Raw genomic sequence first — 57,671 nt, 5'->3', positions numbered from 1 at the left:
ACCGACCCGTCGGGTGGGGATGCTGCCGTGTTCATGCCTCGATCCTACGAGGGACCGGCGCACGGGGAGACCACGGGTTCCCGGTGGGAGGTGCGCTCAGGCGTCGGCGGGCTGCGTCGCGAGCACCTCGGCGACGACATCGCGCACGGCGGGGAAGAGCGGGTGGCTCTCCATCAGGCCGGTGAGGATCTCGGTGAGCGCGTGCGCCGTCGCGCCGGAGCGGAGCAGCGCGTGCAGCTCGATCGACTCCGGGTCGTTCTCGTCGTCGAACGCGAGCGCGACGCGGACGGCCCCGAGCAGGTGCTCGACCGGCAACCCGCGTTCGGCGAGCTGCGCGGCGGGACCGACGAAGCGCTCGCGTCGGCCGAGCTTGCGGAGCGGGTTGCGTCCGACGCGCACGGTGGTGTCGGGCAGGTGCGGGTTCGCGATGCGCGACAGGTTCGCCGCGACGTACCGTGCGTGGTCCTCCGGGTCGAAACCGTGCTTCGCGACGAGCAGCGCGGTGGTCTCGGCGAGCACGCCGTCGACCTCGGCACGGACGGCGTCGTCCTCGAGGGCTTCACGGATGAGCCGGATGCCCCGGACGTAGCCGTGGTAGGCGGCCGTCGCGTGCGCGGTGTTCACCGTGTAGAGCTTGCGCTCGACGAAGGGCTGCAGGTCGTCGACCCAGGTGACGCCCTCGATCGTCGGGGGTTCGGCGTCGGAACCGAGGAACGGCGTGCGCTCGATGACCCACTCGTAGAAGGGCTCGAGCACGACGTCGAGGCCGCCGGACTGCCCGAGCACGCCGGACTGGTCGGGGACGATGCGGTCGATGGCGCAGTTCGCGAACACCGCGGCGATGTCGCGGTCCTCGAGCACCGGCGCACGCCGGATGCTCGCGTGCAGCGAATCGGTGGCGTTGAACGCGTTCTCGCACGCCACGATCGTGACGTCGCCGCGCTCGAGCGGACGTGCCGCGAGACCCTCGGCGATGAGCGGTGCGACGAGCGGGAGCGTCCGGGCGCCGACGGCGGTCGTCACGACGTCCGCCTCGGCGATCGCCTGGATCACGCGGTCGCGGTCGGTCTTGCTGCTGAGCGCCCGGAAGCCGTAGACGAGGTGCTCGACCGGCATCTCGCCGACCTCGTGCACCACGAAGCGTCCGGCTTCGTTCAACGCGGAGACCACACGGTCGTCGACGTCGACGAAGGTGAGCTCGTAGCCGCTCGCCACGAGGAACTGGCCCACGAACCCACGCCCGATCTTGCCGGCGCCGATGTGGACCGCTCGTTTCGTCACCGCCATCCGATGATCATCCCATGCTGGTCGGTCCGCCCCTGACCGCTCGTGCGGACCGCGGACGACGGCTGTCGCACATCGTCCGGGCGCACGCCGAGGGGACGCCGGTCCACGGCGTCGGGGCTGGAGAAGAGCTGCTGCATAACGTTCGGGTCACGTCGCGAGGCGGCGGTGCAAGGGCTGCACCGCCGCCTCGTCATCGAGTGTTCCTCGGAAGACTACCGCGCTGCCGAGCCGTCCACGTAGTCGCCGTCGTTCTGCTTCCACGCGAAGAGCGCGCGGAGCTCGCGGCCGGTCGCCTCGATCGGGTGGCCCTCGCCCTTGGCGCGCAGCGCCTTGAACTCGGGTGCGCCGGCGTCCTGGTCGTCGATGAAGCGCTTCGCGAAGGCACCGTTCTGGATGTCCGCGAGCACGGCCTTCATGTTCTCCTTGACGTCGGGCGAGATCACGCGCGGGCCGGAGACGTAGTCACCGAACTCGGCGGTGTCGGAGATCGACCAGCGCTGCTTGGTGAGGCCGCCCTCCCAGATCAGGTCGACGATCAGCTTGAGCTCGTGCAGGACCTCGAAGTACGCGATCTGCGGCTGGTAGCCCGCCTCGACCAGGGTCTCGAAGCCGTACTGGATGAGCTGCGAGGTGCCACCGCACAGGACGGCCTGCTCGCCGAACAGGTCGGTCTCGGTCTCCTCGGTGAAGGTCGTCTTGATGCCGCCGGAGCGCAGACCACCGATGGCCTTCGAGTACGACCAGGCGAGGTCCCAGGCGGAACCCGACGCGTCGACCTCGACGGCGACGATGACGGGGACGCCACGGCCGGCCTCGTACTCGCGACGGACGGTGTGACCCGGGCCCTTCGGGGCGACGAGCGACACGTCGACGCCCTCGGGCGCCTCGATGTAGCCGAAGCGGATGTTGAAGCCGTGGCCGAAGACGAGCGTGGCGCCCGGCTTGAGGTTCGGACGGATGTCGTCGGCGTAGACGATGCGCTGGACCTGGTCCGGCGCGAGGATGACGACGACGTCGGCCCAGGCGGTGACGTCGGCCGGGGTGAGGACCTCGAAGCCGGCCTCTTCGGCCTTCTGGCGGCTCTTCGAGCCCTCCTTGAGGCCGATCTTGACCTCGACACCCGAGTCACGGAGGTTGAGGGCGTGGGCGTGGCCCTGCGAGCCGTACCCGATGACGGCGACCTTCTTGCCCTGGATGAGCGTCAGGTCGGCGTCGGCGTCGTACACGATGTCAGTCACGAGGGTGTGTCTCCTTGGTTCTGGTGGATTGTGGGGGTGGCGGACCGCTGGTCAGCGCACCCGGTCGGTGATGCTCTTCGGTCCGCGGCCCATGCCGAGGAGTCCCGCACGGGCGAGCTCCTTGATGCCGTAGGGCTCGAGGACGCGGAGGATCGCCTGGATCTTGCCGGGGTCTCCGGTCACCTCGACGATGAGCGAGTCGTTCGCGACGTCGACGACCTGTGCGCGGAACAGGTTCACTGCCTCGAGCACGGCCGACCGTGTCTGGTTGTCGACGCGGACCTTCACGAGCATGTGCTCGCGCTGGACGGACTGCGAGAAGTCCAGTTCGACGATCTTGATGACGTTGACGAGCTTGTTGAGCTGCTTCGTCACCTGCTCGAGCGGGAGGTCCTCGACGTCGACGACGACGGTGATCCGGCTGAGGCCGTCGACCTCGGTGTTGCCGACGGCGAGCGACTCGATGTTGAACCCGCGGCGGGCGAACAGGCCCGCGACACGGGTCAGCAGACCGGGCTTGTCCTCGACGAGGAGGGACAGGACGTGGCTCATGCGGTTTCCCCCGTCATGTCGGCGTCCTCGTCGTCCCAGGTGGGTGCGAGGGCCTGGGCGTACTCGATGGACGAGTTGCTGACCCCCTGCGGGACCATCGGCCAGACCATCGAGTCACGGCTCACGACGAAGTCGATCACCACGGGGCGGTCGTTCGTCTCGAGTGCGAGCTGGATGGCGGCGTCGACCTCGTCGGCCTTCTCGACGCGGATGCCGAGGGCGCCGTACGCGTCCGCCAGCTTCACGAAGTCGGGCACTCGGCGCGAGTCGTGGCCGGTCTCGAGGTCGGTGAACGAGTGACGACCGTCGTAGAACAGCGTCTGCCACTGCCGCACCATGCCGAGCGACGAGTTGTTGATGATCGCGACCTTGATCGGGATGTCGTTGATGACGCAGGTCGCGAGTTCCTGGTTCGTCATCTGGAAGCAGCCGTCGCCGTCGATCGCCCAGACCACGCGGTCCGGCTGGGCGACCTTCGCGCCCATCGCCGCGGGGACGGAGTAGCCCATCGTGCCCGCGCCGCCGGAGTTCAGCCAGGCGTTCGGGCGCTCGTACTTGATGAACTGCGCCGACCACATCTGGTGCTGTCCGACACCCGAGGCGTAGACGGCCTCGGGTCCGGAGAGCTCGCCGATGCGCTTGATGATGGCCTGCGGGGCGAGCAGCCCGTCGGTCGGCTCGGCGTACCCGAGCGGGAAGTCGACCTTGAGCTGGCGGAGCTTCGTCCACCAGTCGGCCGTCGAGGCGCGGTCGTCGACGGCGATGCCGCCCCACGCGTCGAGCAGGTCGACCAGGACCTCACGGGCGTCGCCCACGATCGGGACGTCGGCGAAGCGGATCTTCGAGATCTCGGCCGGGTCGATGTCGACGTGCACGACCTTGGCGTTCGGCGCGAACTCGTCGGCCTTGCCCGTCACGCGGTCGTCGAAGCGGGCACCGAGCGCGATGATCAGGTCGCTGTCCTGCAGACCGAGCACCGCCGGGACGGTGCCGTGCATGCCGGGCATGCCGAGGTGCTGCGGGTGCGAGTCCGGGAAGGCACCGCGTGCCATCAGCGTCGTCACGACGGGCGCACCCGTCGCCTCGGCGAAGCGGAGCAGCTCGGCGGTCGCGCGGGAGCGGATCACGCCGCCGCCGACGTAGAGCACCGGACGCTCGGCCTCGGCCAGGAGCTGCGCGGCCGCGGTGATCTGCTTGCCGTGCGCCTTGGTGACCGGTCGGTAGCCGGGCAGGTCGATCTTGGGCGGCCAGACGTAGGGCGCCGACTTCTGCTGGGCGTCCTTCGTGATGTCCACCAGCACGGGGCCGGGCCGACCGGTCGTCGCGATGAGGTGCGCCGCGGCCAGGGTCGCCGGCACGTCGGCCGGGTCCGTGACCAGGAACGAGTGCTTCGTGATCGGCATCGTGATGCCGACGATGTCGGCTTCCTGGAACGCGTCGGTCCCCATCAGCGTCGAGAACACCTGACCGGTGATCGCGATGAAGGGCACCGAGTCCATGTAGGCGTCGGCGATGGCCGTGACGAGGTTCGTCGCACCGGGGCCGGACGTCGCGATGGCGACACCGACCTTGCCGGACGCCGAGGCGTAGCCCTCGGCGGCGTGGCCGGCGCCCTGCTCGTGGCGGACGAGGATGTGGCGGATCGTCTTCGACGCCATGAGCTCGTCGTAGAACGGGATGATGGCACCGCCCGGCAGGCCGAAGACGTCGGTGATCCCGAGGTGCTCGAGCGTCCGGAGGACGGCTCCCGAGCCGGTCAGGATCTCCGGCGACCGGCGTGCACCGGCGGCCGCGGACAGCGGAGTTGCTTCCGTGGGCATGAGGTGGTCCTTGCCTGGAGAGGTGGCGATGGTGCGTGTGTCGAACGCTAGCCCGTGACCGCGCCCTGGGCGGCGGACTTCACGAGCTTGGCGTACTTCGCGAGGACTCCGCGGGTGTAGCGCGGGGGCAGCGGGGCCCAGCCGTCACGGCGGGCCTCCAGCTCGGTCGGGTCGACCAGTAGGTCGAGCGAGCGAGCCGCGATGTCGACACGGATGCGGTCGCCATCGCGCACGAAGGCAACTGGACCTGCGTCCACTGCCTCGGGTGCGATGTGGCCGATGCACAGGCCGGTTGTGCCGCCTGAGAATCGTCCGTCGGTCAAGAGTAGTACATCCTTGCCGAGGCCCGCGCCCTTGATGGCTGCGGTGATGGCGAGCATCTCGCGCATGCCCGGGCCGCCCTTGGGGCCCTCGTAGCGGATGACGACGACGTCGCCCTTCTGGATCTTGCCCTCGGTGAGGGCGTCCATCGCGGCACGCTCGCGGTCGAACACCCGCGCGGGGCCCTCGAACACCTCGGCGTCGAAGCCCGCGGTCTTCACCACGGCGCCCTCGGGGGCGAAGGTCCCCTGCAGGACGGTCAGGCCGCCGGTCTCGTGGATCGGGTTGTCGAGCGTGCGGAAGACCTCGCCGTCGAGCGCCGGCGGGTCGATCTCGGCCAGGTTCTCGGCGACGGTCTTGCCCGTGACGGTGAGGCAGTCACCGTGCAGCAGGCCGGCGTCGAGCAGCGCCTTCATGATCACCGGGATGCCGCCGTTGCGGTCGACGTCGACCATGACGTACTTGCCGAAGGGCTTCATGTCGGCCAGGTGCGGGACCTTCGAACCGATGCGGTTGAAGTCGTCCAGCGACAGCTCGACCTCGGCCTCGTAGGCGATGGCGAGCAGGTGCAGGATGACGTTGGTGGAGCCGCCGAGGGCCATCGCCACGGCGATCGCGTTCTCGAAGGCTTCCTTCGTCAGGATCTGGCGGGCGGTGATCCCGTGCTCGAGCATGTTCACCACGGCCTCGCCGGAGCGGTGCGCGTAGTAGTCACGGCGGCGGTCGGCGCTCGGCGGGGCTGCGGAGCCCGGCAGCGACATGCCGAGGGCCTCGGCCACGCTCGCCATGGTGTTGGCCGTGTACATGCCACCGCAGGCGCCCTCGCCCGGGACGATGGCGCACTCGATCTTCTTCAGCTCTTCCTCGGACATGGTGCCGGCCTTGCAGGCACCGACGCCCTCGAAGGAGTCGATGATCGTGACTTCCTTCATCGTGCCGTCGGCCTGCTTCACGTAGCCCGGCATGACCGAACCCGCGTACAGGAACACGCTCGCCAGGTCGAGGCGCGCGGCGGCCATGAGCATGCCCGGCAGGGACTTGTCACAGCCGGCGAGCAGGACGGTGCCGTCCAGGCGCTCGGCGTTGACGACGGTCTCGACGCTGTCGGCGATGACCTCGCGCGAGACGAGCGAGAAGTGCATGCCCTCGTGGCCCATCGAGATGCCGTCCGAGACGGAGATGGTGCCGAACTGCAGCGGGTAGCCGCCGCCGGAGTGGACGCCTTCCTTGGCGCCCTGCGCGAGGCGGTCGAGCGAGAGGTTGCAGGGCGTGATCTCGTTCCACGAGGACGCGATGCCGATCTGCGGCTTGCTCCAGTCCTCGTCTCCCATACCGACGGCCCGCAGCATGCCACGCGAGGTGGTTGCTTCGATCCCGTCGGTGACGACCCGGCTGCGCGGCTTGACGTCGATATCAGGCATGGAGCGAGTCTAGGACGCTTTGGGATACCAGTTGGACAACAACATGCGTTCGCATGTTCTGGAGCCCGACCGGGAGGCCCGGATCACCCTGGTCAGCGCGTCGCACGGATCCTGGCGAGCTGCTTCAGGACGCCGGTCAGGGCCGCCGGGTCGGCGATGCGGTACCCGGCACGGGTCTCCCCCGGGCCCACCTTCACGCCGACGTCGCCGTCACCGAGCACGCGGAAGCCGTCCTCGTCGGTGACGTCGTCACCGGCGAAGAACACCGCGTCGGCACCGTGGAGCTCGCGCAGCCGGGCGATCGCGTCGCCCTTCGTGACGTGCCGGACGGCGAACTCGACGATGTCCTTGCCACCGCGCTCGAGCACGTCGGCGTCGGCCTCGTGCGCCGCACGGCTCGCGTCGGCGTTCGCCTGCGCGGCGACCTCGGCGCTCACGCGACGGGTGTGCACGCCGTGACCGGCCGGCTTGTGCTCGATGACGACGCCCGGGTACCGCGCGCCGACCTCGTCGAGCGCCGCACCGATGCGTGCGACCCGGGCGACCTCGTCGTCGGTCAGGGCGGCCTCGTCGTGGCCGTCCACGCGCCACTCGACGCCGTGCGACCCGACCAGCGCCATGTCCTGCGGCGCGTGCGACACGGCCGCGAGGCTGCCGAGCGGGCGACCGGAGACGAGCACGACCTCGGTGTCCTTCGCACGGTGCAGGGTCAGGACCGCTGCCCACGAGCCCGGCAGAGCACCGACCTGCGACGGCTCGTCGGCGAAGGGCGCGAGCGTGCCGTCGAAGTCGAGGGCGACGATGAGTCGCGGCGCAGCCGCGAGCGTCTCGAGAGCCGTGTCGATGGCGGTCTGGTCGGTGGTGGTCTCAGTCATCACGTGCCTCCCGGGTGTCCTCGGCAGCCCTGGCGGACTGGGCGTCCTGGTCGAAGATCGACATGTTGTCGGTCTGCGCCTCACGGTGTCGGTCCGCCGGGTCGGTGGCGGACGGGTCGAGCTGGGCGTTCCGCGGCGCGTGCCGGTCGAGCGCCTCGAGGAACGAGCGCGACCAGCGCGCCACGTCGTTGTCACGCACCCGCTTCCGGAGCGCACGCATGCGCGTCGAGCGCTCGCGGCGCGGCATCTCGATCGCGCGCTCGATGCTGTCCTTCAGCGCGCCGATGTCGTGCGGGTTGACGATGACGGCCTGCTTCAGTTCGTCGGCGGCACCGGCGAACTCGGACAGGATGAGCACCCCGTCACTGTCGAAGCGGGCCGCGACGTACTCCTTCGCGACGAGGTTCATGCCGTCCCGCAGCGCGGTGACGAGCATGATGTCGGCGGCCAGGTAGAGCGCCACCATCTCCTCGCGCGGGTAGCCGTGGTGCAGGTACGAGATCGGCTGGTGGCCGATGACCCCGAGGTCGCCGTTGATGCGGCCGACGCTCAGCTCGATCTCGTCGCGGAGCGTGGCGTAGGTGTCCACGCGCTCGCGGCTCGGGCTCGCGACCTGGATGAGGGCGGCGTCCTCGACCTTGATGCGGCCGTCCTCGACGAGCTCGCCGAAGGCCTTGATGCGGTGCCGGATGCCCTTGGTGTAGTCGAGGCGGTCGACCCCGAGCAACACCGTCTTCGGGTTGCCGAGGCTCTCGCGGATCTCGCGGGCACGCTCCTGCACCTCGGGACGGCGCGCGATGTCCTCGAAGGCCTCGGCGTCGATCGAGATCGGGAAGTGCCGGGCCTCGACGTGGCGGACTGTGATGCCCTTGCGGCTGCGCGGTGCGTCCGGGTCGTCGACGGGGACGTCGATCGTCTGCCCCTTCGTCGTGTAGCCCTTGATGTGACGGACCGCGCGGAGGAAGTCGCTCGCGTCGTCGTGGCGCTGGAAGCCGATGACGTCGGCGCCGAGCAGGCCGTCCAGGATCTGCGCGCGCCAGGGCAGCTGGGCGTAGATGCCGACCGGCGGGAACGGGATGTGGTTGAAGAAGCCGATCGTCAGGTCGGGACGCTTGGCCCGGAGCAGTGCCGGCACGAGCTGCAGCTGGTAGTCCTGCACCCAGACGATGCCGTCCTGCTCGGTGATCTCGGCGATCTGGGCGGCGAAGCGCTCGTTGACCCGCTTGTAGGCGTTCCACCAGTCGCGGTGGTAGCTCGGGTGCTCGATGACGTCGTGGTACAGCGGCCAGAGGGTGTCGTTGCTGAAGCCCTCGTAGTACTCCTCGACGTCGTCGTCGGACAACGGGACCGGCACGATGTGGATGCCCTCGTTGTCGAACGGCTCGACCTCGACCTCGGGCTGGCCGACCCAGCCGACCCAGGCCCCGTCGTTCGCGCGCATCACGGGCTCGAGGGCGGTGACGAGGCCACCGGGCGAGTGCCGCCATCCCTCGTTGCCGTCCTGGTCGACGACCCGGTCCACCGGCAGGCGGTTCGAGGCGACGACGAAGGCGTACTTGGTGGAGGAACGAGAAGGCGCAGACACGGTGGGAACCTACCAGCGCCCGGACAGCGGATTCACGGCGGATCGGCGGGTTCCGGTACGCTGCGGGTGCGTGTCGGGGGGACACGGGTGCTGGCGTGCGGCATCGGCCTCCCGGTCGGAGAGGACCCACCAGCCATGAGCGAGAACCCGCCGAACCCGCCCGTCCCGCCCGTCCCGCCGGGGCAGCCCGGCCCGCAGTCGTCGGATGCGTTCGGTCGCCTGCTGCGGTCCGTGTCCGGCCGTGACTGGCTGGCCGCCGTGCTCGCCGCCGTCGGCGGCTGGGTCGCCGCCTACGTGGTCGCTGCGATCTCACTGCTCCTCACCGTCGCCGTGCTGGCAGCGGGCGGATCCGGTTCCGTCGGGTCGGGGTCGACCGGCACCGGGACCGACCTCGGCGCCGGGAGCACCCCCGACGTCCAGTCGCTGCTGTCCGGGGTCAGCGTCCTGCTCGGCACCCCCGCCCAGCTCGTCGCCCTCGCCGACCTCGGCCGTCTGCACCTGTCCGGCTCGATCGGCTTCCTCGGGTCGGGGTCGGGCGCACTCGCGGTCGTCCCGGCGCTCGTGCTCGCCGCGCAGGTCGTGCTGGCCGTCGTGCTCACCCGTCGCATCCGCACCCGCGGCCTCGGGCGCACCCCGATCCTGCTGACCGCCGTCCTGTCCGGGCTGGTGACCACGGTGCTGACCAACGCCGCCGCGGGCATCCTCGCCATCCGGTTCCCCGCCGTCTCCGGCGCCTCCATCGACCCCGTGCACGCGGTCGGCCTCGGCAGCATCCTCGGGGCCTTCGTGATCGGCGCACTCGCCGCGGTGCTCGCACGCCCGTCGGCCCTGCTCGGCCGGAACGTGTTCGCCGGTCGCGTCCTCGGCACGCTGCGCGTCGCGGCGTCGCAGCTCACGGTGCTCGTCGTGCTGGTGACGGTCGTCGTCATCGTCGTCGCCCTGGTCGCACAGCCCTCGTGGGGCGCAGCGCTGCCGGTGCTCGTCGGCAACGTCGCGGTCGGCCTCACCGCCCTCGGCTTCCTCGGCGGCGTCGGGCTGTCCGGCTTCGGGTCGGCGGGCAGCACGGCGTCGGTCTTCGGCGGCGCCGGCGGCTGGACCTGGCTCGTCGTCCTGCTCGTCGTCGTGACCTCGGTCGTCGCGGGCCTCGCACTCGCTGTCCGCCGCAACGACCGGTTCCGCACCACGCTGGACTGGGTCGTGACCCCGGTCGTCTGGTTCGCCCTCGGGCTCCTGCTCTTCGTGCTCGGCACCGGCCTGGTGTCCTACCAGGCGACGGGCATCAGCGCCGTCAGCGGGACCGGTTCGATCGGGATCGCACCGTGGACGCCGCTCGTGTTCGCGCTGTGGGGCGGCGCGATCGAGGCCGTGGCACGGTACCTCGCGCCCGTGCTGCTCCCCCGCCTCGGCGGTGGCGTCGTGCTGCGGACCTCGCGCCTCGTCGGAGCGGACCCGCGCCCGGCGGCCGCACCGACCTTCCCGGCAGCGACTCCGGCGTTCCCGCCGGCCGGCCCGGCGTTCCCGCCGGCCGACCACGCGTTCCCGTCGGCGGCGCCCGCGGGCGACCCGGCAGCAGCAGCGTGGGCGGCGACGCCCGGCGTCGGCCACCCCGGTCAGCCGGAACAGCCCTTCGTCGGCGGCGGCGCTCCCACGCCCGCTCCGATGTCGCCGCGCGCCAAGAAGGTCCTGGTCCGCTCGCTCATCGCCGGCGGCGCCGTGGTCGTCGTCGTCATCGCGGGAGCCGTCACCACCGGTGTGCTCCGTGCCAACGTGTGGGGGCCGGCTCCGACCGTGAAGTCCTACGTGCAGGCCATCGCGAGCGGGGACGCCGACACCGCCGCCCGACTCAGCGAGGTGCCGTCCGACGCCGCCATGCTCGACACCGCGGTGCTGAAGAGCGCGAAGGACCGTCCGTCGGACATCCGCGTCGGCCGCGTCTCGACGAGCGGTGACACCGCCCTCGCCACCGTCAGCTACACCCAGGGCGGCAAGAACCGCTCCGGCCAGGTCAGCCTCCGGCGCACCGGCACCTCGTTCCTGGTGAAGGACGAGTGGCGCGTCACTGAGCCGCTCGCCCAGACCGTCACCCTGACCGCGTCCGAGGTGCTCGAGGGTGCCCCGGTCACGGTCGGCGGCAAGGAGATCGGCGAGATCAGCGACGGCCGGTTCACCTCGCTCGCCTACCCCGGCACCTACGAGGTGCAGGTCGGCGGGACGAAGTACTTCACCGGCGGCACCGAGCAGGTGTCGGTCGGTGCGACGTCGTCCGGGTACGTCGACTTCACCCCCACCGCCACGAAGGCGCTGCAGCAGGACGCCGAGCAGTACGTGACCGACCTGATCGACGACTGCGCCACGAAGACCGACCTCAGCGCGCTGAGCGGGTGCCCCTGGTACGGCCCGTACGACGCTGATGGTGCCGTGCGCTACGACGTCACGACCATGCCCGAGGTCGAGGTCGAGGCCTCCGGTTCGGGCACGGTCATGGTGCAGAGCACGAAGGACGGTGTCGTCGAGTACGACTACACCTCGTACTTCGGGGACGAGGAGCACGGCGAGGACAGCTTCGATGTGTACCAGTACCTGAAGGTCGAGGACGGGAAGCTCGTCTCCGCCTACTGACGCACCACCGAACGCGACGACGGCCGGCCTGGGATCCCCGGGCCGGCCGTCTCACTAGGCTGACGCGCATGGTCAGGACACGGGCGTGGCGGAACGGCGACGCGGCGGAACGGGACTTCCCGGTCGACCGGGTCTCGGACCTCGTCGCCGACGCGGACACCTTCGTCTGGGTCGACTACACCGACCCCGTGCACGACGACCTCGTGCAGGTCGAGCAGGAGCTCGGCATCCACGCCCTCGCCGTCGAGGACGCCGTCGAGCAGGGCCAGCGCCCGAAGCTCGACCGGTACCGCGACAGCCTGTTCCTCGTGGTCTACGACGTCGGCGGTCTCGGCGAGGACGGCGAGCTCGTCACCCACGAGGTGAAGGCGTTCGTCACCGAGCACGCCCTCGTCACCATCCACGGGGCCGACGTCGACACCGCCGCGATGGAGCACCGGCTCGACGCGAACGCGGACGTGGCCGAGCACGGTGTGCCGTGGCTCGTCTGGGCGTTGCTCGACGCCGTCGTCGACCACGCCACCGAGACCGTGGAGGACATCGAGCGACGGATCGACGACCTCGAGGACGACCTGTTCGAGCGGGGCAACGCCCGCGAACAGCAGATCCAACGCCGGTCGTTCCGCCTCCGCAAGGCCCTCGGCGTGCTGCGGCGGCTCGTCGTCCCGACCCGCGACAGCGTCGCATCGCTGCTGCACGGCGACGCGGAGACCATCTCGGACGGCATCCGGCCCTACTTCCGCGACGTCGAGGACCACCTGGTGTCGATCTCGGACTCCGTCGAGCAACTGCGCGACGCCGTCTCGAGTGTCCTCGACACGAACCTCAACCTGGCGTCGAACCGGCAGAACACCGTGATGAAGAAGGTGACGAGCTGGGCCGCGATCATCGCGATCCCCACCGCCATCACCGGCTTCTTCGGGCAGAACGTGACGTTCCCGGGCGAGGGTGCGTGGAGCGGGTTGTACGTCTCGCTCGCGCTCATCGTCGCGTCGTCGCTCGTGCTCTACCGCGTCTTCAAGGCCCGCGACTGGCTCTGACCGCCGCGGGCTTCGCACGGTGCGAGCTTGTTCGGGCGGTGCGCGACTGACCGCACCGTGCCCCGCCACAAACTCGCACCAGGCTGCCGGCACCGCACCGAACGACGGAGCACGCACGGTGCGACCGCGCGTCGGAGCGCGAGCACCCCAGCGGCCCCGCGTCAGATCGCCAGCGCGAGCACCCCGGCGACCACGGTGAGCGGAGCCGCGATGCACCCGAGCAGCATGTACTTGCCCCACGACAGGTGCACGCCCTCGGCCGACAGCCGTGCGTGCCACAGCAGGGTGGCGAGCGAGGCCCACGGCGTCACCAGGCACCCGGCGTTCACGCCGATGAGGAGCGCCGCGTACCGCACGGCCTCGTGACCGGCAGCGGGCTCGAGCACCAGGTACGCGGGCAGGTTGTCGATCGCGTTCGCCGCCACCGCTCCCCCGGCGCCGAGCAGCAGGAGCGGCCCGGTGCCGGTGCCGTCGCCGAGCGCCCGCACGATCGGGTCGGTGAGCCCGGTGCTGTGCAGGGTCTCGACCACGACGAAGAGCCCGGCGGCGAACAGCAGCGTCGACCACGGCACCCGCGACGGCCGGAGCTCGGCGGGCGACCGGAACGCCGCGACCACGACGAGCACGAGGGCACCGGCGACGGCCGCGATCCAGACCGTCACCCCGGCGGTCAGCGCCACCACGAGCGCGACGAGCACAGCGGACGCCGCCCAGAACGACACCGGGTCGGACGGACGGCGCACCGACACCGGCGTGTAGCGCCCGAAGAGCTTGCCGCGGAACACCACGAGCAGGACGGCGCACGGCACGACGACCCCGGCGACGGCCGGCCAGGCCATCAGCCCGGCGAAGGGCAGCGGGCCGCCGAGGCCCATCCGGTCGACGGCGAGCAGGTTCGTCAGGTTCGACACCGGCAGCAGCAGGGACGCGGTGTTCGCGAGCCAGACGGTGGTGAGCGCGAACGGCATCGGCGGCAGCCCGACCCGGCGCGCCAGTGAGATCACGATCGGGGTGAGCAGCACCGCGGTCGTGTCGATCGACAGGAACACGGTGCAGAGCACGGCGAGGACCACGACCGCGCCCCACAGCCCGATGGTGCGTCCGCCGCCGACACGTGCCGCGACGTCGGCGAGCCGGTCGAACACCCCGGCGTCCGCGGCGAGCTCGGCGACGATCGTCAGCCCGAGGACGAACCCGAGGACAGGCAGGACCCGTTCGGCCAGGACCCCGAGGTCGTCGAGCGGCAGCAGGCCGAGCGCGACGCACACCGCGCCGATGACGAGCAGCACTGCTCCGATGACGGCCTGACGCACGGGCGCTCCTTGACGAGTGCGCCGGGCAGGGTGTCCGGCGGCGCTCCAATGTACTGACCGGTAGCGTTGGCAGCACGACGACAGGAGGCCTCTGTGCGCAAGTTCATGTTCAACGGTGCGGTGTGGAGTTCGCTCATCAGCGGCTACAGCGTGCTCCAGACCACCCGCCAGGGACCCCGCGACTGGCGGCTCGCCCTGACGTGGGTCGCGTGGATCGCGACCACGATCGTGGCGATCGGCACGGTGGTCGAGGACGACCGCGCCGTCAAGGCGCGCCAGCCGTAGGTCGCGACCATCTGACGGACGGGAGGCCCGGTGCCAGCTGGCACCGGGCCTCCCGTCCGTCCCGCGTCGGGTCCGGAGCCCGTCAGCGCTCCGCAGGCGGGATGTCGGACGTCTGGATCGGACCGGTGAAGAGTGCCGCGCGGTCCTCCTGCCCCGGCGCGAACAGCGCCGAGTCGGCAGCGGTTGACGCCGTGCGCCGCCGCGGTGCGGTCTCGTCGACCATGAGCACGCGCTGGACCGGCAGGGCGTCGGGGTGGGTGCGCTGGATCCACTCGACGAGTTCCTCGCGGATGTAGCAGCGCAGGTCGAACAGCGACGGGGCGTCGTGCGACGTCGCGAGGACCCGTACCCGCACGTACCCCTGCACGGCGTCGGTGACCTGCAGCACCTTGACGCGGCGGTCCCACAGCTCGGTGCGGTCGAGGATCCGGTCGAGCTCCTCGCGCATCTCCCCGGGACGGACCCGCCAGTCCAGGTCCATCTCGACGGCACCGAGCAGTTCGCTGTTCGTGCGCGTCCAGTTCTCGAACGGGGTGCTCGTGAAGTACGTCGACGGCAGCACGAAGCGCCGGTCGTCCCACAGGTGCACGACCACGTAGGTCAGAGTGATCTCCTCGATCCGCCCCCACTGCTGCTCGACCACGACGACGTCGTCGACGCGGATCGACCCGGAGAACGCGAGCTGCATGCCCGCGAAGACGTTGCCGAGCGTCGACTGCGCCGCCAGACCCGCGACGACCGAGATGAGTCCGGCGCTCGCGAGCACGCTCGCGCCCGCGGCCTCGACCCCGTCGAAGGTGAGCAGGATCGCGCCGACGGCGATGATGACGAGCACGGCGACGGTGAGCCGCCGGATGATGAGGACCTGCGTGCGGATGCGGCGGGCCTGCCGGTTGTCGGGGACGTCGATGCGGAACCGGTGCAGGCCGAGGTCCTCGAGGAAGATCGCGATCTGGCACGCCAGCCAGCAGCCCACCGCGATCGTGGCGATGAGGAACCCGTGCACGACCTCGTCGCGCCACGGGTAGGCGTCGGCGTCGCGCGGGACGCTCGAGGTGAACGCGATCCAGAGCAGGACCACGAGCATTGTGGTGCGGAACGGGTGCTTCGCCCGGCGCGAGAGCACGCCCGCCCACCGCTCCCGTCGCGCGACCGTCCGCAGCACCAGGTGCAGGACGACCGCGGCGACGGCGGTGATGAGGAGGGCGAACCCGATCGCGACGAGGAGTCGGAGGAGGATGTCCATCCCTCCATGCAAGCAACGGACGACAGGCGTTGTTCGCAGGACCCGGCCACGCACGCGAGGAGGCCCGGTGCGCACGACGCGCACCGGGCCTCCTGTCCGAACGGAACCGCTACTTGCTCGCGGTGAGCGAGTCCACGTAGTCCTCGTTGTCGGCAACCCACTTCTCGACGATCGACTGGTACTCGGACTGGTCCGCGCCGCTGTTCACGAGCGCGTCCTCGAGCGAGTAGAGCGTGTCGGAGTCCATCTTGAACGCCTGCAGCCACTTCTGCGCTTGCGGGAAGTCGTCGCCGAAGTCCTCGTTCACGATCGTGTGGATGCTCTCGTTGTCGCCGAGGGCGTTCTTCGGGTCCTCGAGGTCCTTCACGTCGAAGGCGTTGTAGGCCCAGTGCGGACGCCAGAGGGTGACGACGATGTCCTTGCCGTCCTTCTCGGACTTCTTCAGCTCGGACAGCATCGCCGGCGTCGAGCTCGTGACGAGCTCCCAGTCGTCGAGCCCGTAGGCCTTCATGACCTTCTCCTTGACGATCTTCGTCTCGCCGGCGCCGGGCTCGATGCCCACGATCCGTCCGCCGAAGTCGTCCTTGTGCGCGGCGAGGTCGGCGAGCGAGTCGATCGGAGCGTCCGCGTTCACGGTGAGTTCGAGCGACGCCTGGTCGTTCCACGACCCGAGGTCCTCGAGGTCGTCGCCGTACTTGTCCATGTACGCCTTGTGCGTGTTCGGCAGCCAGGTGTCGAGCACGGCGTCGTAGTCGCCCTGAGCCAGCCCCTGGTACGCCGGCGCGGGGTCCGCGTAGTCGAGCTCGACGTCGTACCCCTTCTTCTCGAGGACGTACTTCCAGAGCTCGCTTGCTGCGGTGTCCTCGTCCCAGCCGTTGAAGACGACCATCTTCATCGCCTGCTTGTCGCCGTTGTCCACCGTGTCGGACGCGTTGCTCGAGCCGGGCGGCGAGCAGGCGCTGAGCGCGAGGGCCGCGGCGGCACCGAGTCCGATGGCCGACAGGATCTTGGTTCGGGTGTTCATGGTTTCCTTCCTGGTTCGACGCTCGGCACCGGCGGACCGGGTTCGGCGTCGTCGACACGGCGTGCTGTCACCGTGCGGTCTGTGGGGTCTGGATGATCTGGTCGACCGGGTGCGCGACGGCGCTCCAGCCGTCAGGCGCCGACCGGCACGGGCTGCTCCGCCTGCTGGGTCGCCGACTCCTGGTCGTCGTCGCCGGTGGGCGCGGTGGCCGACGTCGTCCGGCTCGGAGCGCGCTTCTTGCGGTCGCCACCGAACGCTGCGGTCATCCGGTCCAGCACGATCGCGAGGATCACGACCGAGATGCCTGCCTCGGAGCCCAGACCGACGTCGATGCGGTTCAGGGCGGCGACGATCTGGCCGCCGAGTCCCCCGGCGCCGACCATGCCCGCGATGACGACCATGGACAGCGAGAGCATGATGACCTGGTTGACGCCGGCCATGATGCTCGGACGAGCGAGCGGCAGCTGGATCTGACGGAGGATCCGCCACGGGCTCGAGCCGAACGCAGCACCGGCTTCGACGACCTCGGAGCTGACGCCGCGGATACCGAGCTCGGTGAGGCGGACGCCCGGCGCCATCGCGAAGACGATCGTCGCGACGATGCCCGGCACCGGCCCGATGCCGAACAGGATGAGCGCGGGGATCAGGTACACGAACGCCGGGGTCGTCTGCATGAAGTCGAGGACCGGCTTGATCGTCCGGCTCGCTGCGTCGGAGCGCGCCGCCCAGACGCCCAGCGGCAGACTGAGCACCACGGCGATACCGGCGGCGACGACGACGAGGGCGAGCGACTCCATCGCGTAGCTCCACTCGCCGATGCTCACGATGACAGCCAGGCCGACCAGGGTGCCGAGCGCGAGCTTCCAGCCCTTCGCCCAGAAGGCCACGGCGACGAGCACGACGATCACGGCCCAGAACGGCGGCGTCGTGAGGAAGTACTCGATCCACTCGTAGAAGAACGTGAAGATCGCGGCGATGACGTCGAAGACGCCACCGAGGTAGGTCGTGATCCACTCGACGATCGCGTCGACCGCGTCGCCGAGCGGCAGTCGGAATCCGAAGAGAGTGGTCATGCGTCGGCTCCTGTGCGGTCGGTCGAGATGATGGTCGGATCGCTCACGACGGGCTGTTCCCCGGTGGCCAGGGTCGCGTCGAGATCCGAATCCGAGATGCGCGTGACCGGCTCGAGCACCGGGATCGGCATGGTCGCGGTCGGCACGTTGCCGAGCGCTGCGAGCAGTGTGACCCGCGGCACGACGCCGAGCAGGCGGTCCTCGTCGTCGACCACGGCGATCGGCAGGGGCGACTCCACGGCGAGCTCGAACAGATCGGTGAGCGCGGTGTCGGGTGAGACCCGGGCGTACTCGGTGTTCACGATGGCGTCGAGGTTCGTGTCGCCGGCCTTGACCTGTCGCATCACGTGGCGATCGCGGACCCATCCGTCGAGCGTGCGACCACGCCCGGTGACGAACACCGCTGCGGTCTGCAGGTCGCGCATCACCCGGAGCGCGCCACGTGGGCCCGCCGTCGACGGGACGACCGCGCGCGCCGGTTCCATGACGCTCGCGGCGGTGAGCACACGGGCGCGGTCGACGTCCTGCACGAACTGGGCGACGTAGTCGTTCGCCGGGTCGGTGAGGATGTCCTCCGGCGACCCGATCTGCACGATCCGGCCGTCGCGCATCACGGCGATCCGGTCACCGAGGAACATCGCCTCGTTGAGGTCGTGCGTGATGAAGACGATGGTCTTGCCGAGCCGCTGCTGCAGGTCGACGAGCTGCTCCTGCATCTCACGGCGGATGAGCGGGTCGAGCGCGCTGAACGCCTCGTCCATCAGCAGGACGTCGGTCTCGGCGGCGAGGGCGCGGGCGATGCCGACGCGCTGCTGCATGCCGCCGGACAGCTCGTCGGGCTTCGCATCGGCCCAGACGTCCAGGCCGACCAGGTCGATGACCTCACGGGCCTTCGCGAGGCGCGTCGTCTTGTCGACGCCGTTCACCTCGAGGCCGTACGCGACGTTCTCGAGCACGGTTCGGTGCGGCAGCAGTGCGAAGTGCTGGAACACCATCGACACGCTCGACCGACGGATCTCGCGGATCTCCTTGGCGCTCGCCTTGGTGACCGTGCGCCCGCCGATCTCGACGCTGCCGGCGCTGGGCTCGAGCAGGCCGTTGAGCATCCGGATGAGGGTCGACTTGCCGGAGCCGGACAGTCCCATGACGACGAAGATCTCGCCGGGGCGGACGTCGAAGGACGCGTCGATGACCGCGGCGGATCCCTGCTCGCGGACCTCGTCGCGGGTGGCGCCGGCGGCGAGGCGGCGGACGGCGTCGCCGGGTCGGCGGCCGAACACCTTGTAGACACCGCGCACACTGAGCGCGGCGCCCGTGCCGTCCGGCGACGTGTCGTGCCGGATCTCGGATGGGGCAATGGACAACTGGACTCCTCGCGTCGCCGCGGCGCCGGAGCGCACGTGCGGTGACGGTGTGGTTGCGAACGGGTCGCCCGGGACGGCGCGCACGGCCCACGTCAGCCCGCGCAACGGCGCAGGGCGAGCGAACACGCACGCAGGGACCACGCTCGGGGCGGTCCCGGTCCGGCCGACCGTACGGTCACGGCGCTGCTGGCCGCGGACGCGTTCTGGTCGTCGTGCCCCCGGCCGTCGGGCCTGTGGGGACGTTCAAACCTAACGGCTTCCTGTCCCCCGATCACAATCGACGTCCGCCGGAATCCCGGCATCGCTGTACCCCGTCGTCGGCGTGTCGCCCACGCACATGGGGATCACGATCGTGACCGTCTCGTTACAGATCAGCTCGTTCGGAGGTTTGTGTGCCGCCCCGGTTCCGTGCGCATGTAGGTTGGCGCGCATGACAGCGCAGAACGACACGGGCGTGAACCGTGCTCCGGCGAACGACTTCTCGCACGAGCAAGAGGGCTACCAGCACGGTCTGAAGCCCCGGCAGCTGCAGATGATCGCGATCGGTGGGGCCATCGGTACCGGACTCTTCCTCGGTGCGGGTGGACGACTCCACACCGCGGGCCCCGCGCTCGCGCTGACCTACCTGATCTGCGGCATCTTCGCGTTCTTCATCCTGCGCGCCCTCGGCGAGCTCGTGCTGCACCGTCCGTCGTCGGGGTCGTTCATCTCCTACGCGCGTGAGTTCTACGGCGAGAAGTTCGCCTACGCCGCCGGCTGGATGTACTTCCTGAACTGGGCGATGACCTCGATCGTCGACACCACCGCCGTCGCCATCTACCTGCAGTACTGGTCCGCGTTCACCGCCGCACCGCAGTGGCTCCTCGCGTTGATCGCCCTGATCGTCGTGCTCGCCGCCAACATGGTCGCGGTCAAGGTGTTCGGCGAACTCGAGTTCTGGTTCGCGCTCATCAAGGTCGCGGCACTCGTCGCGTTCCTCGTCGTCGCGATCATCTGGCTCGTCTTCGCGTTCCCGGTCGAGGCCGGCGGCGAAGCCGTCCGCACGGGCTTCTCGATCTGGGGGGACAACGGCGGGCTGTTCCCGAACGGGCTGCTCCCCGCGGTCATCGTGATCCAGGGTGTCGTGTTCGCGTACGCGGCCATCGAGCTCGTCGGCACCGCGTCCGGTGAGACGCAGAACACCGAGAAGGTCATCCCCCGCGCCATCAACTCCGTCGTGTTCCGCATCGCGGTCTTCTACGTCGGGTCGATCATCCTGCTCTCGCTCCTCCTGCCGTACACCGCGTACAAGGAGGGCGAGAGCCCGTTCGTGACGTTCTTCTCGTCGCTCGGCAACCCGCAGGTGGGGTCGATCGTCGGCGGCATCATGAACTTCGTCGTGCTCACGGCGGCACTGTCGTCGCTCAACGCCGGCCTGTACTCGACCGGTCGCGCCCTGCACTCGATGGGCATGAACGGCTCGGCGCCGAAGTGGACCACCAAGATGTCGAAGGGCGGTGTGCCGTACGCCGGCATCCTGCTCACCGCCGGCTTCACGGTCGCCGGGGTCGTCCTCAACTACTTCGTCCCGAGCCAGGCGTTCGAGATCGCGCTGAACATCGCGAGCCTCGGCATCATCACCGCGTGGGGCACGATCATCCTCTGCCAGATGCGGCTCCGGTCCTGGGCGAAGCAGGGACTGGCGAAGGAGCCGTCGTTCAAGCTGCCGGGTGCCCCGGTGACCGCCTGGCTCACCCTGGCGTTCCTGGCGTCGGTCATCGTGCTGATGGCGATCGACTACCCGGTCGGCACCTACACGATCGCGTCCCTCGTGATCGTCATCCCGCTGCTCATCGTCGGCTGGTTCCTGCAGCGCGACCGCATCCTGCGCATCGCGTCGCTCCGACAGGGCGTCACCGGTCCGTACCCGATCGGTGTCCGCGACCCGGCGAACCAGGTCCGTCGCGACGGCGAGGACGGCGACGAGCAGAAGGGGTCCGACGACACCGTCTGATCTGTCCCCGGAGCGCAGCACATCGCGCGCCGAGTGCAGTGGGTCCGGCTCCCGTCGGTACGATCGGCGGGTGCCGGACCGCTCTGTCTCCCCTGCGTCAGTCCCACCCACCCTCGATCTCCGGCTCAGCTGGCGAGGCGCGTACGGACACCTCCGGGTGTTCCCCGACCGCCTCGAGGCCGAGACCGACTACGAGCGCGAGGCGCGGGTCTCCGTGCCGATGGACGCGGTGTCGGGATGGCGCCTCGGCCCGTGCGACGAGGACGCCGTCTGCGTCGAGTTCGTCACGGAGCCGGAGACGTTCCGCGTGCTGCTCGACACCTCGGACGAGCAGCTCGCCGCGCTGGCGATCCAGAAGGTGCTCGGACCGCCGCTCACCACCGGCTGACGATCCACGGGCGCTGCGCTCAGGCGTCGCCCTCCGGGGCGAACTGCGTGACGCGGAACGTCGCGCCCTGCGGGTCCCGCAGCTCGGCCGCACGCGTCCACGGACCCTGCCAGGTGCCGAGTACGGCGCCGCCGAGCTCCTCGGCCCGTGCGGCGGCGGCGTCACGGTCCGCCACGCTGAACGACACGTGCCAGTCGTCCGGCCCGTCGTCGAGTCGGGCGAGGGCGCCGATGACGTCCGCGAAGCCCTCCGGTGCGCCGACCTGCCGTTCGCGGATGTCGGGGTCGGAGGTGGCCGCGAGGTGGTCCCCGTAGCCGGGGAGCCGGACCATGGCGCTCGGGCCCTCCTCGATGCCGGAGACCCGCCAGCCGAACAGCTGCTCGTAGAACGAGATCGCCTGCTCCGGCTCGGTCGAGCGGAGGTCGCTGAAGACCCAGCCGCCGGGGGCGTTGATGTGCTGCGACCCGAGCCGCTCGCGCGCCTGCCAGATTCCGAACGCCGCACCGCGCGGATCGACGCAGTCGACGCTGCGGCCCGCGGCGCCACCCGGCCCGGCGTCCTCCGCCGGAGCGGCGGTGCCACCGAGCTCGACGACCCGAGCGGCCCCCACGTCGGCGTCGTCCACGGCGATGTACGTCGTCCACGACGCGGGCTCGTCACCCGAGGCGATCGCGCCGACCTCGCGCCCGTCGATGCTCACGATCCGGTACGAGCCGGGGGCTCCGGGCGGCAGGCGCTCCTCGAAGTCCCAGCCGAACAGACCGCCGTAGAACGCCTGCGCGGCGTCGGGGTCCGGGTGTCGTCCGTCGATCCAGCTCGGCACGCCCTGGGGGTAGGTGCGAGGGGTCTGGTCCGTCATGGTGTCTCCCGAGGTCGCCGACGCCCGGGTCGGATGCCCCAGGTCTACCGCTGACCGCCGACGTCGGTCGGGTCGGTCGTCGGGTCAGTCGTCGGTGTCGAACCCGTCGACGCCGACGTGGGCGACGTCGACCGCCCACCCCTCGGCCTCAAGGCCGCCGGGTGGGCGGTCGGCGAACCGCACCGACGCCCGACGGCGAACGGCTCAGACCAGCAGCAGGATCCCGGCGACGACCGCGGCCACGGCGATGGCGAGCGCGATGAGCAGCAGCACGAGGTGCACCGTGTAGAACGTCGTCGGCTTGCCCGCGGCGTCACGCGCGCGGGTGTCCTTCGCGACGCGCTGGAAGAAGCGCGGCCAGGTGACGACGTTGAAGACAGCACCGATGAACAGGACAACTGCGGCGAAGACGAGCACCGTCCGAGTCTAGACAACGAGTGTCGGTGGTGCTCGGCCGCCCCCAACGCGGCCGAGTCCCACCGACGAGCCACACTTTCTGTAGCACTTGCTACAAACCCTACACGGGCGTCGGGAGACCGTCGAGTCACCCCTTCGGGCTACGCGGAGTCGAGCGCCGACTCGGCCTCGGCGAGGACGGCTCGCTCGGCATCGGTCAACGGCGTACGCGTCCGCCGGAGCCCGTCGTTCACCTCGACGATCGCGCGGCTCAACCGCGTGGCGGGGTCCTCGGTCGACGGGTAGGCGTTGTCGACACCGATCCGCGCGTGCAGCGGCGCGAGACGCCGCAGCGCCGCGTCGACCCGCCGGGTGCGTCGACGTCGCGAGACCCGGTGTCCGACGACGAGCAGCAGCATGCCCGTCGAGACGCAGATCACGGCGCCGGGCGTCGTGACGTCGTACGGCAGCGCGAGGGAGCGCATCCGGTCGAGGTCCCCCGTGACGTGCGCCAGGTCCATGACCACGACGACGACCATCCGGACGACCCCCAGCACGCCGCCGAGCACCAGGACCCACAGTCCGACCAGGTCCGTCGTCGTCCGGGCCTCGCGCAGGCGGAGGACGCAGATGAGGCCCGTCGCGCCGAGCGCCACCCCGAGGTACACCGTCTGCGCGATCGAGTAGACGGTCGCGGCCGGGTGCGACCCGGCGTCGAGCATGAACGTCGTCGTGGTGGCGGGCTTGTCCAGCACCGCGAAGGCGACGACCACCACGACCACCACGGCGCCGCACGACACCACGATCGCGTTCCGGAGCCACGGCCGCGCCGCGCCGACCGCCTTCGCCACGCCCCAGAGCAGCGTGCTCGTGCCGGCGACCATCAGGCAGTCGCTGACCACGGTCACCACGTTCGAGCCGCCGAGCAGTGGGTCGAGCCACCGGTACAGCGGATCGACGTTCGTGACGATGGTGCCGGCGAACAGCAGGAAGGTCACCGCCAGGGTCCGGTCCTGCCCGCGTTGCAGGACGAAGAGCGCGATCGTCCCGGCGATGAGCAGCACCGCCTGGACGACGGCGACGATCACCCGAAGACCCCGCGGAAGGCGCTCGGGCGGCCGCGGTGCCGCCGGATGAGCGTCGCGAGCGCGTCGGCGAAGACCTCGGCCTCGTGCTCGTACGCGTTCGAGAACATCCCCCGCGCCAGTGCCCGCTCGACCTTGTACTCGGGCAGGTCCGGGATGACGTCGCGGATGTAGGCCGACTGGGGCGCGTGCTCCTGGTGCCGGTGCAGGACGTGACCGAGCTCGTGGCCGATGACGAACGCCCGGAAGGTCGGCGACGCGGTCGGCGAGATCATGATCAAGTGAGCGTGTTCGAGCGTCGCGACGAAGCCGCACACGGGCTCCGTCGCCAGGAACGCCTCTTCGCGGACGACGATGGGCTTGTCCACGACGACGGCTGCGGCGGCGACGGCCTGGTCGACGTCGGACCACCCCTCGACCGCACCGCGTGCCCAGAAGGACTCGAGCAGCGGGTCGGTCACGCGACGCTCCCGCGCTGTGATTCCTCCTCGAGCACCTCGGCGATGCGCCGCAGCGCCTCGGGTGAGAGCTCGCCGGGGAAGGTGCGTGCAGCGAACCCGCTCACGCGGGCGGAACGCAGGGAGCGGACGAGGGCGAGCTGGGCGCCGATGCGCTCGGGGACGTCGCTGTCCTCGAGCAGGAAGCGCTCGTCGACCTCGAAGTACCCGGCGAGGAGCCGGAGGAGCTCGGTGTCGCGGTTGCGTCGGCCGTCACCGGAGAGCATGTAGGTCCACTTCGCCCGCGAGAGCGAACCGCCGTGGGCGGCGACGTACTCCTCGATCGAGGCGAACGGCACCGGGGCACCACGCTGGGACTCCTCGAAGTCGAGCAGCAGGTTGATGCGCCGTGCGAGTTCGGCGGCGTCCAGGACCCCGCCCCTCGGATCACCGGTCTCCATGTCGGACTCCTCCCCAGCCGTGCGTGCACGACATCGTAGCGCGGCGGACACCGTGCACGCCGTTAGCCTCGTGGGCATGGCCCGCAGCTTCCCCGCGACGATCGCCGACCCGGTCGAGCACGAGATCGTCATCACGAAGTCGCGGTTCATCACCACGGTCGCCCCCGTGTCGGACGTCGCGGACGCCGAGCGGGTCATCGCCGAGGTGAAACGCCGCCGCTGGGACGCCCGGCACAACTGCACCGCGATGGTCACCGGCACGCTCGGCGACCAGGCCCGGTCGTCGGACGACGGAGAACCGTCCGGCACGGCGGGCGTGCCGATGCTCGAGGTGCTCCGCCGCCGCGACCTCACCGACGTGGTCGCCGTCGTGACGCGCTACTTCGGCGGCGTGAAGCTCGGCGCCGGCGGACTCGTCCGCGCCTACTCGACCTCGGTCTCGGAGGCCCTCGACACCGCCGCGCTCGTCCGGCGCGAGGCGCTCACGCAGGTGCACTTCGACGCCCCGCACGCCGAGGCCGGCCGGCTCGACAACGTCCTGCGCGACTGGGTCCGGCACCACCACGCGACCCTCGGTGCGACGGCCTACGGGCGTGCGGCGACGTTCGAGGTCTGGGTGCCCGCCGACGCGCTCGCGATCCTGACCGCGGACCTCGCAGCGGCCTCCGCCGGCGCCGTCGACCTCGTCGTCGGCCCGGAACGGATCGTCGACGTCGCCGCCGACTGAATCCGACCGCCGGAAGCACCTCGGGCGTGTCCCGCTCCGAACGCGTGCACACCCCCCGGAACGCACGAAGGCCCCGACTCGACGAGTCGGGGCCTTCGTGATTGTGGTGCACCCCCTCGGACTTGAACCGAGAACCCACTGATTAAGAGTCAGTTGCTCTGCCAATTGAGCTAGAGGTGCATGTTCCGGCTTCCGTGCCGCAACGGGAATCAACAATAGCATGGGTTCTGCGCGCTCACGACCACTCGTGGGCACCAAGCGAACAGGAGCACCATGACCGACCGTCTCGCCGCCGGCGACACCGCCCCCGACTTCACGCTGCCGGACCAGGACGGCGTCGAACACTCGCTCGCCGCGCTGCGGGGCAAGAAGGTCATCGTGTACTTCTACCCGGCCGCGTCCACCCCCGGGTGCACCACCGAGGCCTGCGACTTCCGCGACAACATGTCGTCGCTGCAGGCAGCCGGCTACGAGGTCCTCGGCGTCTCGAAGGACGAGCAGGCGAAGCTCAAGACGTTCCAGCACGAGCAGGCACTCACGTTCCCGCTGCTGAGCGACCCCGACCTGGCGGTGCACCAGGCCTACGCCGCGTGGGGCGAGAAGAACAACTACGGCAAGATCGTGACCGGCACGATCCGCTCCACGATCGTGGTCGACGAGGACGGCAGCGTCCAGCTGCCGCTCTACAACGTCAAGGCGACCGGACACGTGGCGAGCCTGCGGAAGAAGCTCGGCCTGGTCTGAGGACCGGACCACAGCGAGACGGGAGGCGCGGTGCCAGCTGGCACCGCGCCTCCCGTCCGTCTGTCGGTCGCGTTCACTCCACGGGACGCGCGAGCGCGGCCGTCACCGACCGCGACAGCACGAACGTGATGCCGAGCAGGGCGGGGATCAGCAGGACCCAGCCGACCGCCGGCTCACGGAAGACACCCTGGAACGCGCCGATCGCGATCGCACCCTGCAGGACCTGCCAGACGATGATCCCCGAGCGCACCCAGGCACGACGCTTCCACAGGCCGTTCAGGAGCGCACCGAGCCAGAGCGCCGCGACGGCCGACAGGATCGTCAGGGCGATCCCGGACGCCAGGCTCGACGCCGGCGCGACGATCAGCTCGACGACCAGGACGACCGTGACCACGACGAGCGCCGCGAACTCGAGGCCGACCACCACCAGCAGGCCGATCAGCGCGCGTGAGCGTCGCTCAGGACGGTCGACCGCGGTCGGGTCGTCATCGTGCACAGTGATCCTCCAGCATCGGAACCCTTGATTTGCCCCTACCAGTATGGAACGATATTCGAGGTCGTTTGGACGGCACGATGTGGTGTGCGTCTCCCGTGGTTCGTCGCTCCTCCCCCGAGCGTCACGCGGGCGTCAGACTCGCTTCCAGCGGACTCCTCCCCACAGTTGTCCCCTCATGCCTCATGCATGATCAGCGTTCCGATCCCCCGAACCCCGGCCCCGGCCTGCCGTTCGAGCATCGACATCAAGGAGCACCACACATGGACTGGCGTGACAAGGCAGCTTGCCTCACCGCGGACCCCGAGCTCTTCTTCCCCGTCGGGAACACCGGGCCCGCCGTCGATCAGATCGAGAAGGCCAAGTCGGTCTGTGCGCGCTGCACGGTCACCGAGATGTGCCTGCAGTACGCCCTCGAGAACAACCAGGACTCCGGTGTCTGGGGTGGCCTCAGCGAGGACGAGCGTCGTGCGCTGAAGCGCCGCGCCGCTCGCGCCCGCCGCGCTTCCTGACCCGGGCCGGTTCCCGCAGGACACACCGACGCCCGTCGTCCCTTCAGGGGCGGCGGGCGTCGTCGTGCGCGCGGGGCGCGGGGCGCGGGGCGCGGGGCGGGGCGGCACGCCGTGCGCTGGTCCTCGGGGTTCCACAACATGCCGCGCGCTGACCGTCGAGGTTCCGCAACACGCGCGATCGCGCGCCGAGATGCGCAGATCTCGGAACCTCGCGAGCGGGCGCGGACCCGACGCGCGACTCCCGCGGGCGCGGCGCGGCGCAGCGCAGGGCCTAGGCGGGAGCGGTCAGCCAGCGGAACGGGATGGTGATCGTCACCTCGGTGCCGCTGCCGGTCAGGGTGTGCCAGTCGATCGTGCCGCCGAGCTCGCCCTGGATGAGCGTGCGGACGATCTGGGTGCCGAGACCCGACCCGACCTTCCCCTCGGGCAGACCCACGCCGTTGTCACGGACCTCGATCTCCAGGTGGTCGTCGAACCGGCGGGCGACGATCTCGACCTCACCGTCGCGGCCGTCCAGCCCGTGCTCGACGGCGTTCGTGACGAGCTCGGTGAGTCCGAGTGCGAGCGGCGTGGCAGCCTCGGACGGCAGCACCCCGAACTCGCCGGTCTTCTTCGGGTGCACGGTCGTGTTGTGCGACGCGGCGACCTCGGTGACGAGCTTGAGCACCGAGTCGAAGACGTCGTCGAAGTCGACCGTCTGGCTCAGGCCGCTCGACAGCGTGTCGTGCACGACCGCGATGGCTGCCACGCGGCGCATGGCGTTCTGCAGCGAGGTCCGTGCCTCGTCGGAGTGCGTCCGACGAGCCTGGATGCGCAACAACGACGCCACCGTCTGCAGGTTGTTCTTGACGCGGTGGTGGATCTCGCGGATCGTCGCGTCCTTGGTGATGAGCTCGCGCTCCTGGTGCCGGAGCTCGGACACGTCGCGGCAGAGCACGATCGCTCCGATGCGGTCGCCGTGGTCGCGGAGCGGGATCGACCGCAGCGACACCGTCACGCCCTTCGACTCGATGTCGGCACGCCACGGAGCGCGACCGGTGACGACGAGGGGCAGGGACTCGTCGACGTCGAGCTGCGCGCCGATGAGCTCGGTGGTGACCTCGGCGAGGGACTTCCGTTCGAGCTCCCCCTCGAAGCCCATCCGGTTGAAGGCGCTCAGGCCGTTCGGGCTGGCGAACGTCACGATGCCGGCGGTGTCGAGGCGCAGCAGACCGTCACTGGCGCGCGGGGCGCCGCGGCGCGGACCGGCCGGTGCGCCGAGGTCCGGGAAGTCGCCCGTCGCGATCATGCCGAACAGGTCGTTCGCACTCGCGGTGAAGTTCAGTTCCTGACGGCTCGGCGTCCGCATCTCGTCCTGGTTGGAGTGCCGCGTGACGACGGCGATCGGCCGCTCGGTGGTCTCTGCGCTCTTGGCACTGAGGCGCCGCAGCACCGGGATCGCACGGACCCGGGTGGGGGTGTCCTCGTACCAGTCGGGCTCGGCGGAGTCGACGACGCGGGCGCCGGCGAAGCTCTCGGTCACCTGACCGCGCCACTCCTCGCGGATCTCCTGGCCGACGATGTCGCGGTAGAACAGCGTGGCCGCGGAACTCGGTCGGGCGTGTGCCACGGCGACGAACGAGCCGTCCTCGGCAGTCGGCACCCACAGCACCATGTCGGCGAAGGACAGGTCGGCGAGGAGCTGCCAGTCCCCCACGAGCAGGTGGAGCCACTCCACGTCAGCTTCGGAGGAACGGCCTTGCGCGAGGACGAGGTCACTGAGGGTCGACACCCAGCCAGTCTAGGTGCGCCGACTTGTGGAGAACGTCGCCCTCTCCACAGGCCCAGCAGCTTTGTATTTCTCATGTTGCACGCCCCATACGCTCGCTCCAGCAACGGAAGGGGCAGGGGTGGCGGAGCAGGCACGCCGGATCGACCACACGACGACGACGGCACACTCGCCGCCACTGACGATCGTCGAATCGCAACCGGTCGAGGAACCGGCGAGCGGACCTCCGGACCCGGCGGACACCGCACGCGCCCTGGGACTGTGCGTCGCCGAGGTCCTGACCGGGGCCCGCGAGGTCGACAGCATCGCCCGCTGGATCACCGACGACGTGCACCGACACCTGCAGCAACGTGCAGCCGTGGCCGCGCACGCCCGCTCGGTGCGCCGACGGTCGCGGAGCCGAGCGGTGCTGCGGGTCGGCAGCGTGCTCGTCTGCCGACCGGCGGACGGCGTCGCCGAGGCGACCGTCGTCGTGCACACGCGCAGTCATGCACGCGCCGTGGCGATGCGGTTGGAGACGCGCGACGGCAGGTGGCGGGCGACCGCGATCGGCGTCCTGTAGGTGCCTGACGCGGACGGGAGGCCCGTGGCGGTGTCGCCACGGGCCTCCCGTCCGTCGTCGTTGCGCGTGGTGCGCTTGGTGAGCAGCAATGGTCGGGTCCCGACGCGGGACCCGACCATTGCTGCTCACGATGCGCTCGCGCGCACGCGGACTACTTCTTCGACGCCTGACGACGCTCGGCACGGTTGCCGGCCGCGGCAGCCTGGCCGGAGGCCGTGGCTGCGTTGCCGAACGCGGAGCCCTGCTCGGGCTCGGCAGCTGCCTCGGCCTCGGCCTGGGCCTGCTGCGCACGCGCCGTGGCGGCCTGCTCGAGGCGGCCCTTCTCGTCGCGCACCTCGACCTCGCCGTCGATCGACGGTGCCGAGTACTCGAGGCCGGAGACCTCGTCCTCGCCGAGACCCTTGGCCTCGATGACGGCGTTCTCGCCGTCGGACTGCACCTGGACCTCGAGGTTGAACAGGTAGCCGACCGACTCTTCGCGGATCTGGCCCATCATCGTCTGGAACAGCGCGTAGCCCTCGCGCTGGTACTCGACGAGCGGGTCACGCTGCGCCATCGCGCGGAGGCCGATGCCGTCCTTGAGGTAGTCCATCTCGTACAGGTGGTCGCGCCAGCGGCGGTCGATCACCGACAGGACGACACGACGCTCGAGCTCGCGCATCGCCTCGTCGCCGAGGAGCTCCTCACGCGTGGAGTACGCCAGCTTGGCGTCGGAGAGGATCTCGCGGCCGAGGAAGTCGCGCGACGCCTTGCCCTTCGAGCCGGCCTCGGTGATGACCTCGTCGATGGAGATCGAGATCGGGTAGAGCGTGCCGAGCTCGGTCCACATGGCGTCGAGGTCCCAGTCGTCCGGCGAGCCCTCACCGGTGTGGGTGTCGATCACGTCGTCGATGACGGCCTTGAGGAACGACTGCGCGCGGTCGTGCAGGTCGTCGCCCTCGAGGATGTGGCGGCGGTCGCTGTAGATCGCTTCGCGCTGCCGGTTCAGGACGTCGTCGTACTTCAGGACGTTCTTGCGGATCTCGGCGTTCCGGCCCTCGACCTGTGCCTGGGCGGAACGGATCGCGCGGCCGACGAGCTTGTTCTCGATCGCCAGGTCGTCCGGCACGTTCGAGCGGCCCATGAGGCTCTCGGCGGCACCGGAGTTGAACAGGCGCATCAGGTCGTCGGTGAGCGACAGGTAGAAGCGGCTCTCGCCCGGGTCGCCCTGACGGCCGGAACGACCGCGCAGCTGGTTGTCGATGCGGCGCGACTCGTGGCGCTCGGTGCCGAGGACGTAGAGCCCACCGGCCGCGCGGACCTTGTCGCCCTCGACCTCGACCTCGGCCTTGACGCGGGCGAAGACCTCGTCCCACTCGGCTTCGTACTCGTCGGGGGTCTCGGTCGGCGACAGGCCCTTGGCGTGCATCTCCTGCACCGCCAGGAACTCGGAGTTGCCGCCGAGCATGATGTCGGTGCCTCGGCCGGCCATGTTCGTCGCGACGGTGACGGCGCCGAGGCGGCCGGCCTGGGCGACGATCGCGGCTTCACGCGCGTGGTTCTTCGCGTTGAGGACCTCGTGCTTCACGCCCTTCTTGGCGAGGAGCTTCGACAGGTACTCGGACTTCTCGACGCTCGTGGTGCCGACGAGGACGGGCTGCCCCTGCTCGTGGCGCTCGGCGATGTCCTCGGCGACCTGCTCGAACTTGGACTTCTCGTTCTTGTAGACCAGGTCGGTCTGGTCGATGCGCTGCATCGGCTTGTTCGTCGGGATCGGGACCACGCCGAGCTTGTAGGTCGACATGAACTCGGCCGCTTCGGTCTCGGCGGTACCGGTCATGCCGGAGAGCTTCTGGTACAGCCGGAAGTAGTTCTGCAGCGTGACCGTGGCGAGGGTCTGGTTCTCCGCCTTGACCTCGACGTTCTCCTTCGCCTCGATCGCCTGGTGGATGCCCTCGTTGTAGCGACGGCCCATCAGGATGCGGCCGGTGTGCTCGTCGACGATGAGCACCTCGCCGTTCATCACGACGTAGTCCTTGTCGCGCTTGAACAGGGCGACGGCCTTGATGGAGTTGTTGAGGAACGAGATGAGCGGGGTGTTCGCCGACTCGTACAGGTTGTCGATGCCGAGGTAGTCCTCGACCTTCTCGATGCCGGGCTCGAGCACGCCGACGGTGCGCTTCTTCTCGTCGACCTCGTAGTCCTCGCCAGGGGTCAGGCGCTTGGCGATCGAGGCGAACTCCGTGAACCACCGGTTGGCCTCGCCCGAGGACGGACCGGAGATGATCAGCGGCGTGCGGGCCTCGTCGATGAGGATCGAGTCGACCTCGTCGACGACGGCGAAGAAGTGGCCGCGCTGCACCATGTCGGAGGCCTGCCACGCCATGTTGTCGCGCAGGTAGTCGAAGCCGAACTCGTTGTTCGTGCCGTAGGTGATGTCCGCGGCGTACTGCTCGCGGCGCTCGGCCGGCGTCTGGTTGGCGATGATGCAACCGGTCGTCATGCCGAGGGCGCGGAAGACGCGACCCATGATCTCGGACTGGTACGACGCCAGGTAGTCGTTGACCGTGATGACGTGCACGCCGCGCGACGGGATCGCGTTGAGGTACGCCGCCGTCGTCGCGACGAGGGTCTTGCCCTCACCGGTCTTCATCTCGGCGATGTTGCCGAGGTGCAGGGCCGCCCCGCCCATGAGCTGCACGTCGAAGTGCCGCATGCCGAGGGTGCGCTTCGCTGCTTCCCGCACGGCGGCGAACGCCTCGGGGAGCAGGTCGTCGAGGGTCTCGCCGTTGGCGTACCGCTCGCGCAGCTCCTTCGTCTCGTCCTGGAGTTCCTCGTCGGTGAGGCTCGAGAAGTCGTCCTCGAGGTCGTTGATCGCCGAGGCGTACGCCTTCAGCCGGCGGACGGTGCGTCCTTCGCCGATGCGGAGGACCTTCTCCAGCACGTTTGCCACGTGAGCTCCTTACGGGGTCGTCGTGCGCGACCTGCGCGCCCGATCGACCAGTCATGCTAGCAACCCCCCGGTGCCGTGCGCTGTGAGGGGCGTCGGTGTGGGGGCAGCGGTGTGCGCGGCCCGCGAACGGACCGCGCACACACGGGTCGGACGGTGTCCGCAGCGATCGCGTCAGGCGAGCGCGGCGGCCGGCTCGGCGTCCACCGATGCCGCGGCACCGGTCTGGTCGTCGATGCCGATCACGCCGTAGTCCCAGCCCTTGCGTCGGTAGACGACGCTCGGGCGGTGGGTCTCGGCGTCCACGAACAGGTAGAAGTCGTGTCCGACGAGCTCCATGAAGTACAGGGCGTCGTCGACGGTCATCGGGGCGGCCTCGAAGACCTTGTGCCGGATGACCACGGGGCTGTAGACCTCGTCGTCCTCGTCCTCCGGTGCGTCGGCGTCGACGACCGTGACCGCGCCGGTGGCGACGTCCTCGATGAGGCGGCCGTCAGCGGGGACCACCCCCATGCCGTCGAAGCCACTGCCTGCGGCCTCGGCCACCGAGGTCGGGCGGTGACGACCGCGGTGCACCTTGCGCCGGTCACGAGCACGACGCAGCCGTTCCATGATGCGGGCGAAGGCGAGGTCGAAGGCGGCGTACTTGTCGGACGCCGCGGACTCCGCCCGCACGAGGGGCCCGGGACCGATGAGCGTCAGCTCGATGCGGTCCTCGCCCTGGCTGCCGCCCGACTTCTCGTGGTGGCGGCTGATGCGCACCTCGAAGGCGAGCGCACGGTCAGCGAGCACGTCGATCTTCTCGGACTTCTGTTCGACGTAGGTGCGGAATCGGTCGGTGACCCCGACGTTCCGGCCTGTGATCGTCACGTCCATGTCGCGGCTCCCATCGAGCTTCGGCGCGTCGCCTCCATCCGGCGAACCCGAACGCCTTGCCGCGAGGCTAGACCCGCCGCAGGTCCCGCGTCACGGTGCGTCGGCGAGTCTGCCGGACACCCACCGGACGCACAGCGGTCACCCGGTGTTCACCGAGCCGTCAGTCCTCGACGCTCGCGACGGCCACGCACCGGACGACCCGGCCGCCCGCGGCGCGGACCGCCCGCACCCCCTCGGCCATCGTGACGCCGGTCGTCACGACGTCGTCCACGAGCACCACGTCCCGCCCGTCGACCCCGCACGCCCGCAGCGTCCCGACGGTCGCGGCGACCCGCTCGATCGCCGTCCGTTCCTTCTGGCCCGGCCCCCCGCTCGCCGGTCCACCCCGGACCCGCACCCGTCGGAGCCGCCCGGTGCCACGGACGCCGCCGCGGGCGAGCAGCAGCACCACGGGGTCGAACCCCCGACGCCGTGCCCCCGCCCGCGACGGCGGGACCCGCAGCACGACGGTGTCCACGGGTGCCTCGGCGAGCGCGGCACGCACGAGCGAGCCGAAGCGAGCGCCGAGCGGTCGTGCGACGTCCACCCGACCGCGGAGCTTCAGCTCGAGCAGCAGGGTCCGGACGAGTCCCTCGTACTCGAAGGCGGCGTCGAGCCGCACGCCCGCGACGAGTCGGACCCGGCGCGGGCGCGCGGCCAGGGCGGTGCGGCAGGCCCGGCAGAGCGCACGGTCCGGCCGTCCGCAGCCCAGGCACTCCACCGGCAGGAACAGGCCGAGCACCGCGAGCGCCGCGTCGCGCCACGGCGTGAGCGGGTCCACCGTGGACCGGTCCCCGGTGAGCGGGCCCGCCGTGGACCGGTCCTCGGTGGGCGGGTCCTCGGTGCGCATGCGACGAGTGTGGTGGCGACCGGACGGCGGGCGTGGGCCGATGGTGCGGACGGTGGACGGGCCTCCCGGCCGGGGTGGGCGTGGAGGGGTGACCGCGACGTCAGCGCTGGACGCCGAGCACGTCGGCGGTCACGCCGGTGGTGTCCCAACCGCCGCCGGTCGACTGCAGCACCGACCCGCTCGACATCCGGAGCAGCAGCGCACCACCGCTCCCGCCGCTGATCGAGGTCGCACGACCGTCCGGCTTCGGCAGGGTGCTCGACTGCCCGCCGATGGTGGTCCGGACGACGTTCGGCCCGGCCGTGGTCTGCCCGACCGAGGCCACGTCGGTGTCGTTCACCCACGTCGCCCCGACCGCGTCGCCGGTGGCTGCCTGCACCCGGACGGCTGCGCCGAACGACGTCGGGGACCGGTCGGACCCGCGGATGATCGCCATCACGTACAGGCCGGGGCCGTCGGCGGTCTGGATCAGGGCGAGTGCCCGGGTCGAGTCGCGGGACACCTGGAACGACACGAGGTCACCGCGCGGCAACGACGTCGCGACCTGGTGTGGGTCGCCGCCGAGGCCGTAAGCGGTGATCCGGCGGGTGTCCGACGACTGGCCGACCCAGACGAACCCGAGGTCGTCGATCGCGGGGGCGACGAGGTCCTCGCGGGCGTCGACGCGCAGGTGGTCGTCGCCGCGGACGACGACGGCACCGTCGCGGTTGCCGACGGCGGCCGTGGTGCCGGAGGCGGACAGTGAGATCGAGGTCGGGTCGAGGCCGGCCACGGTGTCGCCGACGCCGCCGCCGAGCTTCGAGACCTTGCCGGTGCCCGTGGCCGCGTAGCCGACCACACCGTCCTCGTCGACGAGGGGGCGGGGGTCGACGTCCGGGTTCTGCTGCGCGTTCGCCCCGCTCGAGTCCGGGACGGACAGGCTCGCGCCCTCGATGGTCATCGACACCGACGAGATGGTGGCGACCGAGGCGAGCGACTTGCTCAGTTGCTCGCGCATCCGGACGCGGTCGACGGTGCTGGCGCGCAGGGCGTCGCTGGACAGGTCGACGAGTGCCGTGCCGCTGTCGATGGTGACCGCGTTCAGGGAGAGCTGGGTGCCCTCGGGGAACGACGAGACGACGGCACCCTTGAGCCAGTCGGCGGGACCGGCCATCAGGGCGCTGGCGATGCGGGTGCTGGTGGACGAGCGGGCGAGGAACCAGCGCTCGTCGGGCACGAGGAACCGGAACGTCGGGTCGTAGAAGTACAGGGCGTGCTGCTGGAAGACGGAGTCGAAGCTCACCGGGGACAGGATGATGCCGTCCGGGGCGTAGGCGATGCGCCACTCGCCGTCCTCGCGGGTGAACTGGAACGTCAGCGTGGACGAGGTCGGGCGGACCGCCTGGGTGTACTCCCCCTCGGAGTCCACCGTCGCGCTCGCGGTGAGCGTGTACGTCAGTTCGCGGTCGTCGGCGCGCTCGACGGTGCCGCTGCCGTCGCGGATCGTGACGCCCTGCCGCGGGTTCCACTGCTGCGAGAAGTCCGAGGCGAGGAACTGTCGGGCGATGGCGTAGTTGTCCTGTGCACCGGTGGCCGCCGCGATGAACCCGCGCAGGATCGCCGTCTGGTCGGAGCCGGTGATCGGCTTGTCCGGCCGGAAGTCGACGCCGGACAGCGACTCGTCCTTGATCGTCTGCCCGGTGCGGACGGCGCCGTCGACGGGGATGGCGGCGCAGGCGGTGAGCGCCAGCACACTGACGGCCGCCAGCGCCGCGGCGACGACGTGCCGGAAGCGGGGACGGAGACGGGGGCGCATCAGGACTCCTCTCGCACGGCGCGGGGGCCGTCGTACGACTCGTCGAGCTCGGGCAGCGGGATCGCCGACGTCGCGGCGGTGACCTGTTCGTTGCGGGGCAGCGTCAGCACGAAGGTCGATCCCTGACCGGGGCGCGACCACACGTCGATCCGACCGCCGTGCAACTTCGCGTCGCCCAGGCTGATCGCGAGACCCAGGCCGGTGCCGCCGATGGTGCGCTTGCGGCTCGGGTCGGCGCGCCAGAACCGGTCGAACACCCGTGCTGCGTCCTCCGGCGGCATGCCGACGCCCTGGTCGCGCACCGCGATGGCGACCGTGCGGGCGTCGCTGTCGACGACGACCTGGACGGGCTTGGCGTCACCGTGCTCGATCGCGTTGCCGACCAGGTTGCGCAGGATGCGGCGGACGCGCTTGGCGTCGAGCCGCATCGTGGTGTGGCCGCCGGGCGTGGCGAGCTGCAGGTCGATGCCGGCGCGTTCGGCCAGGGGGCGGAACTCCTCGACGATGTCCGCGGCGAGCGCCGCCGGCACCGACGGCTCGGTGTCGAGCTGCACGGCCTGGGCGTCGTAGCGGGAGATCTCGAGCAGGTCGGCGAGCAGCAGCTCGAACCGCTCCACCTGGGCGTGCAGGAGCTCGGCCGATCGCCCGACCGAGGGCTCGAACGCGTGCCGGGAGTCGAAGAGCATGTCGCCGGCGAGCCGGATGGTGGTGAGCGGCGTGCGCAGCTCGTGGGACACGTCCGACACGAAGCGCTGCTGCACGCGGGAGAGCTCGGCGAGCTGGGTGATCTGCCGACTGACGGCCTCGGCCATGCCGTTGAAGCTCCGCGCGAGGGTCGCCAGGTCGTCCTGGCCGCGCACCGGGATGCGTTCGTCGAGGCGTCCGGCGGCGATCTTGCGGCTCGTCTCCGCCGCCTCGCGGATCGGGACCACGACCAGCCGGACGACGAGCGAGGTCACCAGGGCGATGAGCACCATGAGCGCGACGCCGCCGATCGAGAGCGTCTGCGACACGAAGTCCAGGGTCTGCTGCGCATCGGACAGGTCGTAGACCAGGTACAGCTCGTACTGGCCCGCGCTCGGGATCTGCAGCGTCGAGCCGACGGCCAGCCCGGGCACGCGGCGGCCGTCGTCGTCGAGCTGCACCGGCTGCAGGCTGAGCTTGCCGGTGTTCGCGCCGACCTCCTTGCGCAGGGCGTCCGTGATGACGGCGTCCGGGAAGTCCTGGCTCGCGATGGTCTGCAGCGTCTGCGGGGTGGACTGGTCCGGGCTCCGCTCGATCGCGATGCTCGTGCCGCCGGGGCTCGTCGTGTTCGACAGGATCGCCTGCTGCGCCTCGTTCTGCAGCGTCTCGAGCTCGGACTGGTTGTTGTCCTCGGCCGCGGTGGCGGCGTCGAAGATCCCCTGCGCGACGATGGTCGCGCGGGCCGACTCCGACTCGATCTGGTCGCGGCGCTGCGAGTAGACGTTCGTCGAGATGCTCACCATGACGGCGGTGCCGATGATCCCGACCGCCAGTCCGGTCGTCATCACGGTGATGGCGACCGAGCGGAACATCAGGGACCGACGCCACACGTACGCGACGGGCCGCCAGCCACGGCGGACCCAGCGGCGCATCCGTCGTCGGCCGCGGCCGACCACCCCGATCGACACGGTGGCCGTGCCGGGGGCGGCACCGGCTGCCGTGCCGGGAGCGGTGCCGGCGGGCGGGGCGGGCGGCACGGTGGTCAGGCTCCTCCGGCCCGGTACCCGACGCCGCGGACCGTGGTGACGGTCTTCGGGTTGTCCGGGTCGTGCTCGATCTTCGCGCGCAGGCGCTGGACGTGCACGTTCACCAGGCGGGTGTCGGCCTTGTAGTGGTAGCCCCAGACCTGCTCGAGCAGCATCTCGCGGGTGAAGACCTGGTTCGGCTTCTCGGCGAGCGCGCGGAGCAGGTCGAACTCGAGCGGGGTGAGCGCGATGACGGTGTCACCGCGGCGGACCTCGTGCCCGGCGACGTCGACCGTCACGTCACCGACGTGCAGCACCGTGGCGTCGGTGGCGCTCGGCCGCAGCCGCGTGCGGATGCGGGCGACGAGCTCCTTCGGGTTGAACGGCTTGACGACGTAGTCGTCGGCACCGTTCTCGAGGCCGAGGACGACGTCGGCGGTGTCGCTCTTGGCGGTGAGCATGATGATCGGCGTACCGCTCTCGGCACGGATGCGCTTGCAGACCTCGATGCCGTCGATGCCCGGGAGCATCACGTCGAGCAGGACGAGGTCCGGCTTCGTGCTGTGGAACGCGTCGACGGCGTCGTTGCCGTCAGCGCTGAACTCGGGTTCGTAGCCCTCCGAGCGGAGGACGATGCCGATCATCTCGGCGAGGGCCTGGTCGTCGTCGACGACGAGGATGCGCGGTGTCATGTGATGTGGACTCCGTGTGGCGTGCGGGTGGTGCCGGGTCGGCACGTGTCCCCACACGATAGCCGAGGCCCCGTCACGCGGCGTTTTCCGCCAGGATGGACGTGGACCGCGCGTCGCAGCGCGGACCGACACGACGAAGGGGGCCGAGGTCATGTCCGATTGGCAGACGCCTGGCGGTGGTCAGCAGGGGGCCGGGCAGCAGGGTGCCGGGCAGCAGGGCGCGTGGCAGGGACAGCCGGGAGGCCCGCCCCGCTCCTCCGCACCGCCGCCGCCCGCCCCGGGGCCGGGTCGACCCCCCGGCGGTCGTCCGCCGTCCGGCTCGCGTCCGGTGATCCCCCTGCGCCCGCTCGGCTTCGGTGACGTGCTCGGCGGCGCCTTCACGGTCTTCCGCCGGAACGCCCGCGTCCTGCTGCTCTGGAGCGTGCTGCTCAGCGGTGTGCTCGGGCTGCTCTCCACCCTCGTCAGCACGTTCGGCCAGCAGGCGCTGCAGTCGCGGATGATGACGGCGTTCGACGGCAGCGGTGGTGGCGACACGATCGTCGCGGGCTCGGTGACGCTGTGGATCCTGCTGACGATCGGCCTGCCGTTCCTGGCGTACCTCGGGCGCGGCTTCCTGGTCGCACCGGTCGCCGCGGACACCGGCCAGCGGGTGCTCGGCCGTCGCGCGACCTTCCGGGGTCTCTGGGCGTTGCTCGCCGGGCGGCGGTGGCCGGTCGTCGGGTGGATGTTCGTGCAGATCGGCGCGGGGCTCGTCGTCGGGATCATCGTCGCGGTGGTGTTCTTCGGGTTCTTCGCGGCGCTCGGTGCCGGGGACGCCGGCGCCGGGTGGTTCGTCCTGGCGGTCTTCGTGATGGTGCTCGGCTTCGGTGTCGTGCTGACGTGGCTCGGCATCCGGTTCGCCTTCACCGTGCCGACCATCGCGCTCGAGGGCCGACCGGTCTTCGCCGCCGCCGCGCAGTCGTGGCGGCTGACCCGCGGGGCGTTCTGGCGGACCTTCGGCATCCTGCTGCTCGTGCAGGTGATGTTCGGCGTCGCGGCCTCGATCGCCACGGCGCCGCTCACCATCGGGGCCGTGCTCGTCGGCGGGGTGTTCGACCCGCTCGGGCAGACCGACGCGTCCTCGGGCATCGGTGCGGGCGCCCTCGTCCTGATCGTCATCGGCAGTCTGCTCGCGATCGCGGTGCAGTGCGTCACCGACGTGCTGAGCGCGGCGGTCGTCACCTTCCTGACCATCGACCGGCGGATCCGGACCGAGGCCCTCGACCAGCGCATCGCGTCGCACCTCGACACCGGGCAGCCGGCCGACCCGTTCGCACCGTCCGCACCGGTCGCCCGACCGCCGTGGCCGCCGCAGCAGTGGGCCGGGCAGCAGCAGCCGTGGGCGCAGCAGCCGTGGGCCGGGCAGCCCCCGCAGGCGTGGCCCGGACAGCAGCAGGCGCAGCAGCCCTGGCCCGGACAGCAGCAACCGTGGCCGCAACACCCGCCGCAGCAGGGGCAGCACCGCCCGCCGGACGGGACCGCATGACCGCGGTCGACCCCGACGAGGCCCGCCGTCTGCTCGAACGCGAACTCGACCGGCCCGCGTACGACGGCGCCCACGTGACGTGGTGGGACCGCGCGTCACGGACGTTCCTGGACTGGCTCGGGTCCCTCCGCGCCGACGGGCTCGACTCCCCCGTCGCGGCACGCACGGCCCTGGTGATCGCGATCGTGGTGCTCGTCGCCGTCGTCGTGCTCGTCGTCGTGGCCCGCGGGATCCCGCGACGTCGTGCACGCAGCGGCGCGGACGACACCGGCGGAGTGTTCGACGACGACGACCTGCGCTCCGCCCGAGAACTGCTCGACGCCGCGCAGTCCGCGATCCGCCGGGGCGACTGGTCGGCCGCGGTCCTCGACGGCTTCCGTGCGACGGCCCGCGGCCTCGGCGAGCGCGACCTGGTCCCGGACGTCCCCGGGGCAACCGCACGCACCATCGCGGTGCGGGGTGCCGCGCCGTTCCCCGCCGAGGCCGCGGCGCTCGACGACGCGGCGACGGCCTTCGACGCCGTCCGCTACCTCGGGCTCGACGCCGACGAGGGCACCGCTCGCCGGGTCCTCGACACCGAGCGCGCCGTGCGCCAGGCTCGTCCGGCCAGGTCCTCGGGACCGGTGGTACCGGCATGACCGCCAGCACCGCCACCGCCGCTGCGCCGCGCACGGGTGCGCCGTCGGAGGACCAGCCAGAGGGCCGCCGGTTCCGGTTCGGCTTCTGGATCGCGATCGTGCTCGTCGGGCTCGTGCTCGCCGTGCTCACCGCCGTGGTGCAGGGCGCCGAGGGACCGGACCGCCGGCCGCTCGACCCCACCTCGACCACCGCGAGCGGATCGGCGGCGCTGGTCCGGGTCCTGGAGCAGCGTGGCACCTCCGTCCGGGTGACCGACCGTGCCGACGGGATCGACGGTGGCACGGTGTTCGTCGACGACTCCGACGGCGTCCTCGACCCAGGCGTCGCCGAGCGCCTCGCCCGGACCGCCGACCACGTGGTCCTGGTGGGCGTCGACTCCACGCCGTTCGCGTCGTTCGGCCTCGACGTCACCACGGCCACCGCGCCCGAGGGCGACGACACCGTGTCCACCGCGTCCTGCGCGATCCCGGCCGCGGCGTCGGCTGCGCGGGTGTCCACCGCCGGGTACGGCTACACGGTGGACGACCCCGACGCGGATCGCTGCGCGCCGTCCGGCAGCGGCGACGACCGAGCCTGGGGACTCGTCCGCACGGCGACGCCCGGCGGCGACGTCACCCTCGTCGGCACCACGTCGGCGTTCCGCAACGACACGATCACGACCGCCGGGAACGCCGCGCTCGCCCTCGGCCTGCTCGGCGCGGACGACCGGCTCACCTGGTACACGCCGACCGTCGGCGCGCCCGACGCCGCCCCGACCCTCGGCGAGCTCGCGCCGCCGTGGGTGCCGAGCGGCCTCGCGCTGCTCGCCCTGGTGGCCGTCGCCGCCGCGGTGTGGCGGGGCCGACGTCTCGGGCCGCTCGTCGTCGAGCGGATGCCCGTCGTGGTCCGCGCCGCCGAGACCACCGAGGGCCGTGCCCGGATGTACGCCCGCACCCACGACCGCACCCACGCCCTGGACACCCTCCGTGTCGCCGCGGTGCGCCGGATCGGCCGGCTGCTCGGACTCCCCCGGTCCGCGCACGTCGACGACGTCGTCCGCGCAGCGGCCCGCGCCACCGGCATCCCGCACGACCGCGTCGGCGCCGTCCTCGTCGGCGGTCCGACCTCCGACGACCGCGCCCTCGTCGACGGCACGAGGGCACTCGACGACCTCGAACGGGCCGTCCGACGATCCACCTCGGGCGACCGTCCCAGCACCGACCACGACCGACCAGGAGCACGACCGTGACCGACCTGCCAGCTGCCCCCGACCAGCACGTCCCCGCACCGGGCGACCGCGCCCCGCACGACCGGAACCAGCACGACCCCGGGCTCCGCGACGCCTTCGGGCGGGTCCGGGCCGAGGTCGCCAAGGCCGTCGTCGGGCAGGAGGGCGCGGTGTCCGGCATGATCGTCGGACTCCTGGCGCAGGGGCACGTGCTGCTCGAGGGCGTGCCCGGCGTCGCCAAGACCCTGCTCGTCCGCAGCCTGGCCGCCGCGATGTCCCTCGACACGAAGCGGATCCAGTTCACGCCGGACCTGATGCCCGGCGACGTGACCGGTTCGCTCGTGTACGACGCCTCCACCGGCACGTTCCCGTTCCGCGAGGGCCCCGTCTTCACGAACGTGCTGCTCGCCGACGAGGTGAACCGCACGCCCCCGAAGACCCAGTCCGCCCTGCTCGAGGCGATGGAGGAACGCCAGGTCAGCGTCGACGGCGACGCCCGGCTGCTGCCCGACCCGTTCTTCGTCGCCGCGACCATGAACCCGATCGAGTTCGAGGGCACGTACACGCTCCCCGAGGCGCAGCTCGACCGCTTCCTGGTGAAGCTGACGCTCGACATCCCGCCGCGCGACGTCGAGTGGCAGGTCCTCCGCCGGCACGCCGACGGCTTCGTGCCGCGGGACGTCCGGTCGGCGGGCATCACCCCGGTGGTCGGCGTCGACGAGGTCCTCGCCGCGCAGCGCGCCGTCCGGGCCGTCGGTGCTCGTGACGACGTGCTGGCGTACATCGTCGACCTCGCCCGCGCCACCCGTCAGGCACCGTCCGTCCGGGTCGGGGTCAGCCCTCGCGGTGCGACGGCCCTGCTCGCCGCCGCGAAGGCCTGGGCGTGGCTCACCGGCTACGACGCCATCACGCCCGACCACGTGCAGGCGATGGCCCTGCCGGTCTGGCAGCACCGGCTCCGGGTCGCCGCCGACGCCGAGCTCGAGGGCGTCGGCGCCGACGGGGTGCTCCAGCAGGTGCTCGAGCAGGTGCGGGTGCCGATCTAGTGGCGGTCTCCGGCCGGTTCGTCGCGCTGCTCGCCGTCGCCGTCGTGCCCACCGTGCTGCTCGCCAGCGGGTGGGCCGGCCTGGCGTGGGTCGTCGTCGTGCTGCTCGCCGCGGCCCTCGACGTCCTGCTCGCCGCCGACCTGGCACGCGTGCGGGTCGAACGGCGGATGCCGCGACTGGCCCGCCGGGACAGCACCGCCGACGGCACGCTCGTGCTCGCGAACGACGGCGGGCGGGTGCTCCGGGGCATCGTCCGCGACATGTGGGAGCCCTCGGCCGGACACCGGCCGCGCCGGGTCCGGATGACGGTGCCCGCGGGCGAACGACGGACCGCCCGCATGCGGTTCACCCCGTTCCGCCGCGGTCGACGCCGCACGGCCGGCGTCGCGGTCCGGGCGTTCGGTCCGCTCGGTCTCGCCGCCCGGCAGCGGGTCGTCACGGCGCCGGGCGAACTCGTCGTCACCCCGCCGTTCCGCTCGCGACGGCACCTGCCGTCACGGCTGGCCCGGTTGCGCGAACTCGACGGCGAGACCACCCTGCAGCTCCGCGGCCACGGCACCGAGTTCGACTCGCTGCGCGACTACGTCCGGGGCGACGACGTCCGCTCCATCGACTGGCGAGCGACCGCCCGACGGCAGGACCTCGTGGTCCGCACCTGGCGCCCGGAGCGCGACCGTCGGGTCGTGGTCGTCGTCGACGCCGGACGCGCCGGCGCCGGCAGGGTCGCGGACGAACCGCGCCTCGACACCTTCATCGAGTCCGCACTGCTCCTCGGTGCCCTGGCCGCGGCCGCCGGCGACCGGGTCGACCTGGCGGTCCTCGACGACACCGTCCACGACCGTGTGCACGGGGCGACCCGCACCGACGTGGTCCAGCGCTTCGGGGAGGCCCTCGCGATGGCGGAACCCGGGCTCGCCGCCACCGACTGGTCTGCCGTGCCGGCGCTCGTCGACTCGATCACGACCTCGCGGGCGCTCGTCGTGCTGGCGTCGAGCCTCGACTCGGTCGGTGCCTCCGGCGACCTGCTGGCGGTGCTGCCGCGGCTCACCCGGCGGCACGCCGTCGTGGTGACGAGCATCGAGGACCCGGCGGTGCAGCGGACCGCACGCGGCGGGGTGGACCCGGCCACGACGATCCGCACGGCGCGGGGCGGACGCGTGCCGGGCCTCCCGACCGGCGCGGAGCGCGACGTGTACCGGCGGGCCGCCGCCGAACGCACCCTGCTCGATGCCGACGGCGTCGCAGACGTCGCACGCCGGAGCGGCGCCGAGGTCGTCCGTGGCGCACCGGAGGACGTCCCACCGCTCGTGGCCGATGCCTACCTGCGCGCGAAGGCGACCGGCCGGCTCTGAAGCCGGACGGACCCTACCCGGCGACCAGGGCGGACGTGCCGCGCTCGAACTCGTCGAGGTCGCCGCGCTCCCCGGCCCGGTACGCGCGACCGCCGAGCACCCACTGGTACGCCAGGACCGCGGCGAGGGCGATCGTCCCGATGCCGATCTTGACCGGCCACGGCCAGTCCTGACGGGTGACGATGCCCTCGACCAGCCCGGACAGCAACAGCGTCAGCGTCAGACCGACCGCGATCGTGATGAGGCCACGGCCGTCCTCGGCGAGGGCCTGCGCGCGGTTCCGGTGCGGCCCCGGAGCGACCCACGACCAGAAGATCATCAGGCCCGCCCCGCCGGCGAGGAAGACCGAGTACAGCTCGAGCTGGCCGTGCGGGGCGATGTAGAGGAAGAAGTCGCCCAGGCGGCCCTGCGAGTGCATGATCGCCGCGGAGACCCCGAGCCCGACGGCGTTCTGCATGATCGAGAACGGCACGAAGACGCCCGTGATGCCGAACGCGACCATGGTGGCCGCGATGTAGGCGTTGTTCGTCCACACCTGCGCCGTGAACGCACCGAGACCATGGTCGGAGTAGTAGTCGACGAAGTCCTGCGTGGCGTACTGGCGGAGCGCCTCCGGCGTGCCGAAGGTCGCCGTCGCCCCCGGTGTCGTCATGATCCAGACGGCCACGATCGCGCCGATCGCGACGGTGGCCAGCGCCACCCAGATCGTCACCCAGCGGATCCGGTACAGCGCCGCGGGCAGCTGCCGGGTGAAGAACAGGGCGACCGCGGTGAGCGGGTCGACCGGGGTGCCGGTGAAGCGCAGGCGGGCGCGGTACAGGGTGAGGGACAGCCGGTCGCCGGTCGCGGTGCGGGGTGCGGCGCCGCGGATGCGGGCGAGGTCCGTCGCGGCGGCCTGGTAGCCGGAGACGAGCCGGTCGACGTCGGCACCGGTGGTGTGCCGAGCGCGCGCGAGACGGTCGAGCTCCTGCCACCGGTCGCGGTGCACCTCGGCGTAGGCGTCCAGGTCCACGTGTTCCCCCTCGTGTCGGCCGACTTCCGACAGAATGATCCCATGTCGAAGCCCCGCACGCCGCGCGACCTCGCCGACGCCCGATTCTCGCTCGCCCTGGACGAGACCGCCGACGAGCTCGTGGTCGGCGAGGCCGTCGCGCTCGACGTGCAGCCGGCCGGACTCGTCCTGCGGTTGGCGTCGGCGCTCCTCGACGGGGTGTGCCTACTCGTCCTGTACCTGCTGCTCATGTTCGGGGTGTCCCGGCTGTGGCCGAGCGGCCTCGACGAGGCGTGGGGCGCCGCACTGAGCATCGCCCTGTTCGTCGCCGTGCTCGTGCTGGTGCCGGCCGCCGTCGAGACGGTGACCCGGGGCCGCAGCGTCGGCCGGTACGCCGTCGGCACGCGGGTCGTCCGGGTCGACGGCGGTGCGATCGGGTTCCGGCACGCGTTCACCCGCGCGCTCGTCGGGCTGTTCGAGCTGTGGATGACGTTCGGGTCGGTGGCGCTGCTCGTGGCGTTGTTCGGCAGTCGTCCGCGGCGCCTCGGGGACCTGCTCGCCGGCACCGTCGTGCAGCACGAGCGGCTGCCGAAGCAGCGCGACCCCCAGGTGGTGCTGCCACCCGAGCTGACGGCCTGGGCCACGGTCGCGGATGTCTCGGCGCTGCCGCAGCGGCTCGAGAACCGGCTCGGCGCGTTCTTCCGCGGGGCCGCCGTGATGCGCCCCGAACTCCGGGAGTCCGCCGCCCGTGCGCTGGCCGCGGACGTCGCACCCTTCGCCCACCCGGTGCCGCCGGTGCCCGCCGAGGTGTTCCTCGCCGGGGCCGTCGTGCTGCGTCGTGGGCGGGACGTGCAGGCGCTGCGCTCCCGCGTCGGGTTGCTCACCGAGGCGGGCGCGTCGGCGTCGGCGCGGCCCCCGGGCTTCCCGCGCTAGCGCGCTGCGCCCCGCCTCAGTACCGGTAGTGCTCGGGCTTGAAGGGACCCTCGACCGGCACGCCGATGTACGCCGCCTGCTCCGGGCGCAGCGTCGTCAACTCGACCCCGAGGGCGCCGAGGTGCAGTCGCGCGACCTTCTCGTCCAGGTGCTTCGGCAGCACGTAGACCCCGGTCGGGTACTCGTCACGACGGGTGTGCAGCTCGATCTGCGCCAGGACCTGGTTCGTGAACGAGTTGCTCATCACGAACGACGGGTGCCCGGTGGCGTTGCCGAGGTTCATCAGCCGCCCCTCGGACAGCACCAGGATCGAGCGGCCGGTCGGCAGGCGCCACTCGTGCACCTGCGGCTTGATCTCGACCTTCTCCACACCCGGCAGGGACTCGAGCCCGGCCATGTCGATCTCGTTGTCGAAGTGGCCGACGTTGGCGACGATCGCCAGGTGCTTCAGCCCGAGCATCTCGTCGACGCCCACGACGCCGAGGTTGCCCGTGCACGTGATGACCATGTCGACGGTCTCGATGACATCGGCCAGACGGGCCACCTGGTAGCCGTCCATCGCGGCCTGCAGCGCGCAGATCGGGTCGACCTCGCTGACGATGACCCGGGCGCCCTGGCCACGCAGTGCCTCTGCCGCACCCTTGCCGACGTCGCCGTAGCCGACCACGAACGCGACCTTGCCGCCCATCAGGACGTCGGTCGCACGGTTCAGACCGTCGGGCAGGGAGTGGCGGATGCCGTACTTGTTGTCGAACTTCGACTTCGTCACGGAGTCGTTCACGTTGATCGCGGGGAACCGCAGCTGTCCGTTGCGCGACAGCTCGTACAGGCGGTGCACGCCCGTGGTGGTCTCCTCGGTGACGCCCTCGATGTCCGCGGCGATGCGAGTCCAGCGGTCGGACGACGTCTCGAGCGACGCCGCGACGGTGTCGAGGACGATCTTCCACTCGGCACTCGCGTCGGCACCGGCGACCGGCGCAGCACCAGCGGCTTCGGCGTCGGCTCCGGTGTGCACGAGCATGGTGGCGTCGCCGCCGTCGTCCAGGATCAGGTTCGGACCGGCCCAGTCGGCTCCGACGGCAGCGGCCTCGGCGGTCCAGTCGAAGATGCGGCTGGTGCACCACCAGTACTCCTCGAGCGTCTCGCCCTTCCACGCGAACACGGGGACGCCGGCTGGTGCGTCCGGCGTGCCGGTCGGGCCGACCGCGATCGCCGCGGCGGCTTCGTCCTGCGTGGAGAAGATGTTGCAGCTCGCCCACCGCACCTGCGCACCGAGGGCGACGAGCGTCTCGATCAGGACGGCCGTCTGCACCGTCATGTGCAGCGACCCGGCGATGCGCGCGCCGGCCAGCGGCTGCGACGCACCGAACTCCTCGCGCAGGGCCATCAGGCCCGGCATCTCGTTCTCGGCGAGGCGGATCTGGTGGCGGCCCGCCTCGGCGAGCGAGAGGTCGGCGACGCGGTACGGTGCTGCGGTCTGGGCTTCGGTGGGCATGCCCATCAGTCTTCCATGCCGGGAGGCGCGGGTCCCCAGCCGACGTCGGTCACGTTCCACGGGCCTCCCGTCCACCACCGCTGGTGCGTCGCGGACGCGAGCCGTCAGTCGGTCTCGCGCTGCAGCGGCTCGCGCCGCACCACCTGCCAGCCGCGCGGGACGCGCAGGCCGGCCGCGTGCCGGGCGCAGAGGTCGTAGCCGTGCGGTTCGACCCGCGTGGAGAGCGGCCCGACGACGACCATGGAGTCCCCGTAGTCGTAGGTCAGGGTCGCCGAAGCGCTCGCGGCGCACGCGACCTTGCTGCAGATCCTCACGTCCATGTCGTCAGGGAGCCTAGCGGAGCGAGCACGAGCGACCGGAGCGACCGGGAGTGACGACGGCACGCGTACGATGTGGGGATGCGTCGCAAGCCCCGCCTCGTCACTCCGGTCGACCGCGGTCGAGGCCGGTCCCGGCACGGACGCGGCGGGCGGTCGAGCGTGACCGGTCCCGAGCTCGCACCGATCACCACCCGCGCCGAGGCCTTCGACCGCATCGTCGGCGACAGTGCCCACTACCTGATCGGGCTCTGGCCCGACGAGCTGTCGGGCGTGGTGTTCCAGGTGGCCGACATGCCGACCGACGCCACCCTGCCCGACGCGATGCCCCGCTGGCGCATCGACCGCGACACCCTCAGGGTCACCGTGTTCCGGATCCCCGTCGAGCGGGTGAACCGCAGCCCCGAGAAGGACGACGCGGACCGGCGGATCATCATCGAGACGGCCGTGTTCCGCGCCGTCGGCGAGCTGATCGGCAAGGACCCGTGGGACCTGGCGCCGGACCGCTACCGCCACTGGTGACGGTGCGGCGCCCGGAGGCGCCGCACCGTCGTCACCGTCAGGGGTAGACGCGCACCGGCGTGGACACCTGGGTGGACGGTCGGACCGGGAACCCGGCGATGCCGTCGTCCCCGCGGTAGGTCACGCCCACCACGACCCCTTCGGCGCCGGAGATCGAGAGCTGCTTCGCGGTCTGCACGGGCATGGTGGCCGTGGCACCCGACAGCACCGTGATGGTGCGCTTCTCGTCGCCGGAGCGGATCGTGATCGCACGGTCCTCACGCGTCGGGTTCACGAAGTTCATGCGGACGCCCTCCCCCGGTGCCACCGCGGTGATGACCTGGTCACCCAGCGGCTCGGCCGAGGCGAACCAGCCGAGGTCGCTGTTGCCGTCGGCCGTCGGTGAGGTCGTGCGGGCACCGGCGACGACGGGCTGCGTCGACGTGACGGTGAACGAGTAGCGGCCGTCCGGGAAGTCGTCGAGCGCGACGTCGGTCACGACCCCGGGCTCGGCGGTGGCGTTCACGGTCGTGCCGCCGCCGTCCGCCGTGCTGATGCCGAGCGTGACGCGTGCCGACTCGGTACCGGGGACGAACAGCCGGACGACGGGGGCTGCGTCCGCCGTGTCGTCACCGCGCTGTGCCTCCTGCGCGCCGGCGAGCACGACGCCGGGGATGACCTGCGACCGCGAGGGAGCGGCGCCGCCGGAGACGATGTCGTAGCCACCGGGGGTCAGCGTGCGGACGACGGTCTCCTGCATGTGGGCGACGATCTGCCCGCCCGAGGACGACACGTGCACGACGGTGGATCCCTGGTCGGACACGAAGCCGGACAGCGGGACGACCTTCTGGGTGTTCGGGGCGACGACGATGCCGGTCGTGCCGGGGGCGCTGACCGTGCCGGTGCCGTCGTAGATCGCCAGGTCGACGGTGGCGTTCACGTCGGTCGGGTTCGACAGGGTGACGAGGCTGGTCCGCCCGGTCTCGGTCGAGCCGCCGACGAGCCAGGTCGACTGCGACGGGTCGTCGCACGACGCCGCGCCGGCACCGACCAGGTCGCCGCTGGAGACGCTCTGGTAGCTGCTGCCCGCGACCTGCGGTGTCGTGTCGCCCGCGGGGGCGGTGAGCAGGCGCGGGTCGCTGCCGCCGGTGGACGACGGGTCGAGCGAGGTCCGCTCGACGGTCGAACCGGTCGTCGCCGTGGCCACGGTCGCCGACCCGACGGTGCTCGCCTGGGTGGCGTCGTTGCCGGAGTCGTCGGACAGCCGCAGGGCACTTCCGGCGCAGACGCGCTCGGCGTCGGCGGGCACCGGGGTGACGGTCCGGCCGGCCGGGCGACCCGGTTCGGCCGCGGTGCCGTAGGCGTGCGCGGCCGTGACGGCGCCGGCAGCGACGACGACGGCGACCGCGGTCGCGGTGCCGCGGACGACCCAGCGTCGGACGGAGCGGGTGGTGGTGCTCATTCGTCGCGCTCCTCGTCGAAGGTGGTCGCGGGTTCCTCGGCCTCGATGACGTTCGAGGTGGCGCGGCGACGGCGCGGGGCCGTCGGCACGGCGAGCAGGGCGGCCGCCCCGAACACCACGCCGAGCACGACCAGGTACAGGACGTGCGTGGCACGGGCGGCGGCGGACCCGGTGGTGGTCCGGTCGACGTCGCCCTCGTAGTGGAACAGCTGGCCGTTCGTGGTCTCACCGATGCTCGTGAAGAGCGCGTTCTGCCCGATCGCGCCCGCGGCACGGTCGTGCACGGTCTGCGCCTCGGGGTCGTCACCGGCGTCGTCGAGCAGGACGAAGCTGATGCCGAGTTCCTGCAGTGCCGGCCGGGGGTCGTAGCCGCTGCGGCTCGCCAGGTTGCCGGCGAGTGTCGTGAGCCGGGCGCCGGACTCGCTCAACCGCAGGGCGGTGGCGTCGAGGGTCGACTGGTCGTCGAGGGTGGCACCCTGGCCGCGTTCGAGCGCGACCGCGAGCGACCCGTCGTCCTGCGGCACCACGACGAGCGTGCCGACGTCGGGGTTCGCCTGCGCCTCGGCGTTCACGTACGCGCTGAGCACCCGGCCGGTGGTCGGCTGGATGGCGGCGTTGCCGAGGTAGAACGCGGCGAAGGCGGGGGCCACCGCGACACCGGCGAGCACCGTCGCGACGAGTCCCGTGACCGGGGCGGCCTTGGGCAGCACGTCGATCCCGATGCAGGCAGCGACCACGATCGCGAGCCAGTACACCGACAGCCCGCTGCCCGGCCACACGATGGTGGTGGTCGACCCGACGCCGGTGACGGTCACGTGGGTGGCGGCGAACGCGGTGCCGAACCCGAGCAGTGCGACGACGAGCGCCGAGCCGGCGACGGCCCAGCGGTGTCCGAGCATCGCGCCGATCGCCGCGGCGGCGATCGGGACGGCCAGGACGGCCATCACGATCGGCAGCCACGTGCCGACGGCTGCGAGTCCGGACGTGGCGGGCAGCCACCCGCTCCAGTCCGGCAGCGGCTGACCGATGGCCAGCTGCAGCGCGGACGGTGCGCGCGTGGCGGACGGGACGCCGGGGTCCGCGAAGACGGCGAGGACGTTGCCGCGCGCGACCTGGGCGAGGACGAGCGGCAGGAAGAGCACGGCGGTCGGCACCGGGATGAAGGCCCGACGGTGTGCACGGCGCCACCCGACGACGAGCGCGACGAGCCACCCGATCAGCAGGACCGGCAGCAACGACGGCGCCGAGGCCGCCACGACCGCGAACAGCAGCGAGGCACCAGAGGCCCAGGCCCACGAGCGGTGCGCCTCGAGCACGGCGACGAACAGCCACGGCAGCACCAGGTGCGCGATGACGGCGCCGAGGTGGCCGGTCGTGACCGCGCCGACGAGCGAGGGCGCGATGGCGTACAGCGCGGCACCGATCACCGGCACCCACTTGCGCGTGGTGACCTTGCGGACCGCGAACCAGGCGCCGAGGGCGGAGACCGGGAACGCGACGAGCATCACGAGCACGACGGACGTCGAGGGCGACCAGAACACGATCGACCCGAGGACCGCCAGCACGGCGGCGAACGGGTCGGACGGACCGGTGAACCCGGTGCCGAGCGAGTGCCAGCCGTACCCGACGTTCTGCCAGAGCTGCCCGACGCTCGTGCTGAGGGGCAGCAGGCCACCGCCGCTCAGCGCCGGTGAGCCGAGCAGGGGGTAGAGCGTGACGACGCTCAGGACGGCCGCGGCCAGCACGACCCAGATCCCGCCGTCGCCGAGGAACGACGCCCGCGCGATCGGGGCGTCCTCGACCCGGGCGAGTTCGACGTCGCGCGAGGTGGTGCGGTGCTCGTGCACCCGACGCCAGCTGACCCGGAGCGGTTCGACGGCGGCCCAACCGAGCTTCTTCGTGCGGGCGAGGTTCCTGCGCGCCCGACCGGTGCCTCCGGCGAAGGCCACCGCGAACGCCGCGGCGAGCTCGGGGACGACGGCCGCGGGGTGCTTGGCGACGAGGTGGCCGATCGCCCGGCCGAGTGCGAAGGGGACGAGGGTGAGCCAGTGCAGCCAGAGCAGTCCGCCCGGCGCGTAGGTCATCCGGCGGTGCAGCTGCGCCTGCCGGTGCATGCGGACACGGCGGGCCTCGGAGACGCGCTTGCGGCCGAACTCCTCGACCGGACCGGCGGTGGTGACCTTCGCCTCGGGGACCAGGGCGACGCGGTGCCCGGCCAGGCGCACCCGGACGCAGAAGTCGAGGGCGGCGTCGACGTCGGGCAGCGCCGGGTCGAAGCCGGCGAGCTCGGTCCACACCGAGCGGCGCACGAGCATGCCGCCGGCGGCGACGCCGAGCACGTCGGTGTGCCGGTCGTGCTGGCCCTGGTCGAGCTCGTCCTGCACGAGACCGATCGATCGGCCGAAGCGCGTCATGCTCTCGCCGAACGCGCGGATGAGCGAGGGGTCGTCGTCGGCGACGAGCTTCGGGCCGGCCACGACCACGGACGGCGCGATCTCGACGGCGGAGAGCAGGTCGGCGAGTGCGGTCGGCGACGGCGCGTTGTCGTGCCCGAGCAGCCACAGCCACTCGTCGACGGGCTCGTCCACGACGGCGGGCGGGGCCTCGCGCTCCCCGCGGGCGACGGCCTCGCCGAAGGGGCGTCCGGCCGGCAGGCGCAGGAGCTCGGCGGACCCGCCGAAGGACAGGCCGGCGGTGGAGCCGTCGGTCGATCCGACGTCGACGACCACCAGGTTCTCGGGGTGGCGGGTCTGGGCCGCGAGTGCGTCCAGGGTCCGGTCGAGGTGGGCCGCTCCGTTGGCGGCGACGAGGATCGCGGTGACTCTGGGCTGCATGACGGGCGTCACTCTACGGTCTGGAGGCACGGCGTCCGCTGCGGACGGCGGCGCGCCGTGAACCTGTGGGCGCGCTCACCGCTCGGTGCGGGACCGTCAGGCGCGCTTCCGCAACTTGCGACGCTCGCGCTCCGACAGGCCGCCCCAGATGCCGAAGCGTTCGTCGTTCTCCAGCGCGTACTCGAGGCACTGCGCCCGGACCTCGCACGACGTGCAGATCTTCTTCGCTTCGCGCGTGGAGCCGCCCTTCTCGGGGAAGAACGCCTCCGGGTCGGTCTGTGCGCACAGCGAGTCGACCTGCCACGCGAGCGGGTTCTCCTCGTCGTCCGTCTCCGGCCGTCGAACACCCGGGACGCCGAGCGCCACGGGGTCGACGTGCCAGTCCTCCGGAACTCCGGCGTGGAAGTCGGAACCGTTCACCCTGATCACCCCTGACGTCTCGATAACGGGACCACAACGATTGAAGTCGTTGCCTGTAATTACAGCGGTGTCATTCGCCTGAGTCAAGTCGCGGATCATAGAAGGCACTGACCGCTTCGGCGTGTCATGTCCCCCGTCTGGGCGTGTCGCGCCCGGTCTGTCGGGGTTTCGGGGGACAACTGACACGTCCTCAGCCGCTACGAGGCGCTGCGGCGGGCCTCCCACGCACTCGTGACCATCTCGTCCAGGGTGTGGCGCATCGCCCAGTCGAGGTCGCGCGTGGCGGCCTCGCCGGTGGCCACGATGCGCGCCGGGTCGCCGGGGCGGCGGGGCGCGATCTCCGGGTCGAAGGCGATCCCGGTGCCCTTCGCCATGGCGTCCATGATCTGCCGGACGCTCACACCGTCGCCGCTGCCGAGGTTGTACGCCTGTTCGAGCGACTCCCCCGCCTCGAGCTTCTGCGCCGCGACGGCGTGCGAGTGCGCGAGGTCGGCGACGTGGATGTAGTCACGGACGCAGGTGCCGTCCTCGGTGGCGTAGTCGTCGCCGTTGATGCGCGGCGTGCGGCCGGCCAGCAGGGCGTCGAACACGAGCGGGAACAGGTTGTGCGGGCTGGCGTCGTACAGGTCGGGTTCGCCGGAGCCGACGACGTTGAAGTAGCGGAGCGAGGTCGTCGTGAAGCCCGCGGCGACCTCCATGTCCCGCAGCAGCCACTCGCCGATGAGCTTCGACTCGCCGTACGGAGACTCTGGTGCCTTCGGGGTCGACTCCACGACGACGTCGACGTCCGGGGTGCCGTAGACCGCGGCGCTCGACGAGAAGACGGCCTTCGTGACGCCGTTCTCGGCCATCGCACGGAGCAGCGTCGCCATGCCGGTGACGTTCTGCTCGTAGGTGTGCAGTGGACGCTCGACCGAGACGCCGGCGTACTTGAAGCCCGCGACGTGCACCACGCCGGTGACGTCGTGCTCGCGCAGGGTGCGGGCGACCAGCTCGCCGTCCAGGATCGTGCCCTCGACGAACGGCACGTCGTCCGGCACGAACGCGCGGAAACCGCTCGAGAGGTCGTCGAACGCGACCGTGTCGATGCCGGCCGAGCGCAGTGCTCGGACGACGTGGGACCCGATGTACCCGGCACCGCCGGTGACCAGCCAACTCATGGTCGCCACGCTAGCGGACGGACGGTGCACCCCGGTCGCGGTGTGCGGGACCGCGCCAGCGGGTGCGGCTCCGCGCTACCGGCCGGTCGCGATGAAGACCGTGGACGTCACGCCGTTCGACGAGTCGGCCTCGACCGTGACGTCGCCCTCGTCCGGTGTGATGAAGCAGGACTCGCCCTTGCGGAGCAACGTGGCGGACCTCGCGCCGACGAGCGTCACGACACCCTCGGTGCAGATCGCGATCGACGGGCCGGCCAGCGGAGCCACCCCGCCGGTGCTCAGGCCGACCGGTCGTCCGTCGCCGTCGACCCGCAGCAGCGCGAACCCGACGCCCTCTGGTGCGAAGCGGTCCACGCCGGGGGCCAGGCGCTCGGGCTCGAGGACCGGTGCCGGGTAGGCCGTGAAGTCGAGCACGTGCAGGAGTTCGGGGACGTCGACGTGCTTCGGCGTCAGTCCCCCGCGCAGCACGTTGTCGGACGGCGCCATCAGCTCGATGCCGAGGCCGTCCAGGTAGGCGTGGATGTTGCCGGCGGGCAGGTACATCGCCTGTCCCGCGGTGAGCGTCACCCGGTGCATGAGCAGGGAGACGACGATGCCGGGGTCGCCCGGCCAGCTCGTCGCCAGGTCGCGGACCGTCGCCGTGTTCGGGGTGACCAGGTCGTCGTCGAGGGCGACGGCGAGGTCGCTCGCGGCCTGCACGACGGCGAGCGCGGAGTCGTCGGCCGTCTCGAGCCACCGCACGGTGTCCTCGAGGCCGTGCTGCAGGTGCACCTCGAGCGGGCCGAGCCGACCGCTGCCGGCGTCGAGCACGCGGACCTCGGCCAGGGTCTCCTCGACCGGCCGGAAGCCGCTCAGGGCCTCGAACCGCTCGCTCAGCGCGACGACGAGCTCGGGCTTCGGGAACGGGTCCTTGTAGTTGCGCGCCGGGTCGTCGATCGCGATGCCCTCGCGCTCCTCGCGCGCGAAGCCAGCCTCGGCCTGCTCCGGCGTCGGGTGCGCCTGCAGCGACAGGGGCGCCGCCGCTGCGAGCACCTTCAGCAGGAACGGCAGGCCGGTGCGGTCGCCGCCCAGGGCGTCCTGCGGCTCGGCGGCGATCCAGTCGAGCAGTGTGTCGGCACCGCCGACCATCGCCGGGTTGACGACCACGCTCGGGCTGCCCGGGTGGGCGCCGAGCCAGAGCTCTGCCTGCGGGGCGCCGGTGACGGTGCGACCGAGGAGCTCCGGGATCGCGGTGACCGAGCCCCAGGCGTAGTCGCGGGGGGTGTTCGTGATGCCGAGGAACATGGGCGAGAGCCTACCGGCGGGATCCGGGGACTCCGGTGGCCCGCTGCCGCCGGTAGCCTGACGTCGTGACGAACACCTGGCCGCTGGCACGCGGGACCGTACCCGAGCGCGAGGCGTTCGCCTTCGGTGCGACCACGATCTTCGTGCTGTTCGCCGGGGACGCCGTCCCGAACACCCTCACCTGGGTCGGAGCAGGCGTCCTGTGGGCGCTCGTCGCCGCCTGGGGCATCACGATCCTGGTCCGGGCGAGGCCGCCGCTCGTGCGCTCCCCCTGGCCGCTCTGGGCCTTCCTGGGGTGGTGCCTGCTGTCCGCCGTCTGGTCGCACTGGCGGTTCGCCACGATCTCGAGCCTGACCGTACAGGTGATCTGCGCTGCCGTGGCCTTCACGATCGCGTCCACCCTGACCTGGCGCCGGATCCTCGACGCGCTCAGCCTCGCGCTCCGCTGGGTGCTGCTGCTCTCGATCCTGTTCGAGGCCGTCGTCGCGGTGTTCGTGCGGCACCCCATCGCGCCGATCTGGACCGACTACGGCGACGCCGACATCCCGGACGCCTTCTACTTCTCACGCGCCGAGCTCTTCACCGGTGGCCGCATCCAGGGCCTGCCGGGCAACGCGAACCTGCTGGCGATGGTCGCGCTGCTCGTCGCGATCGTCGTCGTGCTGCAGCTCGCCGAGGGTCGGATGCACCGGCAGCGGGCCACCGGCTGGCTCGTGGTCGCCGTCCTCGGGTTCGTCCTGACCCGCTCCTCCACGGTCATCGCGGCCTCGCTGGTCGTCGCCGTCGTCGCCCTGGTCGCCGTGTGGATGCGCCGGGTCCCGACCGTGCGACGCACCCCGCGCTACCTGCTGCTCGCGGTCGGCGCGGTCGTCGTCGCCGGCGCGGCGTTCGTGCTGCGCGGCCCGGTCTCGGAGCTGCTCGGCAAGGGATCGGACGCGACCGGCCGCGGCGAGATCTGGGCGAAGGTGCTCGGTCTGATCGACCAGCACGCCGTCGTCGGCTGGGGCTGGATCGGCTACTGGTGGCCCGGCATCCCCACCCTGGCCGACCTGGCGCACCGCAAGGGCGTCACGTACCTGCAGGCACACGACGCCTACCTCGACGTGTGGATGCAGACCGGCATCATCGGCCTCGTCCTGTTCCTGCTGTACGTCGTCACGACGCTGTCGCGCTCGTGGGCGTGCGCGACCCGGATCGGCTACGACGCCGCACTCCGTCCGCGCACGTTCGACCCGGTGTCGCTCCTGCCGCTGCTCGTCGTCGTCGCGCTGCTCGTGCAGTCCGTCGCGGAGTCGCGGCTGCTCTACCAGGGGAACTGGGTGCTCTTCGCGCTCATCGCCATCAAGACCCGGATCGTCCTGACCGGCGAGGAACCGACGTCGACCGGCGACGGCCCGCGCACCCCGCCCGCGAAGCGCGAGTTCCGCTGGGCCACCACGCGCTGATCGTCAGCTGCCCGCAGTCAGCGGTCCCGCGTCAGCGTCGCGCGTCAGCGGAACAGCCACGCGCACGCGACCGGTGACGACCACGGGTTCGACCGCACCCGCACGACCTCGAGCGTCGGGTCGGCGCGACACGCCTCGGCGGCCGCGGGCAGCTGCTCCGCCCACACCGGCCCGTCGCTGCGCCGGGTGTCCGCCGGCGCGACGTGCAGGACGGCCGACACGACGACGGCGGCGACCACGCACCAGGCGGCCAGCGCCCCGACGAGGCGACCCGTGCCTCCCGTCCGCTGCGCGACACGCGACCACCGATCGGTGTCCACCAGTGCGGCGGCGGCGACCACCGCGGCGCTGACGAGCAGCAGGCCGGACGCGGCTGCGTAGCGCTGCGGCGGGATAGCCGCCATGGCGGCCGTGGGGTTCGCCCACGGCTGCCCGGCACCGTCGTTCGCGAGCAGCGCCGCCCACCACACGGCACCGGACGCGACCGTCAGCGCGACGACCATCCACCGGGAGCGGGCCGGCCCGACGACGACACCGGCGACCAGGACCAGCACCAGTGCGCTGACGGGCACCAGGACCGGCGCCCAGCCGTGCTCGACGACCGTGGTGACCACGACGCCGAGGTGCGGGTCCCACGCGCCGGCGACGGGCCGGAGCAGGAACCCGGCGAGCACGTCGCGGA

At 71.5% G+C, this 57,671-nt stretch carries 52 protein-coding genes and 1 tRNA gene (2 of these 53 running past the window's edge); 17 read left to right on the top strand and 36 right to left on the bottom strand.

Annotated features, from left to right (window positions below):
* The 8 genes from EDF53_RS03830 to otsA form a co-directional block, all read right to left on the bottom strand.
* Positions 1-35: the 5' portion of a hypothetical protein gene (locus EDF53_RS03830; protein WP_123292270.1), read on the bottom strand. 430 nt of this gene lie to the left of the window's left edge; the window shows 35 of its 465 coding nt (coding positions 1-35); its start codon is at positions 33-35; its stop codon lies off the left edge, out of view.
* A 61-nt stretch (positions 36-96) separates the two neighbouring features.
* Positions 97-1,287, bottom strand: coding sequence for a mannitol-1-phosphate 5-dehydrogenase (locus tag EDF53_RS03825; protein ID WP_123292269.1), 1,191 nt, complete (start codon positions 1,285-1,287; stop codon positions 97-99).
* Between the two features lie 212 nt (positions 1,288-1,499).
* Positions 1,500-2,525, bottom strand: a complete 1,026-nt coding sequence (gene ilvC / locus EDF53_RS03820) for a ketol-acid reductoisomerase (protein WP_111085939.1) — start codon at positions 2,523-2,525, stop codon at positions 1,500-1,502.
* Positions 2,526-2,576: 51 nt separating this feature from the next.
* Positions 2,577-3,077 (bottom strand): acetolactate synthase small subunit, encoded by a 501-nt coding sequence (gene ilvN, locus EDF53_RS03815; protein WP_022907763.1) that lies wholly within the window; start codon positions 3,075-3,077, stop codon positions 2,577-2,579.
* Positions 3,074-4,897: an acetolactate synthase large subunit gene (locus EDF53_RS03810; protein ID WP_123292268.1), complete on the bottom strand. Its 1,824-nt coding sequence runs from the start codon at positions 4,895-4,897 to the stop codon at positions 3,074-3,076. The genes ilvN and EDF53_RS03810 overlap by 4 nt, the downstream gene beginning before the upstream one ends.
* 47 nt (positions 4,898-4,944) lie before the next feature.
* Positions 4,945-6,639, bottom strand: coding sequence for a dihydroxy-acid dehydratase (ilvD, locus tag EDF53_RS03805; protein ID WP_123292267.1), 1,695 nt, complete (start codon positions 6,637-6,639; stop codon positions 4,945-4,947).
* Positions 6,640-6,731: 92 nt separating this feature from the next.
* On the bottom strand, positions 6,732-7,514 hold the full coding sequence (gene otsB, locus EDF53_RS03800; RefSeq protein WP_123292266.1) for a trehalose-phosphatase: 783 nt from the start codon (positions 7,512-7,514) through the stop codon (positions 6,732-6,734).
* Positions 7,507-9,099, bottom strand: a complete 1,593-nt coding sequence (gene otsA, locus EDF53_RS03795; RefSeq protein ID WP_123292265.1) for an alpha,alpha-trehalose-phosphate synthase (UDP-forming) — start codon at positions 9,097-9,099, stop codon at positions 7,507-7,509. The genes otsB and otsA overlap by 8 nt, the downstream gene beginning before the upstream one ends.
* A 135-nt stretch (positions 9,100-9,234) precedes the next feature.
* Here otsA and EDF53_RS03790 point away from each other — a divergent pair, with 135 nt between their 5' ends.
* A complete protein-coding gene (locus EDF53_RS03790; protein WP_123292264.1) occupies positions 9,235-11,718 on the top strand; it encodes a hypothetical protein in 2,484 nt (827 codons plus the stop codon).
* A 68-nt stretch (positions 11,719-11,786) separates the two neighbouring features.
* Positions 11,787-12,758, top strand: coding sequence for a magnesium transporter CorA family protein (locus EDF53_RS03785; protein WP_123292263.1), 972 nt, complete (start codon positions 11,787-11,789; stop codon positions 12,756-12,758).
* A 161-nt stretch (positions 12,759-12,919) separates the two neighbouring features.
* On the opposite strand, the gene EDF53_RS03780 is transcribed toward EDF53_RS03785, so the two are convergent.
* A complete protein-coding gene (locus tag EDF53_RS03780) occupies positions 12,920-14,071 on the bottom strand; it encodes an SLC13 family permease (protein WP_123292262.1) in 1,152 nt (383 codons plus the stop codon).
* A 93-nt stretch (positions 14,072-14,164) separates the two neighbouring features.
* Here EDF53_RS03780 and EDF53_RS03775 point away from each other — a divergent pair, with 93 nt between their 5' ends.
* Positions 14,165-14,356, top strand: a complete 192-nt coding sequence (locus tag EDF53_RS03775) for a hypothetical protein (protein WP_111085947.1) — start codon at positions 14,165-14,167, stop codon at positions 14,354-14,356.
* An 82-nt stretch (positions 14,357-14,438) separates the two neighbouring features.
* Here EDF53_RS03775 and EDF53_RS03770 read toward each other — a convergent pair whose 3' ends face one another.
* The 4 genes from EDF53_RS03770 to EDF53_RS03755 form a co-directional block, all read right to left on the bottom strand.
* Positions 14,439-15,602: a mechanosensitive ion channel family protein gene (locus EDF53_RS03770; RefSeq protein ID WP_123292261.1), complete on the bottom strand. Its 1,164-nt coding sequence runs from the start codon at positions 15,600-15,602 to the stop codon at positions 14,439-14,441.
* A 109-nt stretch (positions 15,603-15,711) separates the two neighbouring features.
* The gene (locus tag EDF53_RS03765) at positions 15,712-16,626 is read right to left on the bottom strand and encodes a glycine betaine ABC transporter substrate-binding protein (RefSeq protein ID WP_123292260.1); all 915 of its coding nucleotides are present in this window, start codon (positions 16,624-16,626) and stop codon (positions 15,712-15,714) included.
* Between the two features lie 131 nt (positions 16,627-16,757).
* Positions 16,758-17,699 carry a proline/glycine betaine ABC transporter permease gene (locus EDF53_RS03760; protein WP_123292259.1) on the bottom strand — a complete coding sequence of 314 codons (942 nt, stop codon included), beginning with the start codon at positions 17,697-17,699 and terminating at the stop codon, positions 16,758-16,760.
* The gene (locus EDF53_RS03755; RefSeq protein ID WP_216834478.1) at positions 17,696-19,063 is read right to left on the bottom strand and encodes a glycine betaine/L-proline ABC transporter ATP-binding protein; all 1,368 of its coding nucleotides are present in this window, start codon (positions 19,061-19,063) and stop codon (positions 17,696-17,698) included. The genes EDF53_RS03760 and EDF53_RS03755 overlap by 4 nt, the downstream gene beginning before the upstream one ends.
* 430 nt (positions 19,064-19,493) lie before the next feature.
* Between EDF53_RS03755 and EDF53_RS03750 the strand changes: the two genes are divergently transcribed.
* Together EDF53_RS03750 and EDF53_RS03745 are read left to right on the top strand one after the other, a co-directional pair.
* On the top strand, positions 19,494-21,056 hold the full coding sequence (locus EDF53_RS03750; protein WP_123292258.1) for an amino acid permease: 1,563 nt from the start codon (positions 19,494-19,496) through the stop codon (positions 21,054-21,056).
* A gap of 157 nt (positions 21,057-21,213) precedes the next feature.
* A complete protein-coding gene (locus EDF53_RS03745) occupies positions 21,214-21,444 on the top strand; it encodes a hypothetical protein (RefSeq protein WP_111085952.1) in 231 nt (76 codons plus the stop codon).
* A 19-nt stretch (positions 21,445-21,463) separates the two neighbouring features.
* Here the strand turns inward: EDF53_RS03745 and EDF53_RS03740 are convergent, their stop codons facing one another.
* From EDF53_RS03740 to EDF53_RS03720, 5 genes are all read right to left on the bottom strand, one after another.
* Positions 21,464-22,303: a VOC family protein gene (locus EDF53_RS03740; RefSeq protein ID WP_123292257.1), complete on the bottom strand. Its 840-nt coding sequence runs from the start codon at positions 22,301-22,303 to the stop codon at positions 21,464-21,466.
* A 204-nt stretch (positions 22,304-22,507) separates the two neighbouring features.
* Positions 22,508-22,720, bottom strand: a complete 213-nt coding sequence (locus tag EDF53_RS03735) for an SCO4848 family membrane protein (RefSeq protein ID WP_111085956.1) — start codon at positions 22,718-22,720, stop codon at positions 22,508-22,510.
* Between the two features lie 140 nt (positions 22,721-22,860).
* Positions 22,861-23,787, bottom strand: coding sequence for a hypothetical protein (locus tag EDF53_RS03730; protein WP_123292256.1), 927 nt, complete (start codon positions 23,785-23,787; stop codon positions 22,861-22,863).
* The gene (locus tag EDF53_RS03725; RefSeq protein WP_111085958.1) at positions 23,784-24,245 is read right to left on the bottom strand and encodes an ImmA/IrrE family metallo-endopeptidase; all 462 of its coding nucleotides are present in this window, start codon (positions 24,243-24,245) and stop codon (positions 23,784-23,786) included. The genes EDF53_RS03730 and EDF53_RS03725 overlap by 4 nt, the downstream gene beginning before the upstream one ends.
* Positions 24,242-24,682, bottom strand: coding sequence for a hypothetical protein (locus EDF53_RS03720; protein WP_123292254.1), 441 nt, complete (start codon positions 24,680-24,682; stop codon positions 24,242-24,244). The genes EDF53_RS03725 and EDF53_RS03720 overlap by 4 nt, the downstream gene beginning before the upstream one ends.
* Before the next feature lie 76 nt (positions 24,683-24,758).
* On the opposite strand from EDF53_RS03720, the gene EDF53_RS03715 reads away from it, so the two are divergent.
* Positions 24,759-25,409: a YigZ family protein gene (locus EDF53_RS03715; RefSeq protein ID WP_395873102.1), complete on the top strand. Its 651-nt coding sequence runs from the start codon at positions 24,759-24,761 to the stop codon at positions 25,407-25,409.
* A gap of 104 nt (positions 25,410-25,513) precedes the next feature.
* Here the strand turns inward: EDF53_RS03715 and EDF53_RS03710 are convergent.
* Positions 25,514-25,589 (bottom strand) — tRNA-Lys (locus tag EDF53_RS03710).
* A gap of 93 nt (positions 25,590-25,682) precedes the next feature.
* Here EDF53_RS03710 and bcp point away from each other — a divergent pair.
* Positions 25,683-26,153 carry a thioredoxin-dependent thiol peroxidase gene (gene bcp / locus EDF53_RS03705; protein WP_123292252.1) on the top strand — a complete coding sequence of 157 codons (471 nt, stop codon included), beginning with the start codon at positions 25,683-25,685 and terminating at the stop codon, positions 26,151-26,153.
* Positions 26,154-26,226: 73 nt separating this feature from the next.
* Here the strand turns inward: bcp and EDF53_RS03700 are convergent, their stop codons facing one another.
* Entirely contained in the window at positions 26,227-26,649 is a 423-nt protein-coding gene (locus EDF53_RS03700; protein WP_111085962.1) for a hypothetical protein, read from the bottom strand.
* A gap of 260 nt (positions 26,650-26,909) precedes the next feature.
* Between EDF53_RS03700 and EDF53_RS03695 the strand changes: the two genes are divergently transcribed.
* Positions 26,910-27,158 (top strand): WhiB family transcriptional regulator, encoded by a 249-nt coding sequence (locus EDF53_RS03695; protein ID WP_017888820.1) that lies wholly within the window; start codon positions 26,910-26,912, stop codon positions 27,156-27,158.
* A 271-nt stretch (positions 27,159-27,429) separates the two neighbouring features.
* Here EDF53_RS03695 and EDF53_RS03690 read toward each other — a convergent pair whose 3' ends face one another.
* On the bottom strand, positions 27,430-28,929 hold the full coding sequence (locus tag EDF53_RS03690; RefSeq protein ID WP_111085963.1) for a sensor histidine kinase: 1,500 nt from the start codon (positions 28,927-28,929) through the stop codon (positions 27,430-27,432).
* Between the two features lie 118 nt (positions 28,930-29,047).
* On the opposite strand from EDF53_RS03690, the gene EDF53_RS03685 reads away from it, so the two are divergent.
* On the top strand, positions 29,048-29,488 hold the full coding sequence (locus tag EDF53_RS03685; protein WP_123292251.1) for an Rv3235 family protein: 441 nt from the start codon (positions 29,048-29,050) through the stop codon (positions 29,486-29,488).
* 151 nt (positions 29,489-29,639) lie between these two features.
* Here the strand turns inward: EDF53_RS03685 and secA are convergent, their stop codons facing one another.
* The 6 genes from secA to mtrA form a co-directional block, all read right to left on the bottom strand.
* A complete protein-coding gene (gene secA, locus EDF53_RS03680) occupies positions 29,640-32,420 on the bottom strand; it encodes a preprotein translocase subunit SecA (RefSeq protein WP_123292250.1) in 2,781 nt (926 codons plus the stop codon).
* A 171-nt stretch (positions 32,421-32,591) separates the two neighbouring features.
* Positions 32,592-33,293, bottom strand: coding sequence for a ribosome hibernation-promoting factor, HPF/YfiA family (gene hpf, locus EDF53_RS03675; protein WP_123292249.1), 702 nt, complete (start codon positions 33,291-33,293; stop codon positions 32,592-32,594).
* A gap of 160 nt (positions 33,294-33,453) precedes the next feature.
* A complete protein-coding gene (locus EDF53_RS03670) occupies positions 33,454-34,182 on the bottom strand; it encodes a ComF family protein (protein WP_123292248.1) in 729 nt (242 codons plus the stop codon).
* Positions 34,183-34,282: 100 nt separating this feature from the next.
* The gene (locus tag EDF53_RS03665; RefSeq protein ID WP_123292247.1) at positions 34,283-35,977 is read right to left on the bottom strand and encodes a GerMN domain-containing protein; all 1,695 of its coding nucleotides are present in this window, start codon (positions 35,975-35,977) and stop codon (positions 34,283-34,285) included.
* Positions 35,977-37,698 carry an MtrAB system histidine kinase MtrB gene (gene mtrB / locus EDF53_RS03660; RefSeq protein WP_243692441.1) on the bottom strand — a complete coding sequence of 574 codons (1,722 nt, stop codon included), beginning with the start codon at positions 37,696-37,698 and terminating at the stop codon, positions 35,977-35,979. The genes EDF53_RS03665 and mtrB overlap by 1 nt, the downstream gene beginning before the upstream one ends.
* A 5-nt stretch (positions 37,699-37,703) precedes the next feature.
* Positions 37,704-38,378 (bottom strand): MtrAB system response regulator MtrA, encoded by a 675-nt coding sequence (gene mtrA, locus EDF53_RS03655; RefSeq protein WP_123292246.1) that lies wholly within the window; start codon positions 38,376-38,378, stop codon positions 37,704-37,706.
* Positions 38,379-38,706: 328 nt separating this feature from the next.
* On the opposite strand from mtrA, the gene EDF53_RS03650 reads away from it, so the two are divergent.
* The 5 genes from EDF53_RS03650 to EDF53_RS03630 are packed head-to-tail and all read left to right on the top strand — an operon-like array spanning position 38,707 to position 44,147.
* Entirely contained in the window at positions 38,707-39,903 is a 1,197-nt protein-coding gene (locus tag EDF53_RS03650; RefSeq protein WP_165918802.1) for a glycerophosphoryl diester phosphodiesterase membrane domain-containing protein, read from the top strand.
* Complete coding sequence (locus EDF53_RS03645) at positions 39,900-40,541, top strand: DUF4129 domain-containing protein (RefSeq protein WP_123292244.1); 642 nt, start codon at positions 39,900-39,902, stop codon at positions 40,539-40,541. The genes EDF53_RS03650 and EDF53_RS03645 overlap by 4 nt, the downstream gene beginning before the upstream one ends.
* A complete protein-coding gene (locus EDF53_RS03640) occupies positions 40,538-41,770 on the top strand; it encodes a DUF4350 domain-containing protein (RefSeq protein ID WP_123292243.1) in 1,233 nt (410 codons plus the stop codon). Before EDF53_RS03645 ends, EDF53_RS03640 begins: the two co-directional genes overlap by 4 nt.
* On the top strand, positions 41,767-42,795 hold the full coding sequence (locus tag EDF53_RS03635; RefSeq protein ID WP_123292242.1) for a MoxR family ATPase: 1,029 nt from the start codon (positions 41,767-41,769) through the stop codon (positions 42,793-42,795). Before EDF53_RS03640 ends, EDF53_RS03635 begins: the two co-directional genes overlap by 4 nt.
* Positions 42,795-44,147 (top strand): DUF58 domain-containing protein, encoded by a 1,353-nt coding sequence (locus EDF53_RS03630; RefSeq protein ID WP_123292241.1) that lies wholly within the window; start codon positions 42,795-42,797, stop codon positions 44,145-44,147. Before EDF53_RS03635 ends, EDF53_RS03630 begins: the two co-directional genes overlap by 1 nt.
* Before the next feature lie 13 nt (positions 44,148-44,160).
* Here the strand turns inward: EDF53_RS03630 and EDF53_RS03625 are convergent, their stop codons facing one another.
* On the bottom strand, positions 44,161-45,159 hold the full coding sequence (locus tag EDF53_RS03625; protein WP_123292240.1) for a stage II sporulation protein M: 999 nt from the start codon (positions 45,157-45,159) through the stop codon (positions 44,161-44,163).
* Between the two features lie 42 nt (positions 45,160-45,201).
* On the opposite strand from EDF53_RS03625, the gene EDF53_RS03620 reads away from it, so the two are divergent.
* Complete coding sequence (locus EDF53_RS03620; protein ID WP_148058257.1) at positions 45,202-46,071, top strand: RDD family protein; 870 nt, start codon at positions 45,202-45,204, stop codon at positions 46,069-46,071.
* Between the two features lie 16 nt (positions 46,072-46,087).
* Here EDF53_RS03620 and ahcY read toward each other — a convergent pair whose 3' ends face one another.
* Both ahcY and EDF53_RS03610 read right to left on the bottom strand, forming a co-directional pair.
* Positions 46,088-47,566, bottom strand: coding sequence for an adenosylhomocysteinase (gene ahcY / locus EDF53_RS03615; protein WP_111086022.1), 1,479 nt, complete (start codon positions 47,564-47,566; stop codon positions 46,088-46,090).
* A 104-nt stretch (positions 47,567-47,670) separates the two neighbouring features.
* Complete coding sequence (locus EDF53_RS03610) at positions 47,671-47,886, bottom strand: DUF3499 family protein (protein ID WP_111085977.1); 216 nt, start codon at positions 47,884-47,886, stop codon at positions 47,671-47,673.
* 78 nt (positions 47,887-47,964) lie between these two features.
* Between EDF53_RS03610 and EDF53_RS03605 the strand changes: the two genes are divergently transcribed.
* Complete coding sequence (locus EDF53_RS03605; RefSeq protein ID WP_123292238.1) at positions 47,965-48,405, top strand: metallopeptidase family protein; 441 nt, start codon at positions 47,965-47,967, stop codon at positions 48,403-48,405.
* A 37-nt stretch (positions 48,406-48,442) separates the two neighbouring features.
* On the opposite strand, the gene EDF53_RS03600 is transcribed toward EDF53_RS03605, so the two are convergent.
* The 5 genes from EDF53_RS03600 to manA form a co-directional block, all read right to left on the bottom strand.
* Entirely contained in the window at positions 48,443-49,846 is a 1,404-nt protein-coding gene (locus tag EDF53_RS03600) for a DUF5719 family protein (protein ID WP_123292237.1), read from the bottom strand.
* Entirely contained in the window at positions 49,843-52,680 is a 2,838-nt protein-coding gene (locus tag EDF53_RS03595) for a glycosyltransferase family 2 protein (protein WP_123292236.1), read from the bottom strand. Before EDF53_RS03595 ends, EDF53_RS03600 begins: the two co-directional genes overlap by 4 nt.
* Positions 52,681-52,776: 96 nt before the next feature.
* Positions 52,777-53,109, bottom strand: a complete 333-nt coding sequence (locus EDF53_RS03590; protein ID WP_374114433.1) for a WhiB family transcriptional regulator — start codon at positions 53,107-53,109, stop codon at positions 52,777-52,779.
* Between the two features lie 188 nt (positions 53,110-53,297).
* Positions 53,298-54,260: a UDP-glucose 4-epimerase GalE gene (gene galE, locus EDF53_RS03585; RefSeq protein WP_123292353.1), complete on the bottom strand. Its 963-nt coding sequence runs from the start codon at positions 54,258-54,260 to the stop codon at positions 53,298-53,300.
* A gap of 75 nt (positions 54,261-54,335) precedes the next feature.
* On the bottom strand, positions 54,336-55,544 hold the full coding sequence (gene manA / locus EDF53_RS03580; protein ID WP_123292235.1) for a mannose-6-phosphate isomerase, class I: 1,209 nt from the start codon (positions 55,542-55,544) through the stop codon (positions 54,336-54,338).
* 65 nt (positions 55,545-55,609) lie between these two features.
* On the opposite strand from manA, the gene EDF53_RS03575 reads away from it, so the two are divergent.
* Positions 55,610-56,989, top strand: coding sequence for an O-antigen ligase (locus EDF53_RS03575; RefSeq protein ID WP_123292234.1), 1,380 nt, complete (start codon positions 55,610-55,612; stop codon positions 56,987-56,989).
* 44 nt (positions 56,990-57,033) lie between these two features.
* On the opposite strand, the gene EDF53_RS03570 is transcribed toward EDF53_RS03575, so the two are convergent.
* Positions 57,034-57,671, bottom strand: partial view of a hypothetical protein gene (locus EDF53_RS03570; protein WP_123292233.1) — the final stretch only. It continues 721 nt past the right edge of the window; 638 of the gene's 1,359 nt are visible here — the last part of the coding sequence; its start codon lies off the right edge, out of view; its stop codon occupies positions 57,034-57,036.

It is taken from the genome of Curtobacterium sp. PhB78, assembly GCF_003751685.1.
In the GTDB taxonomy this organism is placed as follows: domain Bacteria; phylum Actinomycetota; class Actinomycetes; order Actinomycetales; family Microbacteriaceae; genus Curtobacterium.
This window is presented reverse-complemented; position numbering and strand designations above follow the sequence as displayed.

Bases quoted from the DNA above. Each gene is read 5' to 3' on its own strand.
- EDF53_RS03825 (WP_123292269.1), bottom strand. From the start codon at position 1,287: ATGGCGGTGACGAAACGAGCGGTCCACATCGGCGCCGGCAAGATCGGG.
- ilvN (WP_022907763.1), bottom strand. From the start codon at position 3,077: ATGAGCCACGTCCTGTCCCTCCTCGTCGAGGACAAGCCCGGTCTGCTG.
- EDF53_RS03810 (WP_123292268.1), bottom strand. From the start codon at position 4,897: ATGCCCACGGAAGCAACTCCGCTGTCCGCGGCCGCCGGTGCACGCCGG.
- ilvD (WP_123292267.1), bottom strand. From the start codon at position 6,639: ATGCCTGATATCGACGTCAAGCCGCGCAGCCGGGTCGTCACCGACGGG.
- otsB (WP_123292266.1), bottom strand. From the start codon at position 7,514: ATGACTGAGACCACCACCGACCAGACCGCCATCGACACGGCTCTCGAG.
- EDF53_RS03790 (WP_123292264.1), top strand. From the start codon at position 9,235: ATGAGCGAGAACCCGCCGAACCCGCCCGTCCCGCCCGTCCCGCCGGGG.
- EDF53_RS03785 (WP_123292263.1), top strand. From the start codon at position 11,787: ATGGTCAGGACACGGGCGTGGCGGAACGGCGACGCGGCGGAACGGGAC.
- EDF53_RS03770 (WP_123292261.1), bottom strand. From the start codon at position 15,602: ATGGACATCCTCCTCCGACTCCTCGTCGCGATCGGGTTCGCCCTCCTC.
- EDF53_RS03765 (WP_123292260.1), bottom strand. From the start codon at position 16,626: ATGAACACCCGAACCAAGATCCTGTCGGCCATCGGACTCGGTGCCGCC.
- EDF53_RS03760 (WP_123292259.1), bottom strand. From the start codon at position 17,699: ATGACCACTCTCTTCGGATTCCGACTGCCGCTCGGCGACGCGGTCGAC.
- EDF53_RS03750 (WP_123292258.1), top strand. From the start codon at position 19,494: ATGACAGCGCAGAACGACACGGGCGTGAACCGTGCTCCGGCGAACGAC.
- EDF53_RS03740 (WP_123292257.1), bottom strand. From the start codon at position 22,303: ATGACGGACCAGACCCCTCGCACCTACCCCCAGGGCGTGCCGAGCTGG.
- EDF53_RS03720 (WP_123292254.1), bottom strand. From the start codon at position 24,682: ATGGAGACCGGTGATCCGAGGGGCGGGGTCCTGGACGCCGCCGAACTC.
- EDF53_RS03715 (WP_395873102.1), top strand. From the start codon at position 24,759: ATGGCCCGCAGCTTCCCCGCGACGATCGCCGACCCGGTCGAGCACGAG.
- bcp (WP_123292252.1), top strand. From the start codon at position 25,683: ATGACCGACCGTCTCGCCGCCGGCGACACCGCCCCCGACTTCACGCTG.
- EDF53_RS03695 (WP_017888820.1), top strand. From the start codon at position 26,910: ATGGACTGGCGTGACAAGGCAGCTTGCCTCACCGCGGACCCCGAGCTC.
- hpf (WP_123292249.1), bottom strand. From the start codon at position 33,293: ATGGACGTGACGATCACAGGCCGGAACGTCGGGGTCACCGACCGATTC.
- EDF53_RS03670 (WP_123292248.1), bottom strand. From the start codon at position 34,182: ATGCGCACCGAGGACCCGCCCACCGAGGACCGGTCCACGGCGGGCCCG.
- EDF53_RS03665 (WP_123292247.1), bottom strand. From the start codon at position 35,977: ATGCGCCCCCGTCTCCGTCCCCGCTTCCGGCACGTCGTCGCCGCGGCG.
- mtrA (WP_123292246.1), bottom strand. From the start codon at position 38,378: ATGACACCGCGCATCCTCGTCGTCGACGACGACCAGGCCCTCGCCGAG.
- EDF53_RS03645 (WP_123292244.1), top strand. From the start codon at position 39,900: ATGACCGCGGTCGACCCCGACGAGGCCCGCCGTCTGCTCGAACGCGAA.
- EDF53_RS03640 (WP_123292243.1), top strand. From the start codon at position 40,538: ATGACCGCCAGCACCGCCACCGCCGCTGCGCCGCGCACGGGTGCGCCG.
- EDF53_RS03620 (WP_148058257.1), top strand. From the start codon at position 45,202: ATGTCGAAGCCCCGCACGCCGCGCGACCTCGCCGACGCCCGATTCTCG.
- ahcY (WP_111086022.1), bottom strand. From the start codon at position 47,566: ATGCCCACCGAAGCCCAGACCGCAGCACCGTACCGCGTCGCCGACCTC.
- EDF53_RS03610 (WP_111085977.1), bottom strand. From the start codon at position 47,886: ATGGACGTGAGGATCTGCAGCAAGGTCGCGTGCGCCGCGAGCGCTTCG.
- EDF53_RS03605 (WP_123292238.1), top strand. From the start codon at position 47,965: ATGCGTCGCAAGCCCCGCCTCGTCACTCCGGTCGACCGCGGTCGAGGC.
- EDF53_RS03600 (WP_123292237.1), bottom strand. From the start codon at position 49,846: ATGAGCACCACCACCCGCTCCGTCCGACGCTGGGTCGTCCGCGGCACC.
- EDF53_RS03595 (WP_123292236.1), bottom strand. From the start codon at position 52,680: ATGCAGCCCAGAGTCACCGCGATCCTCGTCGCCGCCAACGGAGCGGCC.
- galE (WP_123292353.1), bottom strand. From the start codon at position 54,260: ATGAGTTGGCTGGTCACCGGCGGTGCCGGGTACATCGGGTCCCACGTC.
- manA (WP_123292235.1), bottom strand. From the start codon at position 55,544: ATGTTCCTCGGCATCACGAACACCCCCCGCGACTACGCCTGGGGCTCG.